The organism is Streptomyces sp. NPDC031445, from assembly GCF_055581365.1.
In genome coordinates, this window is record NZ_JBVIJO010000024.1 from 1 (window position 1) to 52,232 (window position 52,232).

Below are 52,232 nucleotides of genomic sequence, written 5' to 3' on the forward strand. Positions count from 1 at the left end.
AAACGCCCGGTTACATTCCGAACCCGGAAGCTAAGCCTCACAGCGCCGATGGTACTGCAGGGGGGACCCTGTGGGAGAGTAGGACGCCGCCGAACTCCTTTTGAAGCTCCGGCTCTTGGGCACTGCCCAGGGGCCGGAGCTTTTTTGCGTTGAGGTAAGGTCAGGAGGCATCGTCGGTTCATTTCGCACAGGAGGCCCCCGGGTGGAGGTCCAGGAGACCCGCGTCCAGACAGACCGGGTCCTCACCATCCCCAACATCCTCAGCATGGCGCGGCTCGTCGGCGTACCCCTCTTCCTGTGGTTGATCCTCAGGCCGGAGTTCGGCGGCCCCAAGAGCGATGGCTGGGCCCTCCTCGTGCTGGCTCTCAGCGGGATCAGCGACTACCTGGACGGCAAGCTCGCCCGGCGCTGGAACCAGATCAGCAGCCTCGGCCGGCTGCTCGACCCCGCGGCCGACCGGCTCTACGTCCTGTCCACCCTGCTCGGGCTGACCTGGCGGGAGATCCTCCCGCTCTGGCTCACCGCCCTCCTGCTGGCCCGGGAGCTGGTCCTCCTGGTCATGGTGGGCATCCTCCGCCGGCACGGCTATCCGCCGCCGCAGGTGAACTTCCTCGGCAAGGCCGCCACGTTCAACCTCATGTACGCCTTCCCGCTCCTGCTCCTCAGCGACGGAAACGGATGGATCGCGTCACTCGCTGCAGTTTTCGGGTGGGCTTTCGCCGGATGGGGTACAACCCTCTATTGGTGGGCAGGAGTGCTGTACGTAGTACAAGTCCGCCGTCTGGTGCGCGCGGACGCCGTGGCCGATTGAGCCCGCTCCTTGTCTGGACAAAGTCGTCCGATGGCCGCCCGCCCTGAAATGCGGGACACTTTGGACGGGTGAAGTCGGCTAGACAGTCATCTCTTTAGGAGGACGCTTCCGACATGAAGGCCGTCGTGATGGCCGGCGGCGAGGGCACACGCCTTCGCCCAATGACCTCCAGCATGCCCAAGCCGCTCCTGCCCGTGGCGAATCGCCCGATCATGGAGCACGTGCTGCGACTGCTCAAAAAGCACGGGCTCAACGAGACCGTGGTCACGGTGCAGTTCCTGGCGTCCCTCGTAAAGAACTACTTCGGTGACGGCGAAGAGCTCGGCATGGAGCTCACGTACGCCAACGAGGAGAAGCCACTCGGTACCGCCGGAAGCGTCAAGAACGCCGAGGAGGCGCTGAAGGACGACGCCTTCCTCGTCATCTCCGGCGATGCGCTGACGGACTTCGACCTCACCGATCTGATCAATTTCCACAAGGAGAAGGGTGCTCTGGTCACGGTCTGCCTGACCCGTGTGCCCAATCCGCTGGAGTTCGGCATCACCATCGTCGACGAGGAAGGCAAGGTCGAACGCTTCCTGGAGAAGCCGACCTGGGGGCAGGTCTTCTCGGACACGGTGAACACCGGCATCTACGTCATGGAGCCGGAGGTCTTCGACTACGTCGAGGCCGATGTCCCCGTCGACTGGTCCGGCGATGTCTTCCCGCAGCTGATGAAGGAAGGCAAGCCGATCTACGGCTATGTCGCCGAGGGCTACTGGGAGGACGTCGGCACGCACGAGAGCTATGTGAAGGCCCAGGCGGACGTCCTCGAGGGCAAGGTCAACGTCGACATCGACGGCTTCGAGATCTCCCCGGGCGTCTGGGTGGCCGAAGGCGCCGAGGTGCATCCCGACGCCATGCTGCGGGGACCGCTGTACATCGGCGACTACGCGAAGGTCGAGGCCGGCGCGGAGATCCGGGAGCACACCGTCGTCGGCTCCAACGTCGTCGTCAAGAGCGGTGCCTTCCTGCACAAGGCCGTCGTGCACGACAACGTGTACATCGGGCAGCACAGCAATCTGCGCGGCTGTGTCGTCGGCAAGAACACCGACATCATGCGTGCGGCCCGGATCGAGGACGGCGCGGTCATCGGCGACGAGTGCCTGATCGGTGAGGAATCGATCGTCCAGGGCAATGTCCGTGTCTACCCGTTCAAGACCATCGAGGCCGGCGCCTTCGTCAACACCTCGGTGATCTGGGAGTCCCGGGGGCAGGCCCACCTGTTCGGCGCCCGGGGCGTCTCCGGCATCCTGAACGTGGAGATCACGCCGGAACTGGCGGTGCGGCTCGCCGGTGCCTACGCGACGACCCTGAAGAAGGGCTCCACCGTCACCACGGCCCGCGACCACTCCCGGGGTGCCCGGGCGCTCAAGCGGGCGGTGATCTCCGCGCTCCAGGCCAGCGCCATCGACGTACGCGACCTGGAGAACGTACCGCTGCCCGTGGCCCGGCAGCAGACCGCGCGCGGCAGTTCCGGCGGCATCATGATCCGGACCTCGCCGGGCGTCCCGGACTCGGTCGACATCATGTTCTTCGACGGACAGGGCGCGGACCTGTCCCAGGGCAGCCAGCGCAAGCTCGACCGGGTGTTCGCGCGCCAGGAGTACCGGCGGGCGTTCCCCGGTGAGATCGGTGACCTGCACTTCCCGGCCAGCGTCTTCGACTCGTACACCGGATCGCTGCTGCGGAACGTCGACACGACCGGCATAGCCGAGTCGGGCCTCAAGGTGGTCGTGGACGCCTCGAACGGCAGTGCCGGGCTCGTGCTGCCCAGCCTGCTCGGCAAGCTCGGTGTGGACTCGCTGACCATCAACCCGGGCCTGGACGAGTCCCGGCCCACCGAGACGGCCGAGATGCGGCGCAAGGGGCTGGTGCGGCTCGGTGAGATCGTGGCCTCGTCGGGTGCCGCGTTCGGCGTCCGGTTCGACCCCGTCGGCGAGCGGCTGTCGCTCGTGGACGAGAAGGGCCGGATCATCGAGGACGACCGGGCGCTGCTGGTGATGCTGGACCTGGTGGCCGCCGAGCGGCGCAGCGGTCGGGTGGCGCTGCCGGTCACCACGACCCGGATCGCCGAGCAGGTGGCCGCGTACCACGGCACCCAGGTCGAGTGGACGACGACCTCGCCCGACGACCTCACGCGCGTGGGGCGTGAGGAGGGCACCATCTTCGGCGGCGACGGCAAGGGCGGGTTCATCGTCCCCGAGTTCAGCGGTGTGTACGACGGCACGGCCGCCTTCGTACGCCTGATCGGGCTCGTGGCGCGGACCCAGCTCACGCTGAGCCAGATCGACGCCCGGATCCCGCGGGCGCACGTCCTCAAGCGGGACCTGGCGACGCCGTGGGCCGTCAAGGGCCTGGTGATGCGCCGGGTCGTCGAGGCGGCGGGGGACCGCTCCGTCGACACGACCGACGGTGTGCGGGTCGTGGAGACCGACGGGCGCTGGGTGATGGTGCTCCCGGACCCGGCCGAGGCGGTCACCCACCTGTGGGCGGAGGGGCCGGACGACGCCTCAGCGCAGGCCCTGCTGGACGAGTGGTCGGCAGTCGTGGACAGCGCCGGCCGGTGAGCGTGGGCGGCTGAGAACGGCAAAACCCGCTGCACGCGTGCGTGCCGGACAAGTGTCCCCAAGGGGGCCTGTCCGGCACGCCGGTGGGGCCGTTCGGAGGTACTGCTCGCGACATGCGACGATGTGCGGCATGCCGCAGCAACCCCCCGTTCGGAGCAGCCCGACGCGGCCGCAGCGCCCGGACGCCTCCATGTCGTTGATCACCAACGTCATGGACCACAGCCTCGACGACGGGTACGCCGAGGCCGCCGCCCGCAGGAAGTCCGAGGGCGAGGGCGGCCTGCCGAAGACGCTCCGGGCCAAGCTGGGCCTGGCCGCCGGCCTCGTCCTCGCGGCGCTCGTCGTGACCGTGGGCGCGGCCCAGGCGCGCGTGGCGGCGCCCGTGGTGGCCAAGGAGCGCCAGGAACTGATCGACCGCATCGACAGCGAGACAGCGGCCGCGGACAAGCTCGAAAGCACCGTCGACACCCTGCGTGACGACGTGAGTGCGCGGCAGCGGGCGGCCCTGAAGTCGAGCGGGGGCAGCGCCGAGGCGGACCTGGTGGGTCTGTTGTCGGGTGCCACCGCGGTGCACGGTCCCGGTGTCAAGCTCGTCGTGAACGACGCCAAGGAGGCGAGCGGCGGCGGGGGCGGGGCCAACCCCCGGGAGACGTCGGGCTTCTCCGACACCGGCCGGGTGCGGGACCGTGACATGCAGCGCGTGGTCAACGGGCTGTGGGCCTCCGGGGCCGAGGCGATCTCCGTCAACGGGCAGCGGCTGACCGCCCTGTCCGCGATCAGGGCGGCGGGTGACGCGATACTGGTCGACAACAGGCCGCTGGTGCCGCCGTACACGGTGCTGGCGGTGGGGGACGGGGAGAGGCTGAGCACCAGGTTCCAGAACGGCGCCGACGGCCTGTACCTGCACGCCCTGGAGGAGAACTACGGCATCCGCGCCACCATCTCCGCGGAGGGCGACGTCCGGTTGCCCGCCGCACCCAGTGTGATCGTACGCACAGCACAGCCGAAGTCCGAGAAAACCGAGAAGGGCACATCGTGATCGCCGTACTGGGCCTCGTCGTGGGAGTCGTGGCCGGCCTGTTGGTCCGGCCCGAGGTTCCGGCGGTCGTCGAGCCGTATCTGCCGATCGCCGTCGTGGCGGCGCTGGACGCCGTCTTCGGTGGTCTGCGGGCCATGCTCGACGGCATCTTCGACGACAAGGTGTTCGTGGTGTCGTTCCTGTCGAACGTGGTCGTCGCCGCCCTCATCGTGTTCCTCGGCGACAAGTTGGGCGTGGGCGCGCAGCTGTCCACGGGTGTCGTCGTGGTGCTGGGCATCCGCATCTTCTCCAACGCCGCGGCGATCCGGCGGCACGTGTTCCGGGCGTGACACCGATGAGCGAGCAGAACGACAGCAACGGCGGCAACGGCCGCGACGACCAGCCGGAGAACCGGTTGCGCAGGGAACTGCCGGCGGAAGTGCCCGCACCCGCGCCCGAGGCCGGGCAGCCGTCCGCAGGGGAGCCCCAGCAACCGCTGACGGGCCGGCAGCGGCTCGTCAAGGGGCTGTGGCCGCCGCGCTTCACGCGTGCCCAACTCATCGTGGCGGTGCTGCTGTTCGGGCTGGGTTTCGGCCTGGCCGTACAGGTGGCGTCCAACAGCGACAGCGACGGCGCACTGCGCGGGGCCCGCCAAGAAGATCTTGTGCGCATCCTCGATGAACTGGATTCGCGTACTCAGCGTCTTCAGGACGAGAAGCAGGGACTCGACAAGCAGCGTCAGGAGTTGCAGAGCAGCTCCGACCAGGCCGCCGAGGCGCGCCGGCAGACCGCCGAGAAGGAGAGGCAACTCGGCATCCTGGCGGGCACCGTGGCGGCGCAGGGTCCCGGCATCACCATGACGATCGAGGACACGAAGGGGACGGTCGAGGCGGACATGCTGCTCGACGCGATCCAGGAGCTGCGCGCGGCCGGTGCGGAGGCGATCGAGGTCAACGGGGTGCGCGTGGTGGCCGGCACCTACTTCACCGACTCCGGCAAGAGCGTGAGCGTCGACGGGAACAAGATCAACGCCCCCTATCGTTTCAAGGTCATCGGCAAGCCGCAGGACCTCGAGCCCGCGCTGAACATCCCGGGAGGCGTGGTGCAGACTCTGGAGAAGGAGCAGGCCACGGTGACCGTCGAGCGGTCGGACAAGATCGTCGTGGATGCCTTGCGACAGGCGAAGCGGCCTGACTACGCTCGGTCGTCCTCCCAGTGAACCGGCGGTGCATGGTGGCCGTCCGGCAGGGGCATGAGGTTGCGGGGGGTCGGCGCACCGAAGGGGTGGTGCGTGGTGGAAACTGTCTGGTGGATACGGACGTTGTGAGAATGTCCGGCTCGGCCGGTGTAGGCAATCAGGGTTCGTCCTGCCCCACGGGCGGGTCTGTTTCGGTCAAGGGGAATCGCCCGTGAAGTTGTTTGCGAAGTTGTTCGGCAAGAGCGCGCGAGAGGGCAGCGACAACGCGACCGCTCGTCATCGCGCACAGCCTGACGCGGAGGGCCAGCGCCCGCTGTTCCGGGACCAGGTCGCTGGTCCGGGCGGTGACATTTCGGGAGGTCAGGGCGCGGCGTCTGTTGACCCTGCCCAGTCCGGCGGCATAGGTTTCGGGCAACCGTCAACCTCAGGTACGGGTGGAGGGTTCGCCCCCGGCCCGTACGCGTCCAACGCCCCGGCGGGGCAGCCGCGGCAGGAGGATCCGTCTATGTCGGTCCTGGTATGTACGAGGTGCGGTAACCGGAACGCGCAGAACGCCCGGTTCTGCTCCAACTGCGGGGCGCCGCTGCGTCCCGGGCTGACGCCCGAGCGGGCCTCCGAGACGACGTCCACGATCTCGATCTCGGGCCTGGAGGCCTACGACTCCGAGGCGACCGGCCAGACGCCGCTGCCGATGCTCTCCCCGGAGGCGCAGGCCGCGGTGGACGCGCTGCCGTTGGGCTCGGCGCTGCTGGTGGTGCGCCGGGGGCCGAACTCGGGCAGCCGCTTCCTGCTGGACAGCGACCTGACCACGGCCGGCCGGCACCCGCAGAGCGACATCTTCCTGGACGACGTGACCGTCTCCCGGCGCCACGTGGAGTTCCGGCGCTCCCCGGACGGCTCCTTCACGGTGGCCGACGTGGGCAGCCTGAACGGCACGTACGTCAACCGGGAGCGCATCGACCAGGTCGCCCTGTCGAACGGCGACGAGGTGCAGATCGGCAAGTACCGGCTGGTGTTCTACGCGAGCCGGCAGGGCATCTGACCCGCCCCCGGACCGGCGTCCGGGGGGACCCCCAGGGAAGGTCCATGCTTCAAACACCGAGCGGCGGTGCCGGAAGCGGTACCGCCGCCAGGGACAGTGGGCTGATGAGCATCGGCACGGTGCTGAACGTGCTGCGCGACGAGTTCCCCGAAGTCACCATCTCCAAGATCCGCTTCCTGGAGTCGGAGGGACTCATCGAGCCGCAGCGGACCCCGTCGGGGTACCGCAAGTTCAGCGCCGGGGACGTCGAGCGCCTCGGTCACGTCCTGCGGATGCAGCGGGACCACTACCTGCCGCTCAAGGTGATCCGTGAGCACCTGGACGCCATGGAGCGGGGTGAGGCCGTCCCGCTGCCCGTGGTGGGCCGCCAGCGCACCGCGGAGGAAGCGCCCGCACGCGCGGAAGGGCCGACGGTGGCCAGGATCGGCAGGTCCGAGCTGCTGGCCGCCGCGGACATCGACGAGAGCGACCTGAAGGAGTGGGAGTCCTACGGGCTCCTCGCTCCGCTGGAGGACGGGGCGTACGACGCCGAGGCCGTCACCGTGGCCTCGCTCATCACCGAGCTGGGCCGGTTCGGGATCGAGCCGCGCCACCTTCGGGTGATGAAGGCCGCCGCCGACCGCGAGGCGGGCCTGGTCGACCAGGTGGTGGCCCCGCTCAAGCGCCACCGCAACCCGCAGACCAGGGCACACGCCGAGGCCCGTACGAAGGAGCTGGCGGCCCTGACGGTGAGGCTGCACGCGGCCCTGGTGAAGACCGCTCTCGGCGTCCGGCTGCCCTGATACGGCGGGCCGCGGAGCGGCCGGATCGGGCACCTGTTCCCGGCCCGACTACCCAAACGTCCCGGGCACGGCCTAGGGTTGCTGTGTGAACGAGCTCGATGTCGTAGGTGTCCGGGTCGAAATGCCCTCCAACCAACCGATCGTGCTCCTGCGCGAAGTGGGAGGCGATCGTTACCTCCCCATCTGGATCGGGCCGGGGGAGGCGACGGCGATCGCCTTCGCCCAGCAGGGCATGGCCCCCGCGCGACCGCTGACCCACGACCTGTTCAAGGACGTGCTGGAGGCCGTCGGCCAGGAGCTGACCGAAGTGCGCATCACCGATCTGCGGGAAGGTGTCTTCTACGCGGAGCTGGTGTTCGCCAGTGGGGTCGAGGTCAGCGCCCGCCCCTCCGATGCCATAGCGCTCGCCCTGCGCACCGGAACGCCGATCTACGGCAGTGACACGGTGCTGGACGACGCCGGCATCGCCATTCCGGACGAGCAGGAGGACGAGGTGGAGAAGTTCCGCGAGTTCCTCGACCAGATCTCGCCCGAGGACTTCGGCACCAGCAGTCAGTGAGTCCCGGGACCCGCCCGTCCGCCCCGGTGCTGCCGGGGCGGACGGCGGCCCGGCACGGTCCGCGCCCCGGCAATTGCCTCCGGCCGGTGAGAGCGTCCTACGGCCCCCCGCCAGCGCATTCGGCTAGCCTTTCCCCGCGGTGGGACACGGGAAACCACTCCTTGGGTGATTATCACTCGGCGTGCCGAGTGTGGCGATCGTTGACGCACCCCTGGTGACTGCCTACCGTCGAGAAGGCAGGTCAAGGACGGAGGTCGGCGTGAGAACGAGCGGCGACGGTACGGCTGGGGGTGCCCCCGGACGCGGTTTCGGGGAGAGCGGTCCGTACCCGCCCCCGAGCTCGCGGCCGCGATCCGGCGGGGGTCATGCCCATCCCGGCAGCGCGGTGGAGCAGGCTCCGCAGCTGCCGACGGCGGTGCCGAACGGCGGAGGGGTGGCGTCCATGGCGTCCGAGGAGATCGGCTACCGCGGGCCCACGGCCTGCGCGGCTGCCGGCATCACCTACCGGCAGCTCGACTACTGGGCGCGCACCGGTCTGGTCGAGCCCAGCGTCCGGCCCGCCTACGGGTCGGGCACCCAGCGTCTGTACAGCTTCCGGGACGTCGTCGTCCTGAAGATCGTGAAGCGGTTCCTGGACACCGGAGTGTCCTTGCAGAACATCCGCACGGCCGTCCAGCATCTCAGGGAACGCGGTTTCCGAGACCTGGAGCGGATGACCCTGATGAGCGACGGCGCCACCGTGTACGAGTGCACCTCGCCGGACGAGGTCCACGCCCTGCTCCAGGGCGGTCAGGGCATCTTCGGCATCGCTGTCGGCGTGGTGTGGCGGGACGTGGAAAGCGCCCTCTCCCAGCTGCACGGCGAGCGCATCGACACGGGCGAGACCCTGGTCGGGCACAACCCGGCGGACGAGCTGGCGCGGCGCCGCAACCGGGCGGTCTGACGCCGAGTCCGCCCGCCGGAGCAATCCCGGGGTTCCCAGGCCCCCCGGATTGTCAGTGCCGTGGTGCAGCATCGGGGATGTGAGAAACGCGCCGACGATCCTGCATCTCGACATGGATGCCTTCTACGCCTCGGTGGAGCAGGCGTCCAAGCCGAGCCTGCGCGGGAAAGCGGTGGTCGTGGGCGGGCTCGGACCGCGCGGGGTGGTGGCCACCGCGTCGTACGAGGCACGGGCGTTCGGGGTCCACTCGGCGATGCCCATGGCCCAGGCGCGCCGGCTGGCTCCCAACGCGGCGTACCTGGTGCCGCGCTTCACCCTGTACCGGACGATCAGCGAACAGGTGATGGCGCTGCTGCGGGAGCTGTCACCGCTGGTCGAGCCGCTGAGCCTGGACGAGGCGTTCGTGGACCTGGAGGCCGGGGGAACGGCCTGGGACGGGGAGTCGGCGCGACGGGCGGGGGAGAAGCTGCGCGCGGACATCCGGACGGTCACCGGGCTCACCGGGTCGGTGGGACTCGCCGCCTCCAAGATGCTCGCGAAGATCGCCTCCGAGCAGGCGAAGCCGGACGGCCTGCGGCTGATCGAGCCGGGCACGGAGCGGGCGCTGCTGGCACCGTTGCCGGTGCGCACCCTGCCGGGTGTCGGACCGGCGACCGGGGACCATCTGCGCCGGGCCGGGATCACCACGGTGGAGGAACTGGCGGAGGCCGGCGAGGACGAGCTGGTCCGGCTGCTCGGCAAGGCGCACGGTCAGGCGCTGTACGCCATGGCGCTGGCGCGGGACGAGCGGCCCGTGGTGGCCGAGCGGGAGGCGAAGTCGGTGTCCGTGGAGGACACGTACGACGTGGACATCCACGACCGGCTGCGGGTCGGCCTGGAGGTGCGGCGGCTGGCCGACCGGTGTGTGCGGCGGCTGCGCGAGGCCGGGCTGTCGGGGCGGACCATCGTGCTGAAGGTGCGGCGGTACGACTTCTCCACCCTGACCCGCTCCGAGACGCTGAGGGGGCCCACCGACGACCCCGTGGTCATCCGCGAGGCGGCGGCGCGGCTGCTGGACTCCGTGGACACCACGGGCGGGGTGCGGCTGCTCGGGGTGGGGGTGTCCGGGCTCGCCGACTACACGCAGGAGGACCTGTTCGCGCAGGCGAGCCCGGTGCCCGTGGCGGAGGAGCCGGAGAAGGGTGCGGTGGAGGCCGTCGTGGAGCGGGCGGAGCCCGTCGAGCGGGAGTGGCGGGCCGGGCAGGACGTGCGCCATACGGAGTACGGGCACGGATGGGTGCAGGGGAGCGGGCTGGGGCGGGTGACCGTGCGGTTCGAGACGCCCCAGTCCGCTCCGGGGCGGGTGCGGACGTTCTTCGCCGGCGATCCCGCGCTGGCGGGCGCCGAACCGTTGCCACTGGTCACGGAGCCCGGCCCGCCCGGTCGTCCGGGGCCGCCGAGCAGCGACCCGCGCGGCGGGGCTCCGGCCCGGACCCCGGAAGGAACCGCGGGTCAGGGCTCCTCCGACCCCGCCAGTTTGCCGAAGTCGCGGTCCGGGACCTTGGGGGGCGGGGCCACGTCGAGGCCGTAGTGGTGGTAGAGCTGCAGTTCCTGTTCGGGGGAGAGGTGGCGGCCCACGCCGAAGTCGGGGGCGTCCTTGATCAGGGCGCGGTCGAAGGGGACGTGCAGAGTGTCGTCGACCAGTTCGCTGGGTTCCAGGGGCACGAAGGCGTCGCGGGAGAACAGGCCGGTGCGTATGGCGGCCCACTCGGGCACGCCGGTCGCGTCGTCCAGGTACACCTCGTCGATGGTGCCGATCTTGGTGCCGTTGCGGTCGAACGCCTTGCGGCCGATCAGGTTGCGTGGATCGATGTCGGTCTGCACGGTCCCTCTCCCTCCACGTGGTCGCACCTCATCCGTAAGCACTACGAAAGAGCACATTCAAGGAGGCGGCCACTCGAAGACCCCGGCGTTGACCTCGCTGGTAGGCTGACAGCGGCTGCTGACCCCGTGCGGGAGAGTCCTCCGACCACCTCGGAGGCGCCGAAGGAGCAAATCCTCCCCGGAATCTCTCAGGCTCACGTACCGCACGGACGAGGTCACTCTGGAAAGCAGGGCGGATGTCGACGGCTTCCGCCCTCACCGACGGGGAAAGCCGGTGCCCGCGGGCGTCCGGTGAAGCTCTCAGGTCGAGATGACAGAGGGGGAGGCCGTCGGGGTGCCCGCGCCGTGGTGCCCCTCGCAGGTCGCGTCAGACCAGGAGGCCTCCGCAATGACCGCCCATCGCATTCCGCTCTCCGAACTCGAAGCGGGCACCCCGTTCGAGCAGCGCCACATCGGGCCCGACCAGGAGGCGCGGGCCAAGATGCTCGCGCAGGCCGGCTACGGCTCGCTCGACGAGCTGACCGCCGCGGCGGTGCCGGATGTGATCAAGAACGTCGATGCCCTGGACCTGCCGGGTGCGCGTACCGAGGCCGAGGTGCTCGCCGAGCTGCGCTCGCTCGCCGACCGCAACCAGGTCCTCGGCTCCATGATCGGCCTGGGCTACTACGGCACGTTCACGCCGCCCGTCGTCCTGCGCAACGTCATGGAGAACCCGGCCTGGTACACGGCGTACACGCCGTACCAGCCGGAGATCTCCCAGGGCCGCCTGGAGGCCCTGCTGAACTTCCAGACGATGGTCGCCGATCTGACGGGCCTGCCCACCTCCGGCGCCTCCCTGCTGGACGAGGGCACCGCCGCCGCCGAGGCCATGGCGCTGTCCAGGCGCATGGGCAAGAACAAGAAGGGGCTGTTCCTGGTCGACGCGGACGCGCTGCCGCAGACCATCGCGGTGATCGAGACCCGCGCCGAGCCGACCGGCGTCGAGGTCGTCGTGGCCGACCTCGGCGACGGCATCCCGGCGGACATCGCCGAGCGCGAGATCAACGGCGTGCTGATCCAGTACCCGGGCGCCTCGGGTGCCGTACGGGACATCAAGCCCCTCATCGACCAGGCGCACGAGCTGGGCGCCCTGGTCACGGTCGCCGCCGACCTGCTCGCGCTGACCCTGCTGACCTCGCCGGGCGAGCTCGGGGCGGACATCGCCGTCGGCACGACCCAGCGCTTCGGCGTGCCGATGGGCTTCGGCGGCCCGCACGCCGGCTACATGGCCGTGCACGAGAAGTTCGCCCGCAGCCTCCCCGGCCGGCTCGTCGGCGTCTCCGTCGACGTCGACGGCAACAGGGCGTACCGCCTGGCGCTGCAGACCCGTGAGCAGCACATCCGCCGCGAGAAGGCCACCAGCAACATCTGCACGGCCCAGGTGCTGCTCGCCGTGATGGCCGGCATGTACGCCGTCTACCACGGGCCGGAGGGCCTGCGGACCATCGCCCGGCGCACGCACCGGTACGCCACGATCCTCGCCGAGGGCCTGAAGGCCGGCGGCGTGGAGATCGTCCACGGCGCGTACTTCGACACGATCACCGCGCGCGTGCCCGGCAAGGCCGCCGCGGTCGTCGCCGCCGCCCGGGAGAACGGGGTCAACCTGCGGCTCGTCGACGCCGACCACGTCTCGGCGGCCTGTGACGAGACCACCAACCGGGCCCAGCTGGCCGCCGTCTTCGCCGCCTTCGGCGTGGAGGGCGACATCGAGGCCCTGGACGAGAGCGCCGAGGACACCCTGCCCGAGGCGCTGCTGCGCACGGACGCCTACCTCACCCACCCGGTCTTCCACCAGCACCGCTCCGAGACCGCGATGCTGCGCTACCTGCGCAAGCTGGCCGACCGCGACTACGCGCTCGACCGCGGCATGATCCCGCTGGGCTCCTGCACCATGAAGCTCAACGCGACCACCGAGATGGAGCCGGTCACCTGGCCCGAGTTCGGGCAGCTGCACCCCTTCGCGCCCGCCGAGCAGGCCCAGGGCTATCTCACGCTCATCCACGAGCTGGAGGACCGCCTCGCCGAGGTCACCGGCTACGACAAGGTCTCCCTCCAGCCGAACGCCGGTTCCCAGGGCGAACTGGCCGGTCTGCTCGCCGTACGCGGCTACCACCGCGCCAACGGCGACGAGCAGCGGACCGTGTGCCTCATCCCGTCCTCCGCGCACGGCACCAACGCGGCCAGCGCCGTGATGGCCGGCATGAAGGTCGTCGTCGTCAAGACCGCCGAGGACGGCGAGATCGACGTCGAGGACCTGCGCGCCAAGATCGAGCAGTACCGCGACGAGCTGGCGGTGCTGATGATCACCTACCCGTCCACGCACGGGGTGTTCGAGGAGCACGTCGCCGACATCTGCGCCCAGGTGCACGAGGCGGGCGGCCAGGTGTACGTCGACGGGGCCAACCTCAACGCCCTCGTCGGCCTCGCCAAGCCCGGCCACTTCGGCGGTGACGTCTCCCACCTGAACCTGCACAAGACGTTCTGCATCCCGCACGGCGGCGGCGGTCCGGGCGTCGGCCCGGTCGCGGTGCGCTCGCACCTGGCGCCGTACCTGCCGAACCACCCGCTCCAGCCGGAGGCCGGCCCCGAGACGGGCGTGGGCCCGATCTCGGCCGCGCCGTGGGGCAGCGCGGGCATCCTGCCGATCTCGTGGGCGTACGTCCGCCTGATGGGCGGCGAGGGCCTCAAGCGCGCCACGCAGGTCGCGGTGCTCTCCGCGAACTACGTCGCCAAGCGCCTGGAGCCGCACTACCCGGTGCTCTACACCGGTCCCGGCGGCCTCGTGGCGCACGAGTGCATCATCGACCTGCGCCCGCTGACCAAGGCGACCGGCGTGAGCGTGGACGACGTGGCCAAGCGCCTGATCGACTACGGCTTCCACGCGCCGACCATGTCCTTCCCGGTGGCCGGCACGCTGATGATCGAGCCGACCGAGTCCGAGGACCTCGCCGAGCTGGACCGTTTCTGCGACGCGATGATCGCCATCCGCGCGGAGATCGACAAGGTCGGCTCGGGCGCGTGGCCCGCCGAGGACAACCCGCTGCGCAACGCCCCGCACACCGCCGCCGCGCTCGGCGGTGAGTGGACGCACGCCTACAGCCGCGAGGAGGCCGTCTTCCCGGCCGGCGTCTCGGCCGCCGACAAGTACTGGCCGCCGGTGCGCCGCATCGACCAGGCCTACGGCGACCGCAACCTGGTGTGCTCCTGCCCGCCGCTGGACGCCTACGAGGACTGAGCGAACCGCTGACGAAGGCCCCGCCCGGGTTCCGGGCGGGGCCTTCGGGCTTCCTACGCCGTCGCCAGGGAGACCTCGGTCGCCTTGATCAGGGCGACGACGTCGGAGCCCACGAACAGGCCGAGGTCCCCGGCCGCGTCCTTCGTGATCGCGGCGGTCAGTTCGCCGCCCTCCACGGCGACCCGGACGGTGGCCATGGCCTCGCCCAGCGAGAGACGGATGACCGTGCCGCGCAGCTGGTTGCGGATCGACAGGCCCTCGACCCGGTTGGCGGCGAGGGAGACCTCCGTCGCCTTCACCAGGGCGGTCACCGGGGAGCCCGGGGCGAGGCCGAGCTGTTCGACGGCCTCCAGGGTGACGGCGGCGGTGAGGTCCTGGCCCCCGGAGAGCCGGACTTTGACGGTCGCCATGACTTCGCCCGCGCGCACCTCGGTGACGGTGCCGGGCAGCTGGTTGCGGATGCTCAGGGTCATGGGCACCCACCGTAGAGCGCCGGTGCGCTCAGGCCGGGTATGCGTGGGTCTGCGTCGCTTTGACCGTCGCCCAGACCGGTGCACCCGGGTGCAGGTCCAGCTCGGCGGCGGCGACCGTCGTCAGGTCCGCCGCGAGCGGGAGTTCGCCGGTGAGGTCGGCGCGGATCTGGTCGCCGTGCGTCTCCAGGCCGGCGACCTCGCAGCGCCACAGGTTGCGGGCGCTGGCGCCGGAGGGCCGGTCCCGGAACAGGGTCACGGCGGACGGCGGGAACGCCACGAAGACCGGGCCCGACAGCTCCTCGGTGGTCGTGATCGCGGGGCCGCCGTCGAGCCGTACGGTGTGCCCCGCGGCCTGTCCGCGGTAGAGGTTGAGGCCGACGAGCCGGGCGATGTAGTCCGTGCGGGGGCGGCGGGCGATGTCGGCGGGGGTGCCCTGCTGGACGACCCGGCCGTGCTCCACGACCACCAGCCGGTCCGCGAGCACCATGGCGTCCAGCGGATCATGGGTGACCAGCACCGAGACCGCCTCGAACTCGGCCAGATGGCGGCGCAGCTGTGCGCGGACCTCCAGGCGGGTACGGGCGTCCAGGGCCGCCAGCGGCTCGTCGAGGAGCAGCAGCCGGGGGCGGGTGGCCAGGGCGCGGGCGAGGGCCACGCGCTGGGCCTGGCCGCCGGAGAGGTCCCGGGGCCTGGCGCCCGCGTGGGCGGCCAGGCCCATCCGGTCCAGCCAGGCCGCCGCCTGCGCGCGGGCCTCCGCCTTGCGCACGCCCTGGCAGCGGGGGCCGAAGGCGACGTTGTCCAGGGCGGACAGGTGGGGGAAGAGCAGGTAGTCCTGGAAGACCACGCCGATCGGGCGGGACTCCGGGGGCGTGTGGGCCAGGGGGGTGCCGTCCAGGCGGAGGTGACCGTCGGTGAGGGGGGTGAGGCCGGCGAGGGTGCGCAGGGCGGTGGTCTTGCCGGCGCCGTTCGGGCCCAGCAGGGCGAGGACCTCACCGGGGGTGGCCCGCAGGGTGACGTCCAGGCGGAAGCCGCCGCGGTCGACCACGAGGTGGGCGTCCAGGCCGGAGGGCGGGTGCGGGTCTGTGGTGGGGTGCGGGGCGGGGTCGGCGCCGTCGGTTGCGGCGCGGGGCGGTGCGGGGTTCGTGGCGTCGGTGGCTGCGGCGGCGGCCCGGGACGGGCCGGTGGCGTCGGTGGGCTTGGGGTGGGGGGTCGTCATGACGTGGTCATCCAGCGGTCCCGGAGGCCGGCCAGTACCGCGATCGACACGGTCAGGAGGACCAGGCTGAGGGAGATGGCGGTCTCGGGGTCGCTCTGCAGGGCCAGGTAGACCGCGAGGGGCATGGTCTGGGTGCGGCCGGGGAAGTTGCCCGCGAACGTGATCGTCGCCCCGAACTCGCCGAGCGCGCGGGCCCAGGCCAGCACCGCGCCGGCCGCGATGCCCGGCGCGATCAGCGGCAGGGTCACCCGGCGGAACGCGGTGAAGCGGGAGGCGCCGAGCGTGGTGGCCGCCTCCTCGTAGCGGGGGTCGGCGGCGCGCAGCGTGCCCTCCACGCTGATCACCAGGAACGGCATCGCGACGAACGCCTCCGCGATCACGACCCCCGCGGTGGTGAACGGGAGGGTGACGCCGAACCACGTGTCGAGCCACCGGCCGATGACGCCGTTGCGGCCCAGGGCGAGCAGGAGGGCCACACCGCCGACCACCGGGGGCAGCACCAGCGGGAGGGTGACCAGGGCGCGTACGAGGCCCCGGCCGGGGAACTCCGTGCGGGCCAGCAGCCAGGCCAGCGGCACACCGAGGACGAGGCTGACGGCGGTCGCCGCGGTGGCGCTGACCAGGGACAGCTGGAGCGCCTGCCACACCTCGGCGCTGGTCAGCCGGTCCGGCAGGCCGCGCCACGGCGCGCGGACGAGCAGGGCGAGCAGCGGCAGCAGCAGGAACGCCAGGGCCAGCACGCCCGGCAGCAGCAGCGGCAGCGGCGCCCCGCGCCGGCCTCCCGTGCCGGCGCGGCGGCGCCGTGGCCGGCCCGTGCGGCCACGGGTCGCGGCACCGGGCTCGTCGAGCGAGGTCACGGCTTGAGGAACCCGGCCTCGGTCAGCACCTTCTGGCCCTCCGCGGAGCGTACGAGGGCGATGAACGCCTTGGCGGCCTCGGCGTTCGGCGCGTTCTTCAGCAGCGCGATCGGGTAGTCGTTGACGGCACCGGCCGACTCGGGGAACTCCACGCCCTCCACCTTGTCACCCGCGGCCCGCACATCGGTCTGGTACACCACCGCCGCGTCGGCCTCCTTCAGCTCCACCTTGGTCAGGGCGCCCTTGACGTCCTGCTCGTAGGAGACCGGCGTGAGCTTGAGCCCGCCGGCGTCGAGGGCCTTCTGGGCGGCGGCGCCGCACGGGACGGTCCTGTCGCACAGGACGACCTTCAGACCGGACGTGGTCAGGTCCTTCAGGGAGGCCACCTTGTGCGGGTTGCCCGGTACGGTGGCGATCTCCAGCTGGTTGCGGACGAAGGTGACCGGGGTGCCGGCCGTGTCCTTCGCGTCCGTCACGACGGCCATGGTCTTGGGGCTGGCCGCGGCGAACACGTCCGCCGGGGCACCGCTGGTGATGTTGGCGGCGAGGGTGTCGCTGCCGCCGAAGTTGAAGCTGACCTTCGTGCCCTGGTGCTCCTTCTCGAACTCCTTGCCGAGGGTCGTGAAGCTCTCCTTCAGGGAGGCCGCCGCGAACACGGTGACCGTGCCGGAGAGCTTCGGGGACGCCGATGTGCCGGAGGGGGCGGGGGACTTGGACGCGTCGGTGGAGTCCGACGAGGAGGAGCAGGCGCCGAGGGCCAGCATGGCGGCGGCTGCCACGCCGGCCAGCCGCGGTATCCGCCGGGTCCGGCGCACGGAACGGGTCATCACGGATCTACTCCTCGGTTCTGTCGAACGACTGTCGCGCCCGGGCACGGCTCGGTCGGAGCCGTGCGGCGATCATACTGCCGCATCTGCCAGGAAGGAGTCTGCTGTTGTATCGCATGAGCCGGTGACTCTTGGCTTCAGGCTCGCATGTGCGTTTGTACGGCGCTGGTCGGCCGGAGGGTGGGCGCCCGGTCAGACGCGGTCGATGTGGACGTTGGTGGACTTCACGCGTGCGGTGGCCTCCATGCCGACTTCCAGGCCCAGTTCCTCCACCGCCTCCCGGGTCAGCAGCGAGACGAGCCGGTGCGGGCCGGCCTGGATCTCCACCTGGGCGGCGACATCGCCGAGCTTGATCGCGGTGACGATGCCGGGGAAGGCGTTGCGGGCCGAGGTGTACGAGGCGTCCTCCTCGGCGGCGCCCGCCTTGGCCAGTTCGACCGAGAAGGCGGCGAGGTCTCTGCCGTCGATGAGCCGCCGCCCGGACTCGTCGCGGTGCGTGGCCACCCGGCCGGCGTCGGCCCAGCGGCGGGCGGTGTCCGGGCTGACGCCGAGCAGCCGCGCGGCCTGACCGATCGTGTAGGACTGCATGCCGGTCACCATAGGGCCACGCGCCCGGGAGCCAGGGACGCGGGTCGGCCGTCGGAGGCACCGAGGTTCCGCCGGACCACGCAGCTGTTGCCGGGGGACGCGTTCGGCGGGTGCGGGGCCGGGCGCGCGCCGTCGCGGTGCCGGACGACCGGAGCGACGAGGCGGCCCGGGCCTGCCGCCACGCTCGCCCGGCTCAGCCGGTGTGCACCCGCGGCCGGCGTTCGCGGTCCGGTTCCGCCTCGCGCAGCACCTCGCGGGTGACCGGGGCGACCTCGCCCTGGCCGAAGAGGAAGAAGCGGAGGAAGTTGGCGAACGGACCGCCCTCGGTCCACTCGAAGTAGATGTGCGGGGTGCAGCCGGTGACGTCACGGACGTGCAGCAGCAGGGCGGCGAGGGCGTTCGGGATCGAGGCCGACTCCAGCGTCAGCACCCGGTAGCGGCCGTGCAGCACCTCGCCGCGCACGGTGAGGCCGGCCTCGAACTCGGACGGATCGGTGACCGTGACCTCGACGAAGACGAAGTCCTCCTGCTCGGGCATGTCGTTGTCGGTGCGGATCTGCTCGATCTTGTCGCGGTACTCGGCCTTGTCCCGGCGGTCCGGCTCGTTGGCGATGAACCGCATCTTGCGGCTGGCCATGTCCCGGATGAACCGTTCCGCCAGGGGGTCGAGCGACACACTGGTCACCCGCAGCTCGAAGGCACGGGCCAGCCGGGACAGCAGGGAGACCAGCACGATGCCCGCGATGAAGCAGGCTCCGATCTTCACGCCGTCCGGGCGCTCGATGACGTTCACGACGGTCGTGTAGAGGAACACCACCGCGATCACCGCGAAGGTGAGGGTCCAGCCACGCTGTCCCGCCTTGCGCGCGGCGATGGTCACGGCGATCGCGGCGGAGCTGATCAGCACCAGCACCCCGGTGGCGTAGGCGCCGCCCTGCTTGTCGACGTCGGCGTCGAAGATCCAGGTCACCAGGAAGGCGATCAGGGTGAAGACGATGACCATCGGCCGCACCGCGCGCGCCCAGTGCGGGGCCATGCCGTAGCGGGGCAGGTAACGCGGCATCAGGTTGAGCAGGCCCGCCATGGCGGAGGCGCCCGCGAACCACAGGATGGCGATCGTCGAGACGTCGTAGACCGTGCCGAAGGCGCTGCCGAGGTACTCGTGCGCGAGGTAGGCGAGCGCGCGGCCGTTGGCCTGGCCGCCCGGCTTGAACTCCCTCGCCGGGATCAGCAGCGTGGTGATGAAGCTGGTGGCGATCAGGAAGCAGCTCATGATCAGCGCGGCGGTGGTCAGCAGCTTCCTGGTGTCCCGGATGCGGCCGGCGGGCCGCTCCTCGGTGTCGCCGGCGTCGCCCTTCACGTGCGGCATGACGGCGACACCGGTCTCGAAGCCGGACAGGCCCAGGGCGAGCTTGGGGAAGACGATCAGCGCGACGCCGATCATCACGAAGACGTTCCCGTGCTGCGCGGTCAGCGCGCTGCTCCAGTCCGTGATCACGTGTTCGGCGGTCACCACGTGCCACAGGCCGGTGATGACGACGACGAGGTTGAGCCCGAGGTACACGCCCACCAGGACCACCGCGACCCCGATCGCCTCCAGGAAGCCCTTGAGGAAGACCGCGCCGAGCAGGGCCACCAGGAGGAGGGTGATGAGCATCTGCCTGCCCTGGAGGGCCTGCGTCAGATGGGGGTTCTCCACCAGGTGGGTGGAGGCGTCCGCGGCGGACAGCGTGATGGTGATGAGGAAGTCCGTCGCCGCGAAGCCCAGCAGCGTCAGCACGAACAGCTTGCCCTGCCAGAAGGACAGCAGCCGCTCCAGCATCGCGATGGAGCCCTCGCCGTGCGGGCTCTCCTGGGCGACCCGGCGGTAGACCGGCAGCGCGCCGGCCAGTGTCACGATGACGAGCACGATGGTCGCGACCGGCGAGAGCAGACCGGCGGCCAGTGCCGCGATGCCGGGCTGGTAGCCGAGGGTGGAGAAGTAGTCGACACCGGTCAGGCACATCACCCGCCACCAGCGCTGTCCCCGGTGCGGGGGCTCCGGTGCGGCGTGGGGCCCGGTGTGGCCACCGCTCTTGCCCATGTCGGACAGGCCCTCCAGCATCCACGCGCGCAGGCGGCTGGTACTGGGAGGGCGCTCGGTCGTGACCATCGGCGTGCTCCTGGTGTGCGGCTCAGCTCTTTGCGGCCATCACGCGGACGGCGGCACCAGCGTAAGCAGAGAGTGACGCCTGGGCCTATGGATCACGGCTCGGGCGGCGTCAAGCTTGCGTTAAGAATGGCCCGCGCGAGGCGGAGCCGCACCGAGAAGGGGAGGCCGGGACCGGTTCGGGCTGGAGGGAGAGCAGCGGATGCGCACGGGGGAGTCAGGGGGCGGCGGCCACCGAGCGTCACTCCAGACCCGACGCCCGGAACACACCGAGGGCCGTCTCGCGGTCCACGCGGCGGGCCAGGTGGCGCAGCTCCGCCGTGCCGCACAGCAGAATGCCGGCGGCCTGCGCGGCGCGGGCACCCTCGTCCAGCCGGTACCACAGCTCCGGGTTGCGGATCAGGACCTCCGGGTCGATCTCGACCCTGTTGCCGAGGGCGTCGCGCAGCACCAGGCGCCGGGTGACGCCGTCCAGCGGGCGCACCGCGGTCAGCAGATCGGTCCGGACGCGGCGGGTGCGGTACAGGCGGCGGGTGGCCAGCCAGTCCGGGCCGGCGGACACGCGCACCGGGAGCAGCACGAGGAGCAGGAGCAGGGCCAGCAGGAGCCACAGGGCACCGCGCCACCAGGTCAGCGAGCCGGCCGTCCAGTCGACGCACAGCAGCAGGCCGAACAGCGCGCCGGCACAGCGGGCCGCCGTGCGCGCGTCCGCGGTCCAGCCGCGGTCGCGCACCACGGTGCCGGCGTCGGCCGGGCGGGCGCCGGTCGGCTGGGGGCGGGTGTCGTGGCCGTGCTCCATGCGGGAAACGGTAGTCCGTGGCCGGCGGTCCGGGCCTGCCCTTGACGTTGCTCTGACGACCGCGGGCCGCTTCTTGACGGGACGGCAGCGGGCCCGGCCTGGCCTCCCGTCCCGCGCCGGTGCGTGACCGGTCCTCCCCTCACAACCCCCGGGTGTCGATGCGCAGGTGCCACGTGTTGCGGCGGTGGACGGACAGCAGCTCCGATTCCAGCGGGGACGGGGGCACCGCCAGGACCGGGCAGACCGCGTGGGCCAGGCAGTGCCGGGAGACCCGGCCGGAGAAGGCCCGTTGCAGCCCGCGCCGCCCGGCGCCCACGACCAGGACGTCGTCCTCCCGGTTCGCGGTCGCCACCAGCGCCGGGCCGGGGGCACCGCGCACGACGACGGGCTGCATCGGCACACCGGGACCCTCCGGGTCGAAGATCTCCTCGAGCACCGAGGCCAGCCGCTGCTTGGCGAGCCGCTGCCACTCCTCCACCAGCAGTCCGCCGACGGGGGAGCGCCGGGCGGCGGAGTCACCGCCCGGCGGTTCCCAGGCCAGCACGGGCCAGAGCTGGGCCCTCAGCCGGCGGGCCAGCACGGCGGCCCGCCGCAGAGCCGTGACGCTGTTGAGGGAGCCGCTCACGCCGACCACCACCCGCGTGGCCGCCGAGGCGTCGTTACCGGACATGACTCAGACTCCACCGTTGCGGACGGGCACCTCAAGGGGTGACGGCCATGACACCCGCGGGCGTGCCCGCTGCGAGGTCCTCGCTTCCTTCCATCCCACTCCCGTCCCGGTGATTCGACCAGCCGGGCGGCGGAAGCACCCCGCGAACGCCTCGCCGGCATTAGGATGCGGCGCTCATTCGGCACTCACTACGAAACTTTCGAGCGCCTCCAGGAGGCGAGCATGCGAACGTACGACAACCCCGTCATCCCGGGTTTCCACCCCGACCCCAGCGTGTGCCGGGTCGGCGACGACTACTACCTGGTGTGCTCCAGCTTCGAGTACTTCCCCGGCGTTCCGCTGTTCCACAGCCGGGACCTGGTGCACTGGCGCCAGATCGGCAACGTGCTCGACCGGCCGGGGCAGTTGGACCTGCCCGACGACGTCCCGGCGTCCGCCGGCATCTACGCGCCGACGATCCGGCACCACGACGGACTCTTCCACGTCATCACCACCAGCGCGGGCGCCGGCGGCACCTTTTTCGTCACCGCGGAGCGCCCCGAGGGCCCCTGGTCCGACCCGGTGTGGATCGATCTGCCCGGCATCGACCCCGACCTGGCGTGGGACGAGGACGGTTCCTGCTGGGTCGCGATGGCCGGGGTCAGCGTCGCCCGGATCGACCCGCGCACGGGACGGGTGCTGGAGGGTCCGCTGCCGATGTGGTCCGGCACCGGCCTGCGCGACCCGGAGGCCCCGCACCTGTACCGGATCGGCGACTGGTGGTACCTGCTGCTCGCCGAGGGCGGCACCGCCCTGGGGCACGGTGTCTCGGTGGCGCGCGCCCGCTCGCCGCGCGGCCCCTGGGAACCGGCTCCCGGCAACCCGCTGGTGTCCCACCGCGGCACCGGCCTGCCCGTCCAGTGCACCGGCCACGGCGACCTGGTGCAGGCGGCCGACGGCACGTGGTGGATGGTGCTGCTCGGCACCCGGCCCCGGGGCTGGTTCCCGGAGTTCCACGTCCTCGGCCGGGAGACGTTCCTGGTCCCGGTGGAGTGGGCCGACGGCTGGCCGCGGACGGGCCCGGTCCTGGAGCGGCACCCGGCGCCGGCCGCCTGGGCGCCCGTGGAGCGGCCGCCGGCGCGGGACGACTTCGCGGGCCCGGCGCTCGCACCGCACTGGATATCCCCGCGGCGCCGCCCCGAGGGCTGCTGGTCGCTGACCGAGCGGCCGGGCCGGCTCACCCTGACCGCCACCGGTGACAGCCTCGACCGGCCCGGGCACACCTTCGTCGGCCGCCGCCAGCAGCACCACGACTGCCGGGCGGCGGCCTCGCTGGAACCCGGCTCCGCGCGGGCGGGGCTGTCGGTGCGCCTGGACGAGGCCCACCACTACGACCTGGAGGTGAGCGGGGGTGTCGCGGCCGTGATCGCGCGAATCGGCCCGCTGCGGCAGCGCGTCGCCGAACACCCGGTGCCGGAGGGGCGGGTCACGCTGGCCGTCGAGATCCGTGCCACCCGTGACCCCGGGACGCAGCACGGCCCCGACACGCTCGTCTTCTCCGTCGGCACCGGCGAGGCGACCGTCCGGCTCGCCGAACTCGACGGCCGCTACCTGTCCACGGAGGTGGCCGCCGGTTTCACCGGCCGGGTCATCGGCATGTACGTCACCGAGGGCCGCGCGGCCTTCGACTGGTTCGAGTACGCGCCCGCCACGCCGTAGGCAGGGTCAGGTCACCGTGCCGCCCTCAGGCGGCGGTCATCACCTGCTCCGCTCCCAGCGGGCGGTGGGGGGCGATGACACGGCCGTCGGGCAGCAGCTCACCCGTGTCCTCGAAGAGCAGGACGCCGTTGCACAGCAGGCTCCACCCCTGCTCCGGGTGGTGCGCCACGAGGCGGGCGGACTCCCGGTCGGCGGATTCGGCTGGCGGGCACGGCGGCTGGTGCTGGCACATGGGCGGGATCTTTCGCTCTGTCGTGATCATGTCCGTCCCCCGTGATGATGAATCGGTCGGAAACCAGTGTTGTCCTCTGGGCGTCGTTCCGCAGGGATTTCACAGCACCGCTTCTCACAGGTTCAGGACGCGTCACCCGCGCGGACGGTTCAGTCCAACTGCACTGTCCCTTCGGGTGGTTCGCAGTGGCCGGATGGGACTAGTCCGGATGGCTCCGGGCGGCGGAGTGCTCGAAAGACAGTCGTACCCCGCTTCGCTCGCGGTCGGCGGGGTACGCGGGCTCCGGTCAGGCGGGCGAGCCGAGCAGCGGGAGAGGAGTCGCCCGATGGGTCAGCACCGGAAGCAGTTCGGCGACCGGGAAAGGACGGTGCGTCGGGATGCCGGGCGGTGCGGGCGCCAGCGGTACGAGCAGATCGGTGGCGGCGGGATGGCCCTCGCTGCCGTCGCCGGAGCAGTCGCCGTGCAGCCACAGGGTGAGCATGTACAGCCCGGGCACGGACAACAGTCTTGCCTGGTACGGCTGTTGCAGGGCCTCGGCCTGGTGCAGGGCACGTTCGGTGGAGGCGACGTACGGGCCCTCGAAGAAGTGCGAGAAGGCCCAGCCGTCGGGAGTCAGCATGGTCTCGGCCGCGGCCACCGCGCGATCGCCGCACCGGATCAGGAAGCGCCAGCCGGCCAGCCGGGTCGCGGACAGGCCTTGCGCGGTGATCCGGTCCAGCACGTGGACGGGCAACGGGAGTTCCGGTGTCGCGGGGCCCTGCGCGGCGCGCAGGGAGGGAGTGCGCGCCTCACGGACCGCGGTGGGGGAACCGAGGGCGGTGAGGACGGAGCGCAGGGCAGGCGCGGGGGCAGGGGGCACGTGCAGCGGCATGTGGGTCGCCTCTCATTCGACAGGCGCGGCGGCGCGAGGAGGGTGGGGCGGACGGCGCTGTCAGCTCACGGAAGGCCGGAGAGGTGGGGGCCCAGGTCGGTGTGGAAGAGAGTGCGGCTCGGTCTGCCGCCCGTCAACGGGAACGGCAGGAACACCGCGGAAACCAGGACCGAGGGCGCCAACCTTCTGCCTTGGGGACGAAGTTTATACGACGTGTGTTCGGCCGGTGTTTCGGCTATCCGATTCCGGCCGACCGGGCAAGGCGGAATTAGGCCGTGGATTTGCGGAAATCATCCCGATTTCCGGACCGGGCACCCGCCGCTGACCTCGTCTTACGCACCGGTAACGGTCGGCCGAATGTCGTCGGCGTTTTTCACGAGGCGTCCGGGGCACCCGAAGGTGCGAGCGCGGCATGCCCCGTGAATGTGCCGCCGGGAACATGACGACAGACTAGCGGGCGGCGGGCCCGCATGGGACGTTATCGATCGCTTCGGCTGGGCATCATCCCACGTGACCCGGGAGCCAGGCGGCCGGATCGTCGGCCCGCCCATCCGAGGAGGGACACTTCGATGGGGGAGAAGGTCGTGGCAGGGCAGTTCGACCTGTCCGATCGCCAGCGCTACCGTGAAAAGCTCCAGCAGTGCCTGACGGGACTGGAGCGGCTGCTGCGCGAGAAGCGATTCGACCGGCCCAAGAATCTCATGGGAGTCGAGATCGAGTTGAATCTCGCCGGGTCGGACGGTATGCCGAAAATGTTGAACGGGCAGGTACTGGAGCGCATCGCGAGCCGTGACTTCCAAACAGAACTCGCCATGTTCAACCTGGAGGTCAACATAGCCCCACACCGTCTGGGCGGCCGGGTATTCGACCGGCTCGCCGAAGAACTGCGCACGTCGCTCGCCTATGCCGACCGCAAGGCCGGCGAGGTGGACGCGGGCATCGTGATGATCGGCATCCTGCCCACCCTCGACCGGGACGACCTGGTCTCCTCCAACCTCTCCGATGTCGACCGCTACACGCTCCTCAACGACCAGATCGTCGCCGCGCGCGGAGAGGACTTCCGGCTCGACATCGAGGGCGTGGAGCACCTCGTCTGCACCTCGAAGTCGATCGTGCCCGAGGCCGCGTGTACCTCCCTGCAACTGCACCTGCAGGTCACCCCGGGGCGGTTCGCCGACGTGTGGAACGCGGCCCAGGCGGCCTCCGCCGCGCAGATCGCCGTCGGCGCCAACTCACCGTTCCTCTTCGGGCACGAGCTGTGGCGCGAGTCCCGGCCCCCGCTGTTCCTGCAGTCCACCGACACCCGGCCGCCCGAGCTCCAGGCGCAGGGCGTACGGCCGCGCACCTGGTTCGGCGAGCGGTGGATCACCTCCGCGCAGGACCTGTTCGAGGAGAACCTGCGCTACTTCCCGGCCCTGCTGCCGATCTGCGACGACGAGGAGCCGCTGGAGGTCGTCGAGGCCGGCGGAGTGCCGGCACTCTCCGAACTCGTGCTGCACAACGGCACGATCTACCGCTGGAACCGGCCGGTGTACGGCATCGCCGACGGCGTCCCGCACCTCAGGGTGGAGAACCGGGTGCTGCCGGCCGGGCCCACCATCACCGACGTGATCGCCAACGCGGCCTTCTACTACGGCCTCGTCCGCGCCCTCGCCGAGGAGTCCCGGCCGGTGTGGACGCGGCTGCCGTTCGCCGCGGCCGAGGCGAACTTCGACGCGGCGTGCCGGTACGGCATCGACGCGCGCTTCGTCTGGCCCCGGCGGGGGCGGTACGGCGGCACGGGCGAGGTCGACGCGGTCACGCTGGTCCGCGACGAGCTGCTGCCGCTCGCCGCGGCCGGGCTGGACGCGTGGGGTGTGGAGGCCGCCGACCGGGACCTCTACCTGGGCGTGATCGAGGAGCGCTGCCGGCGCCGGGTCAACGGGGCGTCCTGGCAGGCGGCCACCTTCCACCGGGCGCTGGAGCAGGGGATGTCACGGCAGGCGGCCCTGGCGGCGACGACACGGCGGTACGCCGAGCTGATGCACGTGGGGGAGCCGGTGCACACATGGCCGGTGGGCCTGCCGGAACCGGTACCGCTGGGCTGAGCGCGGGGCTCCGTCCGTCGTGAAGCCGGCCCGCGCGCCGTCGTGAGGCCGCGTGCGGAGCCGGCTTCGCGGGGCATCCCGCGCCTCGTGAGGCCGCTTCTGCGATCCTTGCCAGGCGAAAGGTGGGCCAGGGGCCCGTGAGCCGGCTGGAGGCAGGGGTGCAGGTGGAGGCTGACTCGGTGGCCGATTCCGCGGCGCGGGGGCGTGATCCGCGGCGGATACTGCGGGACGAGACGCTGCTGGTGCTCGCGCTCTCGCTCGGGGCGAGCGGGGTGTCCGCGCTGATCAGCTTCATCGGCTCGGTCACCAAGCCGGGCGGGCTCAAGGACCAGGCGGCCACCCTCAACGCCTCCGCCGCACCGGGCCGCCCCTGGCTGGACCTGGCCTGGCAGCTCTTCGGCATCGCCACCGCGCTGGTGCCCGTGGCGCTCGTCGCCCACCTGCTGCTGCGCGAGGGCGCGGGTCTGCGCACCCTCGGCTTCGACCGCACCCGCCCCTGGCCCGACCTCGCCCGTGGCGCCGGCATCGCGGCCGTGATCGGCAGCACCGGCATCGCCTTCTACCTCGCCGCCCGCGGCCTCGGCTTCAACCTCACCGTCGTACCCGAGGCACTGCCGGACGTGTGGTGGAAGTACCCGGTGCTGATCCTCTCCGCGTTGCAGAACGCGGTCCTGGAGGAGGTCATCGTCGTCGGCTATCTGCTGCGCAGGCTGGGGCAGCTGGGCTGGACCCCGGGGACCGCGCTGGTGGCCAGCGCGGTCCTGCGCGGTTCGTACCACCTCTACCAGGGCATCGGCGGCTTCGTCGGCAACATGGTCATGGGCGTGGTGTTCGTCTTCTTGTACCGCCGCTGGGGCCGCGTCGGCCCGCTGGTCGTCGCCCATTCCCTGCTCGACATCGGCGCGTTCGTCGGCTACGCCCTCCTCGCGGGCAAGGTGGGCTGGCTGCCGACCGCCTGAGCCGCTTCTCAGGCGCGCAGTTCGCCGTCGACGACCGTCACGGCGAAGCCGGTGAGCAGGGTGCGCTCGCCCCGCAGCCCGGTGCGGACCAGCCCGGTGCGGCGGGACGCCTGGAGTCCGGTGAGGTCGTCGCGGCCGAGGCGGGCGGACCAGTGCGGGGCGAGCGCGGTGTGGGCGCTGCCGGTCACCGGGTCCTCGTCGATGCCGACGTTCGGGAAGAAGCAGCGCGAGACGAAGTCGTAGCCCCGGGACGGGTCGTCGGCGCGGGCGGTGGCGATGATGCCGCGCGCGGAGTAGGCGCCGAGGGCCCGGTGGTCGGGGGAGAGGGCCAGCACCGTCTTCTCGTCGGTGAGTTCCACCAGCAGGTCGCCGACGTTCGGGCCGGTGTCGAACGCGGCGACCGGGCCCGCCCCGAGGGCCTCGGCGACCCCGGCCGGGATCTCGACCGGGGTGAGCGGGGCGGTCGGGAAGTCGAGGGTGACCGAGCCGTCCGCGCCGGGCGTGGCGATCAGTACGCCGCTGCGGGTGGCGAACCGCACCGGGCCCTCGTGGGCGCCGGTGGTGTGCAGGACGTGGGCCGTGGCGAGGGTGGCGTGACCGCACATCGCGACCTCGGTGACCGGCGTGAACCAGCGCAGCGCCCAGTCCGCCTCGCCGCCCGCGGGCAGTCGGTGCGCGAACGCGGTCTCGGCGTGGTTGACCTCCATGGCGACGTTCTGGAGCCAGTCGTCGTCCGGGAAGACGTCGTCCAGGAGCAGGACTCCCGCCGGGTTGCCGGCGAAGGGGCGGTCGGTGAAGGCGTCGACGATTCGGATGCGCATGGCGCCGACGCTAGCGGTTGCGAGGGCCCTCGTACCAAGGCCAATCCGGCGGCCCCGGACTGATTCCCGCCCCGCCCGTCCCGTCCCCGCTCGTTCGGCAAGGGGGTTGTCCCGCGACCGGTTCCGATATATCGTTGAAGCATCGCGAACGATACGCGATGCATACGTGACAGATCAACGATGGAATGGAGTGAGCGCGATGCGCACCCACGGTTTCGAGCGTGGACACCGGCACGAGGGCCCCGGACGGCGGGGCATGGGCGGCTTCGGCGGGTTCGACGGGCGGCGGGCCGCCTTCGGGCCCTTCGGCCCGGGCGGTCCGGGCTTCGGTCCCGGTGGGCCCGGTTTCGGTCCGGGCCCCTGGGGGCCGCGTGGACGGGGCGGCCCGCGCGGGCGGGCGCGGCGCGGTGACGTACGCGCCTCGATCCTGGCCCTGCTCAAGGAACGGCCCATGCACGGCTACGAGATGATCCAGGAGATCGCCGAACGCAGCGGCGGCGCCTGGAAGCCCAGCCCCGGTTCGGTCTACCCCACCCTCCAACTGCTGGAGGACGAGGGCCTGATCGTCAGTGAGAGCGAGGGCGGCAAGAAGCTGTTCTCCCTGACCGACAGCGGACGGACCGCCGCCGACGAGGGGCCGGACGCCCCCTGGGAGGAGGCCTCGCGCGGAGTCGACTGGGAGGCCCTCACCGAGATCCGCCAGGCCGGCTTCGGGCTGATGGAGGCCTTCGGCCAGGTGTGGAAGACCGGCAGCAAGGAGCAGCGCGAGAAGGCGCTCGCCGTCGTCAACGACGCCCGCAAGAAGCTGTACCTCATCCTCGCCGACGAGCACTGAACCCCCTGGGCGAGAGCCGCCGGCCGTGGCGCCCCGCGCGGACAGCGCGGGGCGCCTTCGTCTTCGCTCGTCCCGGCCCGGCCCGCCAGGCCGTCCGGCTCGCGCGGCGACTCCTTCAGGGCGGCCGTCGCCGGGCCCCTGGGCCCGCCCGCCGTCAGCGACACCGCGGCACGGGTGAACTCCCGTCGGTCCGGACCGTCCTGGCGCCCCGTCCGAGGGCAGCGTGCAGCGGGTGGCGTGAACCGTCGGAATCCGCGCGGGAGAGTGCCGTTCGTGCGCGGGAGCGGTCAGATCTCCTCCGCGAGGATGAGATCCGGGCCGGCGATGTCCTCTCGGCGTGGGACGCGGAAATGGTTCCCCTCGTGGATGCCCCGTCCCTTCGCGGCTGATGGGGTGGGGATGTGCAACCCCGTACAGCCCACCGGACCGCCGACGACGAAGCGGTTCCGCATCCGGACGGCGCCGCCGGGCTCGGTACCGAGCTCGCGGCGGTGCTGGCCGCTGCCCGCCGCAGGGCCGTGCGGGACAGGGACCGGCACACCGACACCGCCCATCTGCTGCACGCCCTGCTGGAACACGACCCCGAGGCCCGCGCCGCCGTCGGGGGCCCGCAGCGGCTCGCCCGGGTCCTCGGCTACCTGGTGCAGCGCAGCATCGGCTACGGGCTGCGCTGGCAGGGCAGCGTGGAGGACTCCGGCGCGCTGCCCCGCGTCCCCGCCCCGGCCGGTCCCGCCGACGCCGCGGGTTCCGCCGGACCCGCCGGCACCGTGGGCGCGAGCGGTTCCGGCCGGGAGGCCGAGGGCTGGTCCCCGGCCGCGTCGGCCGCGCTCGCGGACGCCCGCGCGCGTGCCCGGCGGCGGGGCGCCGCCCGGGCCGGCGGCACGGACCTGCTCGCGGCGCTCGCCGCGGACCCCCGGTCCCGGGCGGTCGAGGTCCTCGAACGCGCCGGCATCCCCGCCCGCGAACTGTCCGCGCGGATCGAGGCGGGAGCGGACGTGCGCACCGACGAGGACGGGGCCGCCCGCTGACCCTCCGGTCACCCGTTCAGCCGTCGTCCACCAACTGAGACAGGTGTCATCAGGAGTGACGCTCCTGTCGTCGCCTGTCATCATGTGCCGGTGCATACGTCTGTGAGCAGTCAGGGCAGTCCCGGCAGGGGAGCCGGGCTCGGTCTCGCGCTCGGGTCGGCGCTGGCCTTCGGCGGGTCCGGGGTGGCCGCCAAGCCGCTGATCGAGGCGGGACTCGACCCGCTCCACGTGGTGTGGCTGCGGGTGGCGGGCGCCGCCTTGGTGATGCTGCCGGTCGCGGTCCGGCACCGGGCGCTGCCGCGCTGCCGGCCCGCGCTGCTCGCCGGGTTCGGGCTGCTCGCCGTCGTCGGTGTCCAGGCCTGTTACTTCGCCGCGCTCTCCCGCATCCCGGTCGGCGTGGCCCTGCTCGTCGAGTACCTCGCTCCCGCCCTGGTGCTCGGCTGGGTGCGGTTCGTGCAGCGGCGGCCCGTCAGCCGCGCGGCCGCGCTCGGCGTGGTCCTCGCCGCCGGCGGCCTCGCCTGCGTGGTCGAGGTCTGGTCCGGCCTGAGCTTCGACGCGCTGGGCCTGGTGTTCGCCCTCGGCGCCGCCTGCTGCCAGGTCGGCTACTTCGTCCTGTCCGACCAGGGCAGCGACGCGGGTGACGCGGCGCCGGACCCGCTCGGTGTCATCGCCTACGGGCTGCTGACCGGCGCCGCCGTGCTGACCGTGGTGGCCCGCCCCTGGGACATGGACTGGTCGGTGCTGGGCGGCTCCGCGCGCCTGAACGGCACCGCCGTACCCGCGGCCGCCCTGCTCGCCTGGGTCGTGCTGGTCGCCACGGTGATCGCGTACGTCACCGGCGTGCTGTCCGTGCGCCGGCTCTCGCCGCAGGTCGCCGGGGTCGTCGCCTGTCTGGAGGCGGTCATCGCGACCGTGCTGGCCTGGGTGCTGCTCGGCGAGCACCTGTCCGCGCCGCAGGTCGCCGGGGGCGCGGTCGTCCTGGCCGGCGCGTTCGTCGCGCAGTCCGCCACCCCGGCCGGGGACCCGTCGGGGCCGGTCGCCTCGGGCGGCGCCGAAAGGGAGTTGTCCGCCCGCGGTACGGCCGCCTAGAGTCCGGACCATGGCGCACACCGCACTCGTCCTCTCACCCCCGGCCGCCTGAGGCGGGCCCGCGGATCCCGCCCGGCGCGTGCGCGCCGGGCCGGACGGTGCTGCCCGCAGACGAAGTCCGTGCGCCCCGCCCGAGCGGGGACGCTCCCGAACTTCCGCACCTCCACGTGCGCTTCTGCGGAGAGATTGCCTTGTCGACCTTGTCGCACCCCGCTTCAGGCCTGCCCGTCGGGCGTGGCCTGCTCTACCTGATCGTCACCGGTGCCGCCTGGGGCACCGCGGGCGCCGCCGCCTCGCTGGTCTACCGGACCAGCGACATGGGCGCCTTCGCCCTCTCGTTCTGGCGCTGCGCGCTGGGGCTCGCCCTGCTGCTGGCCGGCCGGCTGCTGCGGCCGCGCGCCCGCCGTACGGCCCCGGCCCGCTCCGTGCGCCGCACCCTCACCAGGGCGCTGGCCACCGGGCTCGGCCTGGCCGTCTTCCAGACCGCGTACTTCGCGGCCGTGGCGTCGACCGGGCTGGCCGTGGCCACCGTCGTCACCCTCGGCGCGGGTCCCGTGCTCATCGCGCTCGGCGCCCGGCTGCTGCTCGGCGAACGGCTGGGCGCGGGGGGTGCCGCGGCGGTCGCCGGCGCGCTCGCCGGGCTGGCCGTGCTCACCTTCGGCGGCTCGGCCACGACCGTACGCCCGGCGGGTGTGCTGCTGGCCCTGGCCTCGGCGGCGGGCTACGCCGTGATGACCCTGCTCACCCGCTGGTGGGGGAGGGGCGGCGGCGCCGACGCCGCCGGCACCACGGTGGGCGCCTTCGCCGTGACCAGCTTGTTCCTGCTGCCGTTCGCGGCGGGGGAAGGGCTGCTCCCGCACACCGCCCCCCCGGCCCGGCTGCTGTGGCTGCTGCTGTACATCGCCGCCGTGCCCACGGCCCTCGCGTACGCGTTCTACTTCGCCGGAGCCGCCGTCGTCCGGTCCGCGACCGTCTCCGTGATCATGCTGCTGGAGCCGGTGACCGCGGCCGTGCTCGCCGTCGTCCTGCTCGGCGAACGGCTCACGGCGACCACGGCGGCGGGCACGCTGCTGATGCTCGGCGCGGTCGCGGGCCTGGCCGTGGGCGAGGCCCGCGGGGCCGGCCGGCGGGAACCCGCGCCGGTGTGAGCCGCCGCGGTGTGTCCCGCCGCGGCTACAGCGCCGCCAGGTAGTCCGGCAGCTCGACGCCGGGCGCCAGGTCGGCGTTGCGGACCGGAGCCTCGTAACCCTTGCGGAGCGGGACGACCCCGGCCCAGTGCGGCAGGTCCATGTCCTCGGGCTCGTCGTCGGCGCCGCCGCTGCGGACCTTGGCCGAGACCTCCTCCAGGTCCAGGCGGATGACCGCGGTGGCGGCCAGCTCCTTCTTGTTCCCGGGCCGGGAGTCGGCGGCCCGGCCCGGTACGACGTGGTCGACCAGCGCGTCCAGGGCCAGCCGCCGCTCCTCGGGGTCGGTGACCTCGTACGCGGTGCCGTGCACCACGACCGAGCGGTAGTTGATCGAGTGGTGGAAGGCGGAGCGGGCCAGCACCAGCCCGTCGACGTGGGTGACCGTCAGGCACACCGGCAGGCCCGGGTCCCTCTGGCCGGTCATCCGCAGCGGCCGGGAGCCGGTCGAGCCGTGCACGTAGAGCCGCTCGCCGACCCTGCCGTACAGCGTCGGCAGCACCACCGGGGCGCCGTCCCGGACGAAGCCGAGGTGGCAGACGTACCCCTCGTCCAGGATCGCGTGGACCAGCTCCTTGTCGTAGGACGCCCGCTCGGCGGAGCGCGTGGGCACGGTCCGGTCGGTCGGTGTGTAGGCGGCGGCCCGCGTGTCCTCGGTCGTGCCCTGCATGGCGTCCCCTCCAGTGGCGGCAGTTTTGCACTAGTGCATAATGGTGTTTGTGCTAGGAGAATATCGGATCACCGGGCGCGGCGCAGCCGAGATCGCGGCCGGCGTCGAGCAGGCGGTCGGCACCGGCGAGCTGCGACCGGGCCAGGCCCTGCCCCCCATGCGGGAGTTGGCGGGCCGGCTGGGAGTGAACGCGAACACGGTGGCCGCCGCCTACCGCATCCTGCGCGAACGCGGGGTGATCGAGACGGCCGGCCGCCGGGGAAGCCGGGTCCGCCCCAAGCCGGCCACCACCGGCCGCGAGCAGTTGCGCGTGGAGGTGCCCCCCGGGGGCCGGGACCTCTCCACGGGCAATCCCGACCCGGCCCTGCTGCCCCGCCTGGCCCCGGCCCTGGCCGCCGCGGCGGAACAGGGCGACCGCCGGCCCGTCCGCTACGGCGACGACCCCGTGGACGCGGACCTCGCCCGCCTCGCCCGCGCCGAACTCGACGCCGACGGCGTCCCGGCGGGTCCGCTGACCGTGACCTCCGGCTCCCTCGACGCCGTCGAACGCGTCCTCACCGCGCACCTCAGGCCCGGTGACACGGTCGCCGTCGAGGACCCGGGCTGGGGCAGCCTCCTCGACCTCGTCCCCGCCCTGGGGCTGCACACGGCGCCGGTCGGCGTGGACGACGACGGACCGCGCGCCGACGACCTGCGCCGCGCCCTGGAGTCCGGCGCCCGCGCCCTGATCGTCACCGACCGGGCCCAGAACCCGACCGGCGCCTCGGTCACCGCCCCGCGCGCGCGTGCCCTGCGCGCGGTGCTGCGGGAGCATCCGGGGACCCTGCTCGTCGAGGACGACCACGGCCACGGCATCGTCGACCTGCCGCTGCACCCCCTCGCGGGCGTCACCCGGCACTGGGCCCTCGTCCGCTCCGCCGCCAAGGCCTACGGCCCCGACCTGCGCCTCGCCGTCCTGACCGGGGACCCCGTCACCGTGGACCGGGTCCGCGGCCGCCAGCGCCTGGGTCCCGGCTGGGTCAGTCTCCTCCTGCAACGGGCCGTGGCCCACCTGTGGACCCACGGCGCCGTCGACCGGGCGGCGGTGGCGGAGGCGTACCGGGCCCGCAGGACCGGCCTGGTCGACGCGCTGGCGGAGCGGGGGATCGTCGCGCACGGCCGCAGCGGCATGAACGTCTGGGTCCCGGTACCCGACGAGACGGGAGCCATCGCCCGCCTGCTCCAGCGGGGCTGGGCGGTCGCCCCGGGCGCCCGCTTCCGGCTGGCCTCGCCACAGGCGGTCCGCATCACGATCTCACCGCTCACCGAGGACGACATCGCCCCGCTGGCCGACGCGGTGGCGGCGGCGGTACGCCCGTCCCCGGCCCGCGTCTACGGCTGACGGCGCCGGGGAAGGGGGCGCGGGGAAGGGGGGCGCGGGGAAGGGGGGCGTGGCCGCGAGGCGCTAGGCAGGCCGCGGCGGGTCTGCGCCCTCGCGCCCCGCACGGCGTGCCCGCGCCCCCTGCCGGGGTGCGGCAGGTCCGCGCCCTCGCGCCCTGCTGGGATGGGGTGGGTCTGCGTTCTGGTGCGCTGCTGGGCCGGGGTGGGTCTACGTTCTTGTGCACTGCTGGGTCAGGGCGGGCCTTGGCCCTCGCGCCCTGCCGCGTCTCGGCGTGCCTTCGCCCTCGCGCCCTGCTGGGTCAGGGGGCCTGCGCCCTTACGTCCTGTCGTGTCACGGCGGGTTCGTGCCTCCGCACACTGCCGCGTCACGGCGGGTCCGCGCCCCCGCGTCTCGTCGGGTCACGGCGGCCCGGCACCCCGCACCCCGCCGCGTCACGGCCGGCCCTCGCCCCTTCGCCCCGCCGTGTCTCGACAGGCCCGCGCGCCCTCGCCCCGCCGTGTCACGCGCCCTTGCCCCGTATCTGGGTGAGCGCGGCGCCCGCCAGTACGATCACCGCCCCCACCGGCGTGGTCCACCGGAGGGACTCCCCGAGGATCGCGACGCCCGCGGCCGTGGCGATGACGGGGATGAAGTAGGTCACCATCTGGGCGGTGGTGGGCCCGACCTCGGCGACGAGCCCGTACTGGATCAGCACCGCCAGCCCGGTCCCCAGCGCGCCCAGGGCGGCGATCGCCAGCAGCGGCACGACGGCGAAGTGGTCCGGGACGCTGGTGAACAACGGCGTCACCACGGCCAGTTGCACGGTCGCCAGCAGCAACTGGCCCCCGGTCATCGACAGATGGGAGTTCCCCGTGCCGGCCAGCGTGCGCCGCACGTAGATCCAGCCGACCGGGTAGCTCAGCGAGGCCAGCAGGGCCATCGCGGTACCCGTGGCGTCCAGCCCGTGGAAGCCCTGCCAGGCGCCGAGCACGGTGAGGACGCCCAGGAAGCCAAGGCCGAGCCCGGCGACGCGCACCCGGGTCGGCCGGTCCTCGGACAGGGCGACCACGGACAGGGCCATGCCCCACAGGGGGGACGTGGCGTTGCAGATGCCGGCCAGGGTGGACGGGATCGTCAGCTCGGAGTAGGCGAACAAGGAGAACGGCAGGGCGTTCAGCAGGAACGCGGCGACCGCCATGTGCCCCCACAGGCGGGCCCCGCGCGGCAGCCGCTCCCGCTTCACCGCCATCGCCGCCACCAGTACCGCCGTGCCGAACACCAGCCGTCCGAGGGTGACCTGGAAGGGCGCGTACCCGCCGGTCCCGACCTTGATCAACAGGAAGCTGAAGCCCCAGATCAGGGACAGGGCGCCGAAGCGGAGCCGCCAGTCGAGGCGGGCGCGCGGCCGGGAGGGGGCGGGGGACTGGGACCTGGTGGGGGTCGATGCGGTGACCGTGCTCATGGTCTCCACGATGCTGGAGACGACCTCGTAGCACAATCGAGATTTTCCACCTGGTACCTCTTAGAATCGCTTACATGTTGAACCTGGAGCGCCTGCGCACCCTCGACGCCCTGTCCCGGCACGGCTCGGTCAGCGCCGCCGCCGACGCGCTGCACGTCACCACGTCCGCGGTCTCGCAACAGCTCGGCAAGCTGGAGCGGGAGGTCGGCCAGCAGCTCCTCGCCAAGAACGGCCGGGGCGTACGGCTCACGGACGCCGGCCGGCTGCTGTCGGAGCACGCGGCGCGCATCCTGTCGCAGGTCGAGCTGGCCCAGTCCGACCTGGAGGCGCACCGCGGCCAGGTCGTCGGCGAACTGAGGCTGTCGGCGTTCCCGACCGCCGCCCGGGGTCTGTTCCCCGCCGCGCTCGGCGCCCTGCGCGTCGAGCACCCCGGACTGCGCGTGCGCTCCAGCGAGCTGGAGCCGGAAGCGGGCATCGCCGGGGTGGTGCGCGGCGATCTCGACCTCGCGGTGGTCCTGGACTGGTACAACAAGCCGATGCCCGTGCCCGACGGCCTGGTCAAGGCGCCCCTGCTGGACGACCCGGCCGAAGTCGCCATGCCCGCGACGCACCGGCTCGCGGACCGCGACGAGGTGGACCTCACCGAGTTCGCCGAGGACGAGTGGATCACCTGGGGCGAGGGCGAGTTCTGCCACGAGTGGCTGATGTTCACCCTGCGGTCCAAGGGCGTCGAGCCGATCGTCGGCCACCGCGCGGGCGAGACCCACACTCAGCTCGGACTCGTCGCGGCCGGGCTGGGCGTGTGCATCGCGCCGCTGCTGGGCCGGCACCCGGTGCCCGAGGGCGTGGTCCTGGTGCCGCTCAGGCAGCGCGTGCGCCGCCACGTGTACGTGGTCTGGCGGGCGGACGCCGACCGCCGCCCCTCCATCCGCGCGGCCGTCGAGGCACTGCGGACGGCGGCCCGGAAACTGGGCTGAGCGCAGCGGTCCCGGCTACGCCCCGCCGAGCTTCCGGAAGTCCCAGGAGACCATCGTGTCCGGGGTCAGCCGGGCCCAGGCGTGCCGGCCGTCGTGCGGCATCTCGTCCAGACCGAAGTTCTTGCGCGCGAACAGCGTCTCGGCGGTGTCCAGTTCGGCGCACAGCTCGCCCCGGCGCGGCACCTCGCCGACGAACTCCACCCGGCCGGACAGCTCGACCCCGCGCAACTGGTCGTACTCCTCGCCGGAGTCCACGACGACAGCCACCCGGGGGTCGCGGCGCAACTGCGCCCAGCGCCGGCTGCGCACCACCGAGTACAGCCACAGCGACGTGCCGTCCCAGGCGAACCACAGCGCGCTGACGTGCGGTGCGCCGTCGGCCGAGACGGTCGCCACCCGGCAGGTGCGCTGTGAGGTGAGGAACTCGTCCAGCTCACCGGGCGTCATCATGATCTTCCGGCCCCGGCGCTGCTGTGTGACGGTCATGCGGCCCCCTCTTCTCCCACGTCCTGTCAGCGAACCAAAGGCGATCCTCTGACATCGCGTCAGAGGAGAGAAGCCGTCGTCCCTGCCGACGCCGGCGCGGGGGTGCCCGTCGGCCACACCCCCGCGCTGCTCGGCTCCTTCAAGAGGACAGGCGGACGGCGTTGCGCCCGCTCAGGCCAGCGTGATCTCGTCGCCGGACACAGTGATCTTCGCCGCGGGCAGCGGCTGCGTCGCGGGCCCCTTCTTCACGCTGCCGTCCGTCACGGAGAACTCGCTGTTGTGGCACGGGCAGACGATCACGCCGTTCGCCACGCTGCCCACCGCGCAGCCCTGATGGGTGCACTTGGACGAAAAGGCCTTGTAGGTGCCGGCCGACGGCTGGGTGACCACGACGCCCTGGTCCTTGAAGATCTTGCCGCCGCCCTCCGGGATGTCGGCGGTCCTGGCCAGCGCGGAGCCACCGGTGGTGTCGGCGCCGTCCTGCGCGGAACCACCCGACCCCGAGCCGGTGTCGGCGGCGCCGGACGAGTCGTCGTCCGAACCGCAGGCGGTCAGCGCGGCGGCGAGCCCCGCCGCACCGGCCGCCGCCATGACGGTACGGCGGGCCGGTCCCACAGCGGGGTGCAGGGATGGGCTGGTCATCTGGGGGTTCCCTTCGGCGGAGCTTCTCCTGGTCCGTCATGGGGTACGGCCCGCGGACGGCGGCCGTTCAGACGGGTACCCGGATCCTTGCAGCCCGGTGATGAAGGGACCGTCAGGCACGGCTGTGAGCTTCCCCGTTACCGGGCCCCCGGGGGGGGCACCCCGAGGGCCGGCAGCGGGAGCGTCGGGTCAGGACGGGGGCCGGAGAACCGCGTCGACGACGTAGATGGTGGCGTTGGCGGTCTTGATGTTGCCGCAGACGATGTTCGCCTTGCCGTTGACCTTGAAGTGGGTACCCGAGCCCGACGTCGTCAGCTTGCCGCCCTCCAACGTCGTGAAGGAACCCTTGGACAGCTGGCCGGGGGTGATCCGCTGGCCGACGACGTGGTAGCCCAGCACCTTCTTCAGCTGCCCCTCGTTCTTCAGCAGCGCGGCGAGCTGCGACGCGGACACCTTCTTGAAGGCCTGGTTGTCGGGGGCGAAGACGGTGATGCCGGATTTCCCGTCGAGGGCATTGCCCAGCCTCGCCCGGACCGTCGCCGCCACCAGCTGGCTCAGCTCGGGGTAGGCGGCCGCCGCCTCCACCACCTTGTCCCTGGCCGTGTCGGCCTTCTGGGAGAGCGACGAGCAGCCGGGACCGAACGTCCCCGACGGGCTGGGAGAGGCATCCTGGGCGTGGCTCTGCGACGCCAGCCCTCCGAGCGCGAGCGGAACGGCGACCAGAGCCGCCCCGGTGGCCCTTGCTGTACGCATGCGGGTGAACCTCATCGCGACCTTCCTCCCGTGGAGGTGTGAGCACTGCGACGGTGCGGACCGCGGAACTGCCCGGTTCCGCCCCGGCGGGGCGGGGCGCGCGCCGCGCCGGGCCATGGGCCGTTCCACCCGGCCACTCAGCGAGCGTAACCAGCGGGCGCTGATGACCGCATCTCGAAGCGTGGGCCCCGCGACAGCCCCCGCTCGCGGAGAACACGCCGGTCGCGGCCGTGCACCGTGCCGGACGAACTGCGCTCCCGCGCCGGGCCGTCGGGCACTTCCCGCCACTCGACCGACCGCGTGCCCGTCTGCGGGCACAACGGGTGACGCGTTCGGCGTGGACCGCCGTACCCGCCCCCGCGAGCCGTTGACTGAGAGGTGTGATCAGGCTTGGTACGGCGCTCGCAGGCATCGGCGGAGCCCTCGGCGGAGGCTTCCTCGGGGCGACAGCCCACTACGCGGTCAGGACCCTGGCACAGCGCCACAGGGACGAGCAGTCGGGGCTGCGGGCCCAGCGGCAGGCCGTCCACCAGCAGTTCAGGCAGGTGTGCGCGGCGCGGGACTGGGTGGCCGGGCTGCCCGAGCCGGCCGGGGCGGCGGCCTCACCCGAGCACCGGCACCAGACCGAGGCGGAAGCGGTCCGGCACGGCGAGGAGTGCCACGCCGTCTGGGACACCGCCCAGGCGGACATCGACAGCGGCGAGGTCCGCGCGGCCATGGCCGCCCTCGACCGGGAAGTCACGGCTGTCCTGGGCCGGGTGGCGAAGGGCGACTCCTCGCCGGACCTGAGCGGGCTTCAGCAGCGTCTCGACGAACTGGCGGCCGCCGCGAAGCACCGGCTGACCACCCGTCTCGGCGAACCCTCCCGCCGGCTGACGCGCTTTCGAAGGGGCGGCGAGGCCGGCGGCCACCACGAGCCCCGGCGGTCCGGGAGGGTAGGCTGAAGCGGAAGGGCGCCGTCCGCACTCTCCGCCGGCGCTCGTCACAGCCGGCGCCGGCGAGCCTCCCGGTCCCCGCTGTACCCAGGGCAGTTCTCCCCTTCCCGCGTCGTCCACCGGGCGACGACCGAGGTGGTGAGGAGCATGGCCGTACCGGGCGGGACCGGACGGGCGCCGGACGCGCCACACGCCGATCCCCGAGGGGACCCGTTCCTGCGGACGCAGTTCGCCGTACCGGCGCGCCCCGTGACGTACCTGCGGCGTGACCGGCTGACCGTGCACCTCGACGAGGCCCTGCTGACCCCGCTGACGGTGGTCCACGGAGCCGCCGGAGCGGGCAAGACCCTGCTGGCCGCCGACTGGGTCTCCACCCGGCACGAGCCCGTCGCCTGGCTCACCGCCCAGGTGGCCGACAGGGGAGGCGGCACCTTCTGGGCGTACCTGCTGGAGGCCCTGCGCCTCGCCGGCGTGCCGATGTCCGCCGACGTCGGCCTCCCCGCCTCGGCCGGCCGCGCGGACGACAGGCTGCTCACGCGGCTCGCCGCCGGACTGGGCACCCGGAACACCCCGGTGATCCTCGTCATCGACGAGTACGACCGGGTGACCGACCCGGAGATCGCGGACCAGCTGGAATTCGTCCTCCGCCAGGCGGGCCACGGCATGCGCCTGGTCCTCGTCACCCGCACCGAGCCCCTCCTGCCGCTGCACCGCTACCGGGCGGCCGGCACCGTCACGGAGATCAGGAACGCCGAGCTGGCCCTCACCCCCGACGAGGCCGCCGCTCTGCTGGCGCTGCACGGCCTGCGCCTGCCGGCCGACGACGTCGGCGCCCTGGTGGAGCGCACCCGTGGCTGGGCGGCCGGGCTGCGGCTGTGCGCCCTGGCCGCGCGGGGGGAGACGGACCCGCGGACGTTCCTCAAGGAGTTCGAGGCCGACCGCACCACGATCGCCGACTTCCTGCTCGCCGAGGTGCTCAAACGGCAGCCGCCCGGGACGCAGGACCTGCTGCTGCGGGTCAGCGTCCTCGACCGCTTCTGCCCCGGCCTCGCCAACGCCCTCACCGGTCGCACCGACGCCGAACGCGTCCTGACCGCCCTGCACGGCCAGAACGCCTTCGTCGAGTACCTCGGGCACGCCTGGTTCCGTCTCCACCCGCTGTTCGGTGAGATCCTCCGCGCCCACCTGCGGGTGCGCTCGCCGGAGCTGGAAGCCGAGCTGCATCGCCGGGCGGCACACTGGCTGCGGCGCTCGGGGTCCCTCGGCGAAGCGCTCGGCCACGCGGCCGCGGCGGAGGACTGGGACAGCGCCGCCGGCGCCCTCATCGGCGACCTCGCCCTGGGGGAGCTCTTCACCGGCCTGCACTCCGGTGATCTGGCCCGGCTGTTCTCCCGCATGGGGCCCGAGCCCACCGGTCCGGCCACGGACCTCGTCCGCGCGGCCTGCGCACTGTCCCGCTGCGAGGTCGCGCGGGGCTCCTCCCGCCTGCGACGGGCGGTACAGGCCCTGGCGTCGCAGGACGGACCGGCGGAGGGCGATCCGGCCGACCTGGCCGTGACCCGGCTGAGCTGCGCCTTGCTGGAAACCCTGGTGGCCCGCCTGACGGGGGCGCCGGAACGGGCGGAGAGGGCGGCCCGCCTCGCCGAGCGGGTGCGGCGCGAAGTGCCGGGCACGCTGCTGGAGGCGCACCCCGAGCTGACGGCACTCCTGCTCACCCACCTCGGCTCGGCACGCCTGTGGGCGGGCCGCGTCCGGGCCGCCCGAGCGGCCCTGACCACGGTGGTCGACGCCGACGGGACGGGAGCGACGGCGCAGGCGCGCCGGGAGTGTATGGGCCACCTGGCCCTGATCGACTACCTGCAAGGCTGGCCGGGCAGAGCCGAGCGCACGGCGCTGGCCACGGTCGCCCCGGCGGGCCGCGGCGGCCCGCCCCCCGCCCCCGGGCCGGGGCTGGCATCGCTGGTCCTGGCCGCGGTGGCCGTCGAACGCGACGAGCTGGACCGGGCCGAGGCGCTCCTCGACGCGGCGGTGGACGCGCGGCACCCGCCGCCGGACCCGGTGACGCAAGCGGCGCGGGCCCTCGTCACCGGGCGGATCCTGCTGGCCCGCGGCGACGCGCAGGCCGCGCTCGAAGCGGCGGACCGGGCCGTCGTGGCCGACGTGGCGTCCCCGTGGGCCGCCGCGCACACGGCGTGCGTGGCCGCCGCCGCCCACCTCGCCGCGAACCGTCCGGAGACGGCCGTCAGGCTGCTGCACGACGTGCCCGGTGACGAGCCGGTGTGCCTCGTGGGCGCCGCGGAGGCGGAACTGGCCGCGGGCAGACCCGAGGCCGCGGCCGAACTGCTCGGCAGGCTACGGCCACGGGCCGGCATCGGCCCCGCCGTCACCGTACGGGCCGCACTGCTCGGAGCCCGGCTGGCAGGCGAGCACGGAGACCACGCCGCCGAGCGCGGACTCGTCTCGCGGGCGCTGCGGGAAGCCCGCCGCGAGCGGCTGCGGCGCCCCTTCGTGGACGCCGGGCCGTGGCTGCGCACACTGCCGCTGGACGCGCCGGCCGGGGCCCGGCCCCCCACCGGATCGCCGCGCCGCGACGCCCCGGCGTGCGGCGGGCAGCGAGCGGCGCCGCCGGTGGTCGAGGAGCTGAGCGGACGGGAACGCGACGTCGTCCGCCGGCTGGCGCAGATGATGTCCACGGAGGAGATCGCCGCCGACCTGTACGTGTCGGTGAACACGGTCAAGACCCACCTCAAGAGCGCCTACCGGAAGCTGGGCGTGAACCGGCGTCACGACGCGGTGCGCCGCGCACGGGAACGCGGACTCCTGTGACGGCACGCGCGTGAGCGGGCGCACCGGACCGGTCCGGCCCTACCGCCCGAGCGGCGGGCGGTATCACCTCCCACGGGCGAAGCGGCGCGGCGCACGGAGCCGGAGGATCGCACGGACGGGGTCCGGCAGCCCCCTCGGGCAGACGTGGGGAGAGCAAGCTCATGCGCTACGAGATTCGCGTCGACGGACGGATGACCGAGACGCTGGTCAAGGCGTTCCCCGAGCTGGACCACGTGCTGATGGCCGGTCAGACCGTCCTTTTCGGAGCGGTCGTCGACGAGGCACAGCTGTACGGGCTGCTGGCCCGCTGCCAGTCACTGGGGCTGAGGGTGCTGGAGATGCGCCAGACGCCGACCTGATCCGGGCGCCGCCCTCACTCCGGCGTGTCCCGCCCCCGGCGCCGGAGGCCGGTTCGGACCGCGGCCCCGAGCACCCGGACGGCAAGGCCCACGATCAGCAGGGTGCACGCCATCTGGCACATCACCAGCACCCGCCCCGTCTGGGAGCGCGCGACGATGTCGCCGAAGCCGACGGTGGTGAACGTGGTGAGCGTGAAGTACAACGCGTCGGTTCTGCTCAGGGGCTCGCTGAAGGATCCGGGCACGGCGAGTTCCAGCAGGTAGTAGCCGCTCGCGAAGAGGACCAGGTACAGCGCCACGGTGGCGGCCACGGCCTCGGCGGCCTTCAGCCGCGGCCAGGGCGAGCGCTTGATGAGCCACACCTCCCAGCCGAAGAACAGGCCGGTCGCCAGCAGACCACCGACGAGGGCCACGGCGGTGATGTCCTCTCCGTGCCGGTCCAGCGGCAACAGGTAGTACGCGGCGACGAGGCCGGCCGCGACACCGGCCGAGCGGGCGACCGAGGCGGTCAGGGCCCAGCGGCCCGGCAGGCGGGAGCGTGCCGTTCCCTCCGGCGGGACCTCCTGCCTGCCGGGAGCCACTGGATCGGTCATCTGGTGCCTCTTCGTCCGCTCCGCCACGGGCCGCCCGGCGGCCCACCGCACCTACCCCATCGTCGCGGTCGGCCGCACGGATCACCCGCCGTGGGTGACCCCACGGCGCCCGGTCGGCGGCACTCTGGCCCGGTGAGGTGCCCGTACACGGCCCGTCGGCCGGCCGGAGGGGATCCGCCGACCGCGTGAGGAGGAGCCGTCGCCGGCGCTCACGCGGGCCCCGGCGAGCCTCCCGCGCCGGTGCGGCCCGGGCGGACCGCGGACCGCGGACCCCGCATCCCCGCACCCCGGTCCCCCGGCAGTCCGCGGCCCCCGGGAGGAGGTGCGCCGTCCACGGCCCGGGGCCCGACGGCGCCGGCCACACTCCCCGCGAAGGAGGACCCCGGATTCCGGCACCGCCTCCGGACCCTGGGGCCCGGACCCGTCCGTACCGGCCGATCGGGCACTGACCGCCGGTGAACACGCGGAGTACCTGCGGCTGAGGCGCGCCGCGCGCCTGCTCCACCGGCGCCTGCGACGCCTGGGCGCATCGGTCCCGCTGGTGCTGACGCTCGTGCTCGCCGTCACGGCGGTGCTGTCCGCGGCGACGGGACCGGCGGCCGACCGCGTGGAGCGGGCCGGTCCCGTGACGGACGTTCACCCGTACCGGGTGAGGCGGCCGCGGCCCGCCCCGCGCACGCTGGGCGCACGGCACGGCCACCGGACGCGGACGCGGACCCGGACGGGCGGAGAGCATCCGCCGCCCCGCCCGGGCGGACACCGCTTGAGCGAGGCCGCGGGACCGCCCGCGGCGCGCACGCGCCGGACCGTCTCCGCCACAGTGCGCCGAACACGGCGCACAGCACAGAAACGAGGTCGCACGATGCCCGCCGCACACACCGCGTCCACACCCACCGTCAAACAACAATGGGCCACCGGCCTCACGGCCTTCGCCGCCGTCATGCTCCTGCTCTCCGGTTTGCTGGACGTCTTCCGCGGCATCATGGCGATCGCGCACGACGACGTGTTCCTCGCGACACGCAGCTACGTCTTCCGGTTCGACCTCACGGGCTGGGGCTGGATCCACCTGATTCTCGGCGCCGTCGCGCTGCTGGTGGGCTTCGGTCTCCTCGGGGGCGCCCTGTGGGCCCGCGTCTCGGGAGTGGCCATCGCCTCGCTGGTCATCATCGCCAACTTCCTCTCGCTGCCGTACTACCCGGTCTGGTCGATCGTTCTGATGGCCTTCTCCGGGTTCGTCATCTGGGCCCTGTGCGTGGGGCGGCAGGGCGCGTCCCGCACGTTCGACTGAGGGCCGGGCACGCGAGGGGGCCGGGCGAGACCGCGGTGAGGGCGATGATCATAAGGACGGTGTCGATGCCGGAGGCGGCCACCACGCGCCTCTCCGTGGCGGAGGCGCGTCGGCGGCTCGCCCTCGACCCCTTCCTGCTGCTCGACGTCGAGCAGCCCGCGGAGGAGGGCGAGGAGGGCGGGCCACTGGCCCGCCGGCTCGGCCTGGAGGCGGAGGAGCTGGCGTGGTTCGGCCGCGCGGGGGAGTCCGCGCGGGCCGAGTTCCTGGGCGACCTCGCCGGTTTCGTCGTTCCGGTGGTCCAGGGCGGCCGGGTCGCCCCTCTCCACGTCCTGGCCGGTGAACGCCACCTGGTCGTCTCCCACCGGGGCCGGGCCCGTTTCGCGGAGGAGCTGACCACGCACCTGCGGCGGGAGAAGCCGCACGATGCCGTGGCCACGCTGTTCCTGGTGCTCCAGGAGGCGCTCGCGACGTTCCGCCGTGCCGCGGTGGCCGCCCTGCTCCAGGTGGAGGAGCTGGAGGACGACATGTTCGCGCAGCGGCGCCCCGAGCAGGTTTACCGCCTGTCCCATCTGCGCCGCCGGGCCGCCCTGCTGCATCACTCGCTGCTGCCGTACGTCCAGGTGGTCGAGGAGATGATCACCCGCAGGATGATGAGCCGCGACTTCCCGGAGGAGCGGCAGCGGCTCGCCCAGGAGTTCCAGCGCGCGGCCCGCCTGGTCCTCGCGGACATCGGGTCCTTGCAGGAGGCCACCCGCCGGGCCTTCGCCAGTTACGGGTCGCTGGTCGCGGGCGAGCAGAACGGTGTGATCAACCGCTTGGCCATCGTGTCGGTGATCTTCCTGCCGCTGTCGTTCCTGACGGGCTTCTTCGGCATGAACTTCGCGTTCATGACCAACGAGTTGGAGAGCAGGGCGGTCTTCTGGCTGCTGGCCATAGGGCTTCAGGCGGCCGTCCTGCTGGTCTGCCTCTACGTGCTGCGCCGCACCCGAGCCTGGCGGAGACTGCGGGACGAGACCTGAAGGCCCCGCCGTGCGGACCGTCCCGGCGTCGCGGGCGGCGCCGGGGCGGTGACCAGGGCACTCCTCACCCACGGTCACTCTCGGTTACTATGCTCTCTTCATGCCGGAGGCTGAAGAGATGGATGGCCCGGGAAGTGCTGAAGAAGGTCACCGCGACCCGCTACATCACGCCGCTGCGTGAGGGGGGTTCGCTGCCGGGGCTCGTCGAGGCCGACGACTTCGGCACGTACGTCATGAAGTTCACCGGTGCCGGACAGGGCCGCAAGACGCTGGTCGCCGAGGTGGTGTGCGGCGAACTCGCCCGGCGCCTCGGCTTCCGCATGCCCCGCCTGGTCACCGTCCACCTGGATCCGGTCCTCGGGCTCGGCGAACCCGAGCAGCAGGTGCAGGACCTGCTCCGGGGCAGCGGCGGCACCAACCTCGGCATGGACTTCCTGTCCGGCGCCCTCGGCTACGACCCGCTCGCCTTCCCGGTGAGCCCCGAGGAGGCCGGCCGGATCGTCTGGTTCGACGCGCTGATCAACAACGTCGACCGCTCCTGGCGCAACCCCAACCTGCTCGTGCACCAGGGCGAACTGTGGCTCATCGACCACGGCGCCACCATGATCTGGCACCACAACTGGCCCGGCGCCGAGACCTCGGCGGCCCGTCCCTACGACGCCTCGGACCACGCCCTCGCCGGTTTCGCCCCCGACGTCACGGCCGCCGCGGCCGAACTGGCCCCCCGGGTCACCGAGGACCTGCTGGCCGAGGTCACCGCCGAGATCCCCGACGCCTGGCTGGACGGCGAGCCCGGCTTCGGCACACCGGACGACCTGCGCCGGGCCTACGCACGGCCGCTGCTCGCGCGGGCGGCCGTCATCGCCGGGCGGATCACCGGCATCGGCACCACCAGCGGCTCCGTGACGGGGGAGGGCAAGTGAGCGAGCGCCACATCCACATGGCCGGCCATGTGACCGAGCGGCACATCACCCGGGCGGGCCAGGGCGGGGACCGGGACGTGTTCGAGTACGCGCTGCTGCGGGTCGTGCCCCGGGTGGAGCGCGGGGAGTGCATCAACGCGGGCGTGGTCGTGTACTGCCGCGCCCGGGGCTACGTCGGTGCCGCCACCCATCTGGACGAGGCCCGGCTGCTCGCGCTGGACCCGGCCGCCGACGTCGCCGGGGTGCGGGCCGCGCTGCGTGCGATCGAGCGGCACTGCGCGGGCGGCGACCAGGCCGGGCAGGCCGCGGGCGACGACGCGGGGCGCCGCTACCGCTGGGTGATCGCGCCCCGTTCCACCGTGGTCCAGCCCGGCCCCGTGCACACCGGCCTGACGGCCGACCCGGCGGCCGAGACGGAGCGGTTGCTGGACCTCCTGGTGAGGTAATGGATCACACCGGGCCGACGTGCCGTTGACACCGGGTGCCAGGGCTTCTAGCGTCACGGGTGCTGAAGGTACTAAGCGGTCGCTCACCGCACCAGGGGGTCCTCTCCGAGGACCCGACAGGTTCTCTCAAGGGCGAGGAGACACAGCAATGTCCACCACTGAACAGCGGGTCGCGGTCGTCACCGGCGCGGCGCGCGGCATCGGCGCCGCAACCGCCGTACGACTGGCGGCCGAGGGCCGCGCGGTCGCCGTGATCGACCTGGACGAGGCCGCCTGCAAGGACACCGTCGAGAAGATCACCGCGGCCGGCGGCAAGGCCGTCGCGGTCGGCGCGGACGTCTCCGACGAGGCGCAGGTCGAGGCGGCCGTCGCCCGGGTCGTGGAGGAGCTGGGCGCCCCGACGATCCTGGTCAACAACGCGGGCGTGCTGCGCGACAACCTGCTGTTCAAGATGAGCGCCTCCGACTGGGACACGGTCATGAACGTGCACCTGCGCGGCTCGTTCCTGATGACCAAGGCCGTCCAGAAGCACATGGTCGACGCCGGCTGGGGCCGCGTCGTCAACCTCTCCTCCTCCTCGGCGCTCGGCAACCGCGGCCAGGCCAACTACTCGGCCGCCAAGGCGGGTCTGCAGGGCTTCACCAAGACCCTCGCCATCGAGCTGGGCAAGTTCGGCATCACCGCCAACGCCGTCGCCCCCGGCTTCATCGCCACCGAGATGACCAAGGCCACCGCCGACCGGGTCGGCATGGGCTTCGACGACTTCAAGAAGGCCGCCGCCACCCAGATCCCGGTGCAGCGCGTCGGTGAGCCCGAGGACATCGCCAACGCCATCGCGTTCTTCACCGCCGAGGCGGCCGGCTTCGTCTCGGGCCAGGTGCTGTACGTCGCCGGCGGACCGCTCAACTAAGGACCCAGGGGTAACACGGACATGACTGAACTCCCGGAGCCGTCCGGCAGGGCCGCGATCGTCACCGGCGCCAGCCGAGGCATCGGCTACGGCGTCGCCGAAGCGCTGATCGCGCGCGGCGACCGCGTGTGCATCACCGGCCGGGGCGAGGACGCCCTGAAGGAGGCCGTCGAGAAGCTCGGCGCCGAGCGGGTCATCGGCGTCGCCGGCAAGGCCCACGACCTCGACCACCAGAGCGAGGTCGTCGAACGCACCATGGAGGCCTTCGGCCGGGTCGACTTCCTCGTCAACAACGCGGGCACCAACCCGGTGTTCGGCCCGATCGCGGACCTCGACCTGAACGTCGCCCGCAAGGTCTTCGAGACCAACGTGATCTCCGCGCTCGGCTTCGCCCAGAAGACCTGGCACGCCTGGCAGAAGGACAACGGCGGCGCGATCGTCAACATCGCCTCCATCGCGGGCCTCGCGCCCTCGCCCTTCATCGGCGCCTACGGCGTCAGCAAGGCCGCGATGATCAACCTGACGCAGCAGCTCGCGCACGAGTTCGCGCCCGGGGTGCGGGTCAACGCGATCGCCCCGGCCGTCGTCAAGACCAAGTTCGCCCAGGCCCTGTACGAGAACCGCGAGGAGGAGGCGGCCGCCGCCTACCCGCTCGGCCGGCTCGGTGTGCCCTCCGACATCGGCGGGGCCGCCGCGTTCCTCACCTCCGAGCAGTCCGACTGGATCACCGGTCAGACCCTCGTCGTGGACGGCGGCATCTTCCTCAACGCCGGCGTGGGCTGAGCCGCGCATCTCTTCCGGGCGTCGATTTTCGGACGGATCGGCGCCCGGGAGGGCGTACAGCGTCCGCACAGCGGAATGACAACGTCGTCACCGCTCAGTCGATCAACACGGCCTGAATTCGGGCAGGTTCAGGGCCTCGAACGCTGCGGTATGGTCTGCCGACCCTTGGTACGGCGGATCGAGGAGCGTGCGCGTGTTCAACCGGAACCGATTCCTGCGGAGAGCCGCGGCGATCGCGTCCATATCGCTGGTGGCCGGATGCACTCTGCTGTCCGACGGCGACCCCGACAGCCAGGGCCCGATCGTCGTGGGTACCACCAGCGCCCCCAGCACCCTGGACCCGGCCGGTGCCTGGGACGGCTCCTGGGAGCTGTACCGGAACATCTTCCAGACGCTCCTCGCCTACCCGAACGGCGCCACCACCCCCCAGCCCGACGCCGCCGAGAGCTGCTCCTTCACCGACTCCACGAGCCGCACCTACCGCTGCGAGCTGCGCCCCGGCCTGAAGTTCGCCGACGGCGACCCGCTGACCGCCGAGGCCGTACGGCACTCCATCGACCGCATCCGCACCATCGACGCCCCCGGCGGCCCCGCCGGACTGCTCGGCAGCCTGGACCGCGTCCGGACCCACGGCGACCGCGAGATCGTCTTCCACCTCAACCAGCCCGACGCGACCTTCCCGTTCGTGCTGGCCACCCCCGCCATGTCGATCGTCGACCCGGACGACTACCCCGCCCACTCCCTGCGCAAGGACGCCACGGTCCACGGCTCCGGCCCGTACCGGCTCCAGTCCTACGAGGAGGGCGGCAAGGCCGTCCTGGTGCGCAACGACACGTACCAGGGGTTCGCCCAGCGGCAGAACGACGCGGTGACCATCCGGTACTTCAAGGACTCCGCCGGCATGGTCGAGGCGCTGCGGAACAAGCGGATCGACGTCACCTACCGCGGCCTGGCCGCCGACGACATCCTCGCCCTCCAGGAGCACGGCAGCGAGGACCTGCAACTGGTCGACGGGGCCGGCACCGACATCAGCTACCTGGTGTTCAACCCCAAGGACCCCTGGGCGAGGCAGCCCGCCGTGCGCAAGGCCATCGCCCAGCTCGTGGACCGGGGCGCCATCGCGCACAAGGTCTACAAGGACACCGTCGACCCGCTGTACTCGATGGTCCCCAAGGGGCTGACCGGCCACGCCACCCCGTTCTTCGACGACTACGGCGAACCGAGCGCCGCCAAGGCCCGCACGATCCTCTCCGACGCCGGCATCACCCGGCCCGTGCCCCTCACCCTCTGGTACACCACCGACCGCTACGGCTCCGAGACGGCCCTGATGTTCCGGGAGCTGAAGCGGCAGCTGGACGGCTCCGGCCTGTTCAGCATCACCCTGAGAAGCCGGCCCTGGAAGAGCTATGTGGTGGGCTACCAGAACGGCGAGTACCCGGTGTTCGGGCGCGGCTGGTTCCCCGACTTCCCCGACGCCGACAACTTCATCGCCCCGTTCGTCGGCGAGCACAACGCGCTCGGTACGCCCTACCCGGCCAAGGAGATCACCGGCCGGCTGCTGCCCCACGCGCGCGGGGAGAGCGACCGCGCCCGGACCGTCAAGGACGTGGAGGCGGCCCAGCGGATCATGGTGAACGACGCCCGGCTGATCCCGCTGTGGCAGGGCCGGCAGTTCCTCGCGGCCAGCGTCGACATCTCCGGCGGCGAGCAGGCCCTGGACCCCTCGACGATCATGATGATGTGGACGCTGCACCGCAAGACCAGCTGGTGAGCCGGGCTGCCGGGTCCGGCGGACGGTCCTCGCGGCACGGGTTGTCAGTGGTCGCCTGTAGGTTCGGAGACCTGAAGTGACCGCACGCCGTAGTTGATCGACACCGTGAGGACGTTGACGTGACCGACATCGCCATGCTGCCCGAGTCCTGGCGCGGGGTTCTGGGCGACGAGCTGCAGCAGCCCTACTTCAAGGAGCTGACCGAGTTCGTCGAGGAGGAGCGGGCGAGGGGTCCGGTCTACCCGCCGCGCGAGGAGGTCTTCGCCGCGCTGGACGCCACGCCGTACGAGCGGGTGAAGGTCCTGATCCTGGGCCAGGACCCGTACCACGGCGAGGGCCAGGGTCACGGCCTGTGCTTCTCGGTCCGGCCCGGCGTGAAGACCCCGCCCTCCCTGCGGAACATCTACAAGGAGATGCAGCAGGAGCTGGGCCTGCCCGTCCCGGACAACGGCTATCTGATGCCCTGGGCCCGGCAGGGCGTGCTGCTGCTCAACGCGGTCCTCACGGTCCGGGCCGGCGAGGCCAACTCGCACAAGGGCAAGGGCTGGGAGAAGTTCACGGACGCGGTGATCCGCGCGGTGGCCTCCCGGCCCGACCCGGCCGTCTTCGTCCTGTGGGGCAACTACGCGCAGAAGAAGCTCCCGCTGATCGACGAGACCCGGCACGTGGTGGTCAAGGGCGCGCACCCCTCGCCGCTGTCCGCGAAGAAGTTCTTCGGCTCCCGCCCGTTCACGCAGATCAACGAGGCGATCGCCGCGCAGGGGCACGAGCCGGTCGACTGGCGCATCCCGAACCTGGGCTGACGGCGGCGGGACCGGGGGAACGGCCCGCGGGCCCGTAGTCGCCCACCGGCCGTCGGCACGACGGCGCTGCCTGTCCGGGAATCCGGTGCGCGCCGGTTAGCGTCAGCAGCGGACCATTGCCGACGGCCCGGAGGGACCCCGTGGCGGAGCGACAGGAACAGGCGGCGCCGGACGCCGTGCTGACGCGGATCGGGCAGGTCGTGATGCTGCACCACGGAGGCGACCGCGAAGAGGCCCGCAGCCGCTTCCTGACCTTGTGGGCGGAGGTCGGCGAGGACGGCGACCCGCTGCACCGCTGCACCCTGGCCCACTACCTGGCCGACACCCAGGACGACCCGGCGGACGAACTCGCCTGGGACCTGCGGGCGTTGTCGGCGGCGGAGGAGATCGCCGACGGCCGCGTGGGCGCCGACCCGGCGAGCGTGCGCGGCTTCTTCCCCTCCTTGCACCTCAACCTGGCCGCCGACTACGCCAAGCTGGGCCGCGCCGAGGCCGCCCGCAGCCATCTGCGCCAGGCCCGCAGCACCGCGCGGTGCCTCGCGGACGACGGTTACGGCGCGGGTGTCCGGTCCGAGATCAGCCGTCTGGCACTGCGGCTGGGGGAGGACGGCACCCCGGGCGACGAGCGCTGGAGCCCGCCGCGCCACGGCTAGTAGTGCTTCGTTAGGTTCTGGGTCTGGTTCTGTTGGTGGTGAGGGGTTGGCCGCAGGTGGTGCAGGTGCCGGTCCAGCACCTCAGCAGGTC

At 72.6% G+C, this 52,232-nt stretch carries 50 protein-coding genes, 1 rRNA gene and 1 riboswitch; of the genes, 33 read left to right on the forward strand and 18 right to left on the reverse strand.

Annotation, left to right across the window (positions count from 1 at the left end):
* The 11 genes from rrf to ACZ5DC_RS38320 all read left to right on the forward strand — a co-directional run.
* Window positions 1-95, forward strand: a 5S ribosomal RNA gene (gene rrf / locus ACZ5DC_RS38270); the annotation flags it as partial.
* 107 nt (window positions 96-202) lie between these two features.
* Complete coding sequence (locus tag ACZ5DC_RS38275; protein WP_171158316.1) at window positions 203-811, forward strand: CDP-alcohol phosphatidyltransferase family protein; 609 nt, start codon at window positions 203-205, stop codon at window positions 809-811.
* Between the two features lie 113 nt (window positions 812-924).
* Window positions 925-3,420, forward strand: coding sequence for a sugar phosphate nucleotidyltransferase (locus tag ACZ5DC_RS38280; protein ID WP_468660727.1), 2,496 nt, complete (start codon window positions 925-927; stop codon window positions 3,418-3,420).
* A 130-nt stretch (window positions 3,421-3,550) separates the two neighbouring features.
* The gene (locus ACZ5DC_RS38285) at window positions 3,551-4,459 is read left to right on the forward strand and encodes a DUF881 domain-containing protein (RefSeq protein ID WP_468660729.1); all 909 of its coding nucleotides are present in this window, start codon (window positions 3,551-3,553) and stop codon (window positions 4,457-4,459) included.
* The gene (locus ACZ5DC_RS38290) at window positions 4,456-4,788 is read left to right on the forward strand and encodes a small basic family protein (RefSeq protein ID WP_003988855.1); all 333 of its coding nucleotides are present in this window, start codon (window positions 4,456-4,458) and stop codon (window positions 4,786-4,788) included. Before ACZ5DC_RS38285 ends, ACZ5DC_RS38290 begins: the two co-directional genes overlap by 4 nt.
* Window positions 4,789-4,793: 5 nt before the next feature.
* Complete coding sequence (locus ACZ5DC_RS38295) at window positions 4,794-5,657, forward strand: DUF881 domain-containing protein (protein WP_468660731.1); 864 nt, start codon at window positions 4,794-4,796, stop codon at window positions 5,655-5,657.
* Window positions 5,658-5,847: 190 nt separating this feature from the next.
* On the forward strand, window positions 5,848-6,678 hold the full coding sequence (locus tag ACZ5DC_RS38300; protein ID WP_366755611.1) for an FHA domain-containing protein: 831 nt from the start codon (window positions 5,848-5,850) through the stop codon (window positions 6,676-6,678).
* 44 nt (window positions 6,679-6,722) lie between these two features.
* Window positions 6,723-7,460: a transcriptional regulator FtsR gene (ftsR, locus tag ACZ5DC_RS38305; RefSeq protein WP_468660734.1), complete on the forward strand. Its 738-nt coding sequence runs from the start codon at window positions 6,723-6,725 to the stop codon at window positions 7,458-7,460.
* Between the two features lie 85 nt (window positions 7,461-7,545).
* Complete coding sequence (locus tag ACZ5DC_RS38310; RefSeq protein WP_026253112.1) at window positions 7,546-8,019, forward strand: bifunctional nuclease family protein; 474 nt, start codon at window positions 7,546-7,548, stop codon at window positions 8,017-8,019.
* Window positions 8,020-8,278: 259 nt separating this feature from the next.
* Entirely contained in the window at window positions 8,279-8,962 is a 684-nt protein-coding gene (locus ACZ5DC_RS38315) for a MerR family transcriptional regulator (protein WP_366755609.1), read from the forward strand.
* A gap of 79 nt (window positions 8,963-9,041) precedes the next feature.
* A complete protein-coding gene (locus tag ACZ5DC_RS38320) occupies window positions 9,042-10,532 on the forward strand; it encodes a DNA polymerase IV (protein WP_468660736.1) in 1,491 nt (496 codons plus the stop codon).
* On the opposite strand, the gene ACZ5DC_RS38325 is transcribed toward ACZ5DC_RS38320, so the two are convergent.
* Window positions 10,454-10,825, reverse strand: coding sequence for a PRC-barrel domain-containing protein (locus ACZ5DC_RS38325; protein ID WP_171158330.1), 372 nt, complete (start codon window positions 10,823-10,825; stop codon window positions 10,454-10,456). The two genes, ACZ5DC_RS38320 and ACZ5DC_RS38325, sit on opposite strands and share 79 nt — an antisense overlap.
* A gap of 119 nt (window positions 10,826-10,944) precedes the next feature.
* A riboswitch (glycine riboswitch) is annotated at window positions 10,945-11,039 on the forward strand.
* Between the two features lie 174 nt (window positions 11,040-11,213).
* On the opposite strand from ACZ5DC_RS38325, the gene gcvP reads away from it, so the two are divergent.
* Window positions 11,214-14,099, forward strand: coding sequence for an aminomethyl-transferring glycine dehydrogenase (gcvP, locus tag ACZ5DC_RS38330; protein WP_468660739.1), 2,886 nt, complete (start codon window positions 11,214-11,216; stop codon window positions 14,097-14,099).
* A gap of 53 nt (window positions 14,100-14,152) precedes the next feature.
* On the opposite strand, the gene ACZ5DC_RS38335 is transcribed toward gcvP, so the two are convergent.
* From ACZ5DC_RS38335 to ACZ5DC_RS38370, 8 genes are all read right to left on the reverse strand, one after another.
* A complete protein-coding gene (locus tag ACZ5DC_RS38335) occupies window positions 14,153-14,572 on the reverse strand; it encodes a TOBE domain-containing protein (RefSeq protein WP_366761769.1) in 420 nt (139 codons plus the stop codon).
* Between the two features lie 28 nt (window positions 14,573-14,600).
* A complete protein-coding gene (locus tag ACZ5DC_RS38340) occupies window positions 14,601-15,788 on the reverse strand; it encodes an ABC transporter ATP-binding protein (RefSeq protein ID WP_468660741.1) in 1,188 nt (395 codons plus the stop codon).
* Window positions 15,785-16,645 carry a molybdate ABC transporter permease subunit gene (modB, locus tag ACZ5DC_RS38345; RefSeq protein ID WP_468660743.1) on the reverse strand — a complete coding sequence of 287 codons (861 nt, stop codon included), beginning with the start codon at window positions 16,643-16,645 and terminating at the stop codon, window positions 15,785-15,787. Before modB ends, ACZ5DC_RS38340 begins: the two co-directional genes overlap by 4 nt.
* Window positions 16,642-17,472 carry a molybdate ABC transporter substrate-binding protein gene (gene modA, locus ACZ5DC_RS38350; protein WP_468660745.1) on the reverse strand — a complete coding sequence of 277 codons (831 nt, stop codon included), beginning with the start codon at window positions 17,470-17,472 and terminating at the stop codon, window positions 16,642-16,644. Before modA ends, modB begins: the two co-directional genes overlap by 4 nt.
* 192 nt (window positions 17,473-17,664) lie before the next feature.
* Window positions 17,665-18,060: a TOBE domain-containing protein gene (locus tag ACZ5DC_RS38355; RefSeq protein WP_171158339.1), complete on the reverse strand. Its 396-nt coding sequence runs from the start codon at window positions 18,058-18,060 to the stop codon at window positions 17,665-17,667.
* Between the two features lie 193 nt (window positions 18,061-18,253).
* Window positions 18,254-20,212, reverse strand: coding sequence for an APC family permease (locus ACZ5DC_RS38360; protein WP_468660747.1), 1,959 nt, complete (start codon window positions 20,210-20,212; stop codon window positions 18,254-18,256).
* A gap of 238 nt (window positions 20,213-20,450) precedes the next feature.
* Window positions 20,451-21,008: a hypothetical protein gene (locus ACZ5DC_RS38365; RefSeq protein ID WP_468660749.1), complete on the reverse strand. Its 558-nt coding sequence runs from the start codon at window positions 21,006-21,008 to the stop codon at window positions 20,451-20,453.
* Window positions 21,009-21,147: 139 nt separating this feature from the next.
* Window positions 21,148-21,678: a universal stress protein gene (locus tag ACZ5DC_RS38370; RefSeq protein WP_468660751.1), complete on the reverse strand. Its 531-nt coding sequence runs from the start codon at window positions 21,676-21,678 to the stop codon at window positions 21,148-21,150.
* Between the two features lie 222 nt (window positions 21,679-21,900).
* Between ACZ5DC_RS38370 and ACZ5DC_RS38375 the strand changes: the two genes are divergently transcribed.
* Entirely contained in the window at window positions 21,901-23,376 is a 1,476-nt protein-coding gene (locus ACZ5DC_RS38375) for a glycoside hydrolase family 43 protein (RefSeq protein WP_468660753.1), read from the forward strand.
* Window positions 23,377-23,401: 25 nt separating this feature from the next.
* Here the strand turns inward: ACZ5DC_RS38375 and ACZ5DC_RS38380 are convergent, their stop codons facing one another.
* Both ACZ5DC_RS38380 and ACZ5DC_RS38385 read right to left on the reverse strand, forming a co-directional pair.
* Entirely contained in the window at window positions 23,402-23,608 is a 207-nt protein-coding gene (locus tag ACZ5DC_RS38380; protein WP_041665012.1) for a DUF5999 family protein, read from the reverse strand.
* 286 nt (window positions 23,609-23,894) lie between these two features.
* Window positions 23,895-24,479, reverse strand: a complete 585-nt coding sequence (locus tag ACZ5DC_RS38385) for a hypothetical protein (RefSeq protein WP_366751792.1) — start codon at window positions 24,477-24,479, stop codon at window positions 23,895-23,897.
* A 569-nt stretch (window positions 24,480-25,048) separates the two neighbouring features.
* Here ACZ5DC_RS38385 and ACZ5DC_RS38390 point away from each other — a divergent pair.
* Entirely contained in the window at window positions 25,049-26,566 is a 1,518-nt protein-coding gene (locus ACZ5DC_RS38390) for a glutamate-cysteine ligase family protein (protein ID WP_468660756.1), read from the forward strand.
* 158 nt (window positions 26,567-26,724) lie between these two features.
* Window positions 26,725-27,525 carry a CPBP family intramembrane glutamic endopeptidase gene (locus ACZ5DC_RS38395; protein ID WP_468660799.1) on the forward strand — a complete coding sequence of 267 codons (801 nt, stop codon included), beginning with the start codon at window positions 26,725-26,727 and terminating at the stop codon, window positions 27,523-27,525.
* A gap of 8 nt (window positions 27,526-27,533) precedes the next feature.
* Here ACZ5DC_RS38395 and ACZ5DC_RS38400 read toward each other — a convergent pair whose 3' ends face one another.
* Window positions 27,534-28,346 (reverse strand): PhzF family phenazine biosynthesis protein, encoded by an 813-nt coding sequence (locus ACZ5DC_RS38400; protein ID WP_468660758.1) that lies wholly within the window; start codon window positions 28,344-28,346, stop codon window positions 27,534-27,536.
* A gap of 199 nt (window positions 28,347-28,545) precedes the next feature.
* On the opposite strand from ACZ5DC_RS38400, the gene ACZ5DC_RS38405 reads away from it, so the two are divergent.
* The 4 genes from ACZ5DC_RS38405 (at window position 28,546) to ACZ5DC_RS38420 (ending at window position 32,446) form a co-directional block, all read left to right on the forward strand.
* Window positions 28,546-29,181, forward strand: coding sequence for a PadR family transcriptional regulator (locus ACZ5DC_RS38405; RefSeq protein ID WP_468660760.1), 636 nt, complete (start codon window positions 28,546-28,548; stop codon window positions 29,179-29,181).
* A gap of 401 nt (window positions 29,182-29,582) precedes the next feature.
* Window positions 29,583-30,209 (forward strand): Clp protease N-terminal domain-containing protein, encoded by a 627-nt coding sequence (locus ACZ5DC_RS38410; protein WP_468660762.1) that lies wholly within the window; start codon window positions 29,583-29,585, stop codon window positions 30,207-30,209.
* Between the two features lie 84 nt (window positions 30,210-30,293).
* On the forward strand, window positions 30,294-31,298 hold the full coding sequence (locus ACZ5DC_RS38415) for an EamA family transporter (RefSeq protein ID WP_468660764.1): 1,005 nt from the start codon (window positions 30,294-30,296) through the stop codon (window positions 31,296-31,298).
* 200 nt (window positions 31,299-31,498) lie between these two features.
* Window positions 31,499-32,446 (forward strand): DMT family transporter, encoded by a 948-nt coding sequence (locus ACZ5DC_RS38420; protein WP_468660801.1) that lies wholly within the window; start codon window positions 31,499-31,501, stop codon window positions 32,444-32,446.
* Between the two features lie 25 nt (window positions 32,447-32,471).
* Here ACZ5DC_RS38420 and ACZ5DC_RS38425 read toward each other — a convergent pair whose 3' ends face one another.
* Window positions 32,472-33,152 (reverse strand): pyridoxamine 5'-phosphate oxidase family protein, encoded by a 681-nt coding sequence (locus ACZ5DC_RS38425; protein WP_468660766.1) that lies wholly within the window; start codon window positions 33,150-33,152, stop codon window positions 32,472-32,474.
* Window positions 33,153-33,201: 49 nt separating this feature from the next.
* Between ACZ5DC_RS38425 and ACZ5DC_RS38430 the strand changes: the two genes are divergently transcribed.
* Entirely contained in the window at window positions 33,202-34,533 is a 1,332-nt protein-coding gene (locus ACZ5DC_RS38430; protein WP_468660768.1) for an aminotransferase class I/II-fold pyridoxal phosphate-dependent enzyme, read from the forward strand.
* Window positions 34,534-35,032: 499 nt separating this feature from the next.
* Here the strand turns inward: ACZ5DC_RS38430 and ACZ5DC_RS38435 are convergent, their stop codons facing one another.
* A complete protein-coding gene (locus ACZ5DC_RS38435) occupies window positions 35,033-35,974 on the reverse strand; it encodes a DMT family transporter (RefSeq protein ID WP_468660770.1) in 942 nt (313 codons plus the stop codon).
* 74 nt (window positions 35,975-36,048) lie between these two features.
* Here ACZ5DC_RS38435 and ACZ5DC_RS38440 point away from each other — a divergent pair, with 74 nt between their 5' ends.
* Window positions 36,049-36,951 carry a LysR family transcriptional regulator gene (locus ACZ5DC_RS38440; RefSeq protein WP_366751783.1) on the forward strand — a complete coding sequence of 301 codons (903 nt, stop codon included), beginning with the start codon at window positions 36,049-36,051 and terminating at the stop codon, window positions 36,949-36,951.
* Window positions 36,952-36,966: 15 nt separating this feature from the next.
* Here the strand turns inward: ACZ5DC_RS38440 and ACZ5DC_RS38445 are convergent, their stop codons facing one another.
* From ACZ5DC_RS38445 to ACZ5DC_RS38455, 3 genes are all read right to left on the reverse strand, one after another.
* Window positions 36,967-37,437, reverse strand: a complete 471-nt coding sequence (locus ACZ5DC_RS38445) for a pyridoxamine 5'-phosphate oxidase family protein (protein ID WP_468660772.1) — start codon at window positions 37,435-37,437, stop codon at window positions 36,967-36,969.
* A 171-nt stretch (window positions 37,438-37,608) separates the two neighbouring features.
* A complete protein-coding gene (locus tag ACZ5DC_RS38450; protein WP_468660773.1) occupies window positions 37,609-38,079 on the reverse strand; it encodes a Rieske (2Fe-2S) protein in 471 nt (156 codons plus the stop codon).
* A 189-nt stretch (window positions 38,080-38,268) separates the two neighbouring features.
* Complete coding sequence (locus ACZ5DC_RS38455) at window positions 38,269-38,847, reverse strand: fasciclin domain-containing protein (RefSeq protein ID WP_468660775.1); 579 nt, start codon at window positions 38,845-38,847, stop codon at window positions 38,269-38,271.
* A gap of 365 nt (window positions 38,848-39,212) precedes the next feature.
* Here ACZ5DC_RS38455 and ACZ5DC_RS38460 point away from each other — a divergent pair, with 365 nt between their 5' ends.
* The 3 genes from ACZ5DC_RS38460 (at window position 39,213) to ACZ5DC_RS38470 (ending at window position 42,952) form a co-directional block, all read left to right on the forward strand.
* Window positions 39,213-39,776 (forward strand): hypothetical protein, encoded by a 564-nt coding sequence (locus ACZ5DC_RS38460; RefSeq protein ID WP_468660777.1) that lies wholly within the window; start codon window positions 39,213-39,215, stop codon window positions 39,774-39,776.
* 138 nt (window positions 39,777-39,914) lie between these two features.
* Window positions 39,915-42,593, forward strand: a complete 2,679-nt coding sequence (locus tag ACZ5DC_RS38465) for a winged helix-turn-helix domain-containing protein (RefSeq protein WP_468660779.1) — start codon at window positions 39,915-39,917, stop codon at window positions 42,591-42,593.
* Window positions 42,594-42,754: 161 nt separating this feature from the next.
* Window positions 42,755-42,952 (forward strand): hypothetical protein, encoded by a 198-nt coding sequence (locus ACZ5DC_RS38470; protein WP_468660781.1) that lies wholly within the window; start codon window positions 42,755-42,757, stop codon window positions 42,950-42,952.
* 14 nt (window positions 42,953-42,966) lie between these two features.
* Here the strand turns inward: ACZ5DC_RS38470 and ACZ5DC_RS38475 are convergent, their stop codons facing one another.
* Complete coding sequence (locus ACZ5DC_RS38475) at window positions 42,967-43,545, reverse strand: ion channel (protein ID WP_468660782.1); 579 nt, start codon at window positions 43,543-43,545, stop codon at window positions 42,967-42,969.
* Window positions 43,546-44,407: 862 nt separating this feature from the next.
* Here ACZ5DC_RS38475 and ACZ5DC_RS38480 point away from each other — a divergent pair.
* From ACZ5DC_RS38480 to ACZ5DC_RS38520, 9 genes are all read left to right on the forward strand, one after another.
* Window positions 44,408-44,833: a DUF7144 family membrane protein gene (locus tag ACZ5DC_RS38480; protein ID WP_468660784.1), complete on the forward strand. Its 426-nt coding sequence runs from the start codon at window positions 44,408-44,410 to the stop codon at window positions 44,831-44,833.
* 44 nt (window positions 44,834-44,877) lie between these two features.
* Entirely contained in the window at window positions 44,878-45,852 is a 975-nt protein-coding gene (locus tag ACZ5DC_RS38485) for a CorA family divalent cation transporter (RefSeq protein WP_468660786.1), read from the forward strand.
* Window positions 45,853-45,986: 134 nt separating this feature from the next.
* On the forward strand, window positions 45,987-46,775 hold the full coding sequence (locus ACZ5DC_RS38490) for a HipA family kinase (protein ID WP_468660803.1): 789 nt from the start codon (window positions 45,987-45,989) through the stop codon (window positions 46,773-46,775).
* Window positions 46,772-47,221, forward strand: a complete 450-nt coding sequence (locus tag ACZ5DC_RS38495) for a DUF3037 domain-containing protein (RefSeq protein ID WP_366751773.1) — start codon at window positions 46,772-46,774, stop codon at window positions 47,219-47,221. Before ACZ5DC_RS38490 ends, ACZ5DC_RS38495 begins: the two co-directional genes overlap by 4 nt.
* A 148-nt stretch (window positions 47,222-47,369) precedes the next feature.
* Window positions 47,370-48,131: a 3-oxoacyl-ACP reductase FabG gene (gene fabG / locus ACZ5DC_RS38500; RefSeq protein ID WP_468660789.1), complete on the forward strand. Its 762-nt coding sequence runs from the start codon at window positions 47,370-47,372 to the stop codon at window positions 48,129-48,131.
* A 21-nt stretch (window positions 48,132-48,152) separates the two neighbouring features.
* Entirely contained in the window at window positions 48,153-48,914 is a 762-nt protein-coding gene (locus tag ACZ5DC_RS38505) for an SDR family oxidoreductase (RefSeq protein WP_468660791.1), read from the forward strand.
* 193 nt (window positions 48,915-49,107) lie between these two features.
* Window positions 49,108-50,685, forward strand: coding sequence for an ABC transporter substrate-binding protein (locus ACZ5DC_RS38510; RefSeq protein WP_468660793.1), 1,578 nt, complete (start codon window positions 49,108-49,110; stop codon window positions 50,683-50,685).
* Between the two features lie 119 nt (window positions 50,686-50,804).
* Window positions 50,805-51,488, forward strand: coding sequence for a uracil-DNA glycosylase (gene ung, locus ACZ5DC_RS38515; RefSeq protein ID WP_468660795.1), 684 nt, complete (start codon window positions 50,805-50,807; stop codon window positions 51,486-51,488).
* Window positions 51,489-51,628: 140 nt separating this feature from the next.
* On the forward strand, window positions 51,629-52,141 hold the full coding sequence (locus ACZ5DC_RS38520; protein ID WP_468660797.1) for a hypothetical protein: 513 nt from the start codon (window positions 51,629-51,631) through the stop codon (window positions 52,139-52,141).
* The last annotated feature ends 91 nt before the right edge of the window (window positions 52,142-52,232 follow it).

Excerpts from the sequence above, each read along its gene's own strand:
- ACZ5DC_RS38280 (WP_468660727.1), top strand. The coding sequence starts at position 925 with ATGAAGGCCGTCGTGATGGCCGGCGGCGAGGGCACACGCCTTCGCCCA.
- ACZ5DC_RS38285 (WP_468660729.1), top strand. The coding sequence starts at position 3,551 with ATGCCGCAGCAACCCCCCGTTCGGAGCAGCCCGACGCGGCCGCAGCGC.
- ACZ5DC_RS38295 (WP_468660731.1), top strand. The coding sequence starts at position 4,794 with ATGAGCGAGCAGAACGACAGCAACGGCGGCAACGGCCGCGACGACCAG.
- ftsR (WP_468660734.1), top strand. The coding sequence starts at position 6,723 with ATGCTTCAAACACCGAGCGGCGGTGCCGGAAGCGGTACCGCCGCCAGG.
- gcvP (WP_468660739.1), top strand. The coding sequence starts at position 11,214 with ATGACCGCCCATCGCATTCCGCTCTCCGAACTCGAAGCGGGCACCCCG.
- ACZ5DC_RS38335 (WP_366761769.1), bottom strand. The coding sequence starts at position 14,572 with ATGACCCTGAGCATCCGCAACCAGCTGCCCGGCACCGTCACCGAGGTG.
- ACZ5DC_RS38340 (WP_468660741.1), bottom strand. The coding sequence starts at position 15,788 with ATGACGACCCCCCACCCCAAGCCCACCGACGCCACCGGCCCGTCCCGG.
- modA (WP_468660745.1), bottom strand. The coding sequence starts at position 17,472 with ATGACCCGTTCCGTGCGCCGGACCCGGCGGATACCGCGGCTGGCCGGC.
- ACZ5DC_RS38355 (WP_171158339.1), bottom strand. The coding sequence starts at position 18,060 with ATGCAGTCCTACACGATCGGTCAGGCCGCGCGGCTGCTCGGCGTCAGC.
- ACZ5DC_RS38360 (WP_468660747.1), bottom strand. The coding sequence starts at position 20,212 with ATGGTCACGACCGAGCGCCCTCCCAGTACCAGCCGCCTGCGCGCGTGG.
- ACZ5DC_RS38365 (WP_468660749.1), bottom strand. The coding sequence starts at position 21,008 with ATGGAGCACGGCCACGACACCCGCCCCCAGCCGACCGGCGCCCGCCCG.
- ACZ5DC_RS38370 (WP_468660751.1), bottom strand. The coding sequence starts at position 21,678 with ATGTCCGGTAACGACGCCTCGGCGGCCACGCGGGTGGTGGTCGGCGTG.
- ACZ5DC_RS38375 (WP_468660753.1), top strand. The coding sequence starts at position 21,901 with ATGCGAACGTACGACAACCCCGTCATCCCGGGTTTCCACCCCGACCCC.
- ACZ5DC_RS38380 (WP_041665012.1), bottom strand. The coding sequence starts at position 23,608 with ATGTGCCAGCACCAGCCGCCGTGCCCGCCAGCCGAATCCGCCGACCGG.
- ACZ5DC_RS38385 (WP_366751792.1), bottom strand. The coding sequence starts at position 24,479 with ATGCCGCTGCACGTGCCCCCTGCCCCCGCGCCTGCCCTGCGCTCCGTC.
- ACZ5DC_RS38390 (WP_468660756.1), top strand. The coding sequence starts at position 25,049 with ATGGGGGAGAAGGTCGTGGCAGGGCAGTTCGACCTGTCCGATCGCCAG.
- ACZ5DC_RS38400 (WP_468660758.1), bottom strand. The coding sequence starts at position 28,346 with ATGCGCATCCGAATCGTCGACGCCTTCACCGACCGCCCCTTCGCCGGC.
- ACZ5DC_RS38405 (WP_468660760.1), top strand. The coding sequence starts at position 28,546 with ATGCGCACCCACGGTTTCGAGCGTGGACACCGGCACGAGGGCCCCGGA.
- ACZ5DC_RS38425 (WP_468660766.1), bottom strand. The coding sequence starts at position 33,152 with ATGCAGGGCACGACCGAGGACACGCGGGCCGCCGCCTACACACCGACC.
- ACZ5DC_RS38435 (WP_468660770.1), bottom strand. The coding sequence starts at position 35,974 with ATGAGCACGGTCACCGCATCGACCCCCACCAGGTCCCAGTCCCCCGCC.
- ACZ5DC_RS38440 (WP_366751783.1), top strand. The coding sequence starts at position 36,049 with ATGTTGAACCTGGAGCGCCTGCGCACCCTCGACGCCCTGTCCCGGCAC.
- ACZ5DC_RS38445 (WP_468660772.1), bottom strand. The coding sequence starts at position 37,437 with ATGACCGTCACACAGCAGCGCCGGGGCCGGAAGATCATGATGACGCCC.
- ACZ5DC_RS38450 (WP_468660773.1), bottom strand. The coding sequence starts at position 38,079 with ATGACCAGCCCATCCCTGCACCCCGCTGTGGGACCGGCCCGCCGTACC.
- ACZ5DC_RS38455 (WP_468660775.1), bottom strand. The coding sequence starts at position 38,847 with ATGAGGTTCACCCGCATGCGTACAGCAAGGGCCACCGGGGCGGCTCTG.
- ACZ5DC_RS38465 (WP_468660779.1), top strand. The coding sequence starts at position 39,915 with ATGGCCGTACCGGGCGGGACCGGACGGGCGCCGGACGCGCCACACGCC.
- ACZ5DC_RS38470 (WP_468660781.1), top strand. The coding sequence starts at position 42,755 with ATGCGCTACGAGATTCGCGTCGACGGACGGATGACCGAGACGCTGGTC.
- ACZ5DC_RS38475 (WP_468660782.1), bottom strand. The coding sequence starts at position 43,545 with ATGACCGATCCAGTGGCTCCCGGCAGGCAGGAGGTCCCGCCGGAGGGA.
- ACZ5DC_RS38480 (WP_468660784.1), top strand. The coding sequence starts at position 44,408 with ATGCCCGCCGCACACACCGCGTCCACACCCACCGTCAAACAACAATGG.
- ACZ5DC_RS38485 (WP_468660786.1), top strand. The coding sequence starts at position 44,878 with ATGATCATAAGGACGGTGTCGATGCCGGAGGCGGCCACCACGCGCCTC.
- fabG (WP_468660789.1), top strand. The coding sequence starts at position 47,370 with ATGTCCACCACTGAACAGCGGGTCGCGGTCGTCACCGGCGCGGCGCGC.
- ACZ5DC_RS38505 (WP_468660791.1), top strand. The coding sequence starts at position 48,153 with ATGACTGAACTCCCGGAGCCGTCCGGCAGGGCCGCGATCGTCACCGGC.